The following is a 57,671-nucleotide window of genomic DNA, read 5'->3' on the forward strand; positions in this document are numbered from 1 at the left end:
GTAAGCGCGGCCTGCAGGCCGCCTTGCGGCATCGTTGATAGCCGGGATGCTTGCCGCCTTTAACGAGGGCGGTGGTGGTGCAGGGAGTTTCGGGTTCTACGAGCAGTCCTACGAGCAGTCGTATGACTGGTCGCATGGAGGTCGTCGGCCGTGTGTCGGGCCGGCGGCGATGGTCGGATGCGGAGAAGCTGGAGATCCTGGCCGAGGCGTTCCAGCCTGGCGTGCGGGTCTGCGATGTGATCGCCCGGCGCGAGGTTTCGAGCAGCCTGATCTATACGTGGCGCAAGCAGTTGCGGGCCGGCAAGCTGGCCGGGGCGGCAGCGTCGCTGCCGGTGTTTGCCGAGGTTCGGCTCGCCCGGCCGGTGGTGCCCGCGTCGCCGCCGGTGCCGTGTTCGTCGGGCCGCATCGACATCGCGCTGCCCAGCGGCGTGCGGATCAGTGTCGACGGCGGGGTGGATGCGGAGGCGCTGGCACGGGTGCTGTCGGTGCTGCGGTGAGCCCGGCGCCGTTGCCGACGCGGGTATATCTGGCGTGCGGCGTGACCGACATGCGCAAGGGCTTCGACGGGCTGGCGGTGCTGGTGCAGCAGGTGCTGGCGAAAAACCCGCATTCGGGCGCGCTGTTCGCGTTCCGGGGCAAGCGCGGGCATCTGGTCAAGCTGCTGTGGTTCGACGGGCAAGGCCTGTGCCTGTTTTCGAAGCGGCTCGATCGGGGCCGTTTCGTCTGGCCAGTGACGACAAGCGGCACGGTGGTGCTGACGCCGGCGCAATTGTCGATGCTGCTGGAGGGCATCGACTGGCGCCGCCCTGAGCGGACGTACACGCCGACGCTGGCGGGCTGAAACCGGCGGTTTTGCGTTGCTTTTGCTCGCCTGTGGTGCTGCGATCTGCTAGGAAATCCGGGTGTCGGAAGCGCCCGTTTCCCCTGCTGATGCCACCGCGCGGATCGCCGCGCTGGAGGCGTTGCTGGCCCGGGCCAATGCCGCGCTTGCTGCCCGCGATCTGCTCATCGACAGATTGCGCGGGCAGATCGCCCGGCTGCGGCGGATGCAGTTCGGCGCCTCGTCCGAGAAGCTGGGCCGCGAGATCGAGCAGCTCGAACTGGCGCTGGAAGAGCTGGAAGCCGAGCGCGACGCGGCGCCGGTAGGGGAGCGCCTGTCCGAGACGGCGTCGCGGCCGGCACCGGTCCGCAGCCTGCCGACGCACCTGCCACGCGAGGAGGTCTTCCACGAACCGGCCTCGGGCGCCTGCACCTGCCCCGATTGCGGCGGCGCGTTGCGCCGGCTGGGCATGGATGCGCATGAGATGCTTGACGTGGTGCCGGTGCACTGGCGGGTCATGCGCAACATCCGCCCCAAATATAGCTGCCGGGTCTGCGAGAAGATTGTCCAGGCGCCTGCGCCGGCCAGCGCCGTCGCGCGCGGCAAGGCCAGCTTCGCCACGCTGGCGCATGTCGTGGTCTCGAAGTTCGAGCACCATCTGCCGCTGTACCGTCAGGCGGAGATGATGGCGGCGCAGGGGCTCGATATCGACCGCTCGACGCTGGCCGGCTGGGCCGGACAGGCCACTGCGTTGCTCGATCCGGTCGTCGCCCGTATCCGCGACGCAGTCCTCAAGGCCGACAAGATCCATGCCGACGACACCCCGGTGCCGGTGCTCGACCCCGGCCGCGGCAGGACCGCGACGGGACGGCTATGGGTGTACGCGGCCGACGACCAGGCCTCGGGCAGCACGGCGCCGCGTGCGACTTGGTATCGCTTCACGCCGGACCGCACCGCCGCCCACCCGCTGGCACATCTCGCCGGCTTTCGCGGGTTCCTCCAGGCCGATGCTTATGCTGGCTATGACGGGCTGTATCGGGGCGGCGTGACTGAGGTTGCCTGTTGGGCGCATTTCCGGCGCAAGATCTTCGACCTGCACGAACGTACGCCCACGCCGCTGACCACCGACATCCTCGAGCGGATCGGCGCGTTCTACGCCGTCGAGGCCGAGGTGCGCGGCCAGCCGCCGGATATTCGGCACCGGGCACGGCAGGAACGCAGCAAACTGCTGGTCGAGGCGCTGCGCGCGGTGCTCGATGCCGCGTTGCGTCGCCTGTCGCCCAAGTCCGACATGGCCAAGGCGATCGCCTATGGCACCAAGCGCTGGCCGGCGCTGTCGCGCTTCCTGGACGATGGCCGGCTGGAGATCGACAACAACATCGCGGAACGCGCGCTACGCGGCGTCGCCATCGGCCGCCGCAACTGGCTGTTCGCCGGTTCGCGCGTGGGCGGTGAACGCGCCGCCGCCATCTACACCGTCATCCAGACCTGCAAGGCCAACGGCGTCGACCCACAGGCCTATATCGCCGATGTAATCGCCAAAATCGCCAGCGACTGGCCGGCCAGTCGCTGGGATGAACTCCTGCCGTGGAACTGGGTAGGCGAACCTGCCAAAATGGCGGCATGAGCGCCGAAACCATCGCCCGCCTCCATATTGTCCTGAACGACATCGAACCCGCCATCTGGCGCCGGGTCGACGTGCCGGTCACTGCCAGCCTGAAGATGCTCCATGACATCATCCAGGCCGCCATGGGCTGGGGGCATTACCACCTGTGGCATTTCGAAGCCGGAGACCGGCGCTACGGTGTGCCCGACCCGGCATGGCCGGACCACGGCATGGCTGCGGCGCGGAACGTCAAGCTCGCGGTGCTCCTCGACCGCGGCGTACGGGAACTCCTCTATACCTACGACATGGGTGATGACTGGCGGCACACCATCACCGTCGAAAGCATCGGCTCCGGTGAGCCGGACCAACAATATCCGCGCTTTGTCGATGGCGCGCGACGTTGTCCGCCCGAGGATGTCGGGGGGCTACCCGGCTTCGAGATGTTCCTCGATGCCATGGCCGACCCGACCCACGAGGAGCACCATCGTCTACGTGAATGGTACGGCGGCCCTTACAATCCCGACGATATCGACGAACGCCTCACCCGACGCGCCGTCGCCGCCATCGCGGGCCGCCGCCATGCCGGGAAGATCGCCTACCTGAAAAGCCGAGCACAATAGCAAGGCGGCCTACCGGCCACGCTTACGCCGCGCCGTTGCGTGCAGAACCAGGGAACTCGCGGGCAGGGCCGGTGCCTGCCGGGCCGCACGTTCTGTTATTTCCGGTTCGGAACGGGTTTCGAACATGTTGGCGACTGTAGTGCCGCTCAGGCCGGCAACGATCCCCGTGGGGTAAGCCGCATCACCCTCTTTTGAGTAAGTTGCGTGCTACAGTTCGATCAGCCCGCGCTTTGCCGCCAGCGTCACAGCGTGCGTGCGATCGGCTGCACCCAGCTTTGCGAACATGGTTTTCAAATGCCCTTTAACGGTATCCTCCGAGATACTGAGCTGAAACGCTATTTGCTTGTTTCGATTACCTTTTGCAGCAAGCGACAGCACGGCGATTTCGCGCTCGGTCAAGGTTTCCGACGCGATGTACATCGCAATGTTGGTCGCGACCTGTGCGTCGATGTGCTTGCCCCCGGCATGAACCGAGCGGACCGCCTGCAGCAGTTCCTTGCGAAGGCTGCTCTTGAGTAGATAGCCTGATGCCCCGGCGCGCAGTGCGCGAACGGCGTGCGCATCGCCTTCATATGTGGTCAGGACGATGACACGGGCTCTGGGCGATCGAGCCCGAATCTCAGTGATTGCCTCATCTCCGTTGAGCCCCGGCATCTGAAGGTCCATCAGGACAATGTCCGGGAGCAGCGCGGCGTGCTGCTGAACGCCGGCCTCGCCCGTACCGGCTTCACCGACCACGACCATATCTTCCTGAGTCTCAATGACCCTGCGCACACCTTCGCGCAGGAAGGGGTGATCGTCGACGATGAGAATGCGTATCGCTGCGAGTGCTGACAAGGCAAGACCTTCAACGGGGCAATGAAGTAGCACCTATGGCGCTCCTCAATGCGTTTGCAAGCTTGGGAGTGGCCAGTTCAGCGAGCAGCGTATTTGACAAAGGTGCGGCTCAACGCAGCGTGCGTTGCGGTCAGGTGCGCTGAGTCAGCACAGAATAACCAAAGCGTCGCCTCCGCCTTTGGCTGCACGGTGGCGCATTGAAACAGGCCCTCGAGCATCTGTTCAGCGACCATGTCGGGGTCGTTGACCTCAATGCCGCTATCAAGCAGGCTCGGCGCGAAACTTGCGGAACTTGCGCCACGTCGACGCACATCCCTCGCCGCGGACTGCAGTGCGATCCCGAGGATGGCGGGTGTCCAGTGTACGGGATCACCAAGACCGACGAGGAGAATTGTTGACGCCTTGATAGGCGGAGCAATCGGTGAAAGAGCCAGTAATTCGCCTGGGGCGGCGCGAAAAATACCATCTCGGCGCAGGCGGGTCGTTGCGTTTCCCATCGTACGATCCAAGTGTAGGAGCCCGCCGATTGGCCCCTCAGCCAATTCACGGGTGAACATTCCCACCACGGCAACTTCGACATCGGCAGTAACCGAGTCTCGCGGTCCAACGGCAATTTGCAGATCGCGGTACGCCCCGACCAACAAGGCATCGTTGGTCGCCAGCAAAATCGCTGTCATCTGTCCGCTCTCCCAGCCATTCGCCCGGCTCCCGAGACGGAACGAACCTCCGCATCTCGGCGCCAATCGCGGTTTTCTGGCTGCGTAGCGACCTGTCCACGGCAATTTCTTGTAAGAACCCGAGGCGTTTTGGCTGGTTGGCGCGAGATTGATCTTTGTCGCCCAGCAATCATTCCTCCCAACCCCTTGTCAAATTCCCCCGGTTTTGAACCTGGATGAACCGCTCCCGCCCACACCGGCCCACAAGAGCGCCGAGAGTGCGGCGGGCACGAACCACGCGCCACGATCCAGCCACGCCGCGGCGCCAGCGCCCGCCACGCAACCCACGACGAAGCCCAACAGAATGGGCGACGCCTGACGCCATTGTTTTTGCGCGGCATCCCTCAAGGCGCCTTTCGCCAGTAGAAGGGCGACCATGGCCAGCGTCGCGGATACGATATTGCCGGTCATAACAGCTGTTGTCGGCACTGGAGTCACGCTGAGGTGGAGCAGCGCGTTCTGCGTTGCCATTGCGGCGATGGCCAGTACCGCTACCCAAATGTCGCCGGAAGACCCCGCGATCGACACAAACGCAGCGCATGCCGCCAGCAATACGAACTGTCCCGCAAGCAGTAGCTGTACCTTGCATTGTCCCGGCGGCTGCAGGATCTGAACCGCTGCACCGATGGTGGCCGTGATAGCGATGAACAACGGCACGGCGATCGCTGCGGCCAGATGCATCTCGCGCCCGGCCACGCCGTCGGCCGCCATCACGACGAGATTGCCGGTAACGTGCGCGGTAAACAGGCCCGACAGGGTGATCCAGCTGATTACGTCCACCGTTCCCGCGATGCAGCTGAGGGTGCCGGCCAGCCAGGCGGAGTTTGGCTCAACCGAGTTGTCACTCGTAGGTGCGGGGACAGCGCTCATGCCGATATCCCCCGATCGCGAGCCAAGGCGTCATAGAAAAGTTTGGGAATGACGATGCCGAGCGTCAGCGCGGCGATGATGAGCGCTGCGGTCAGCCCGTCCAGCGCGACTGCCTCAATCAGGGCGGGTACGGATGTCGTAGGCGCACTCGACAGAGCGACGATCCCTGCTGCCATCCGGAAGACGAAAACGCCCGGCATCAGCGATACGATCGCGGCGAAGCCAATCCCGGCGAACGGGACATGCCATCGCCGTGAAACGGGGACCAACAACAGGCCCGCGATCAGTCCAGCGACGCCGGCACCACCCGCAGGGCTGAGATGCAGGATCGTCATCGCCGCCCATCGTGCGGCATCGGCCAGCATCGCGGCGAAGACCGGCCAGCCAAGCAGATGTCGAGGCAGCGAAAAAAAGGTGGAATAGCACGCTGCCGCGACCCCGCCTGCGATTACTACGATCGCGAGTGGGACGTCGCGACCCGGAGGGGCAGGGGGGAGCGTGACGTTCAGCGCCAGCAGCCCGCACAGCAGGCCCGTAGCAATTGCAGACAGGGTAAGCGTTGCGAACAACAGGCGCGAGGCGCCGAGCGGAAGCCGGTTATCGAGAAGGTCGAGGGCACCGTTCAGCAGATGTGGTCCGGGCACCATAACCATGCAGGGGCACACCGCCATCAGCCGGAGATCGGAGCTCACGCCCAGTCGGACGCAGATCGCGCCGATTATCCCGGCGAGCAGGGCCGCCAGGAAGACCTGCAGGAGGGCTGACCCCCCCGCGCGACCGATCCGGCGGCGCAAAACCCCACCGCAGCCGGCGCTTAGGCTGACGACAAGCAAGGTGAGCCAATGAACCGCTCCGAAACTGAGCGCCAGGGCGGCGGCTCCGAGCGCGCTTGCCAGCGCGAACGCCGTATCGGACGCAAGCGGCAAGTTCCGGGCCGACTGAAGCTCGATTACCATCTGCGTTGGGTTCAGTTGTCCGACGCGCGCGGCCTCCGCAATTCTGCCCGCAGCTGCTACCCGGTTCATGGCGACGCTGTCGGGCACTGCCGCGAGCATCGTCACAGTACCCGTGGTCAGCGACGAGGCCGTGATCGCACTGCTCTGCCAGCCGGGCAGCAGGACCGAAGGTTCACCCCACGTCCGTGTGAGCCGGTGCAGGATCCTTTCGGTTTCCGCGGTCTGTTGGCCATTTGCATGCAGTACTGCGACCAGTTCACCGCTCGCATCCTTCTGATCCTGAAGCATACCGCACCCTCCTTGCTGAAGAAGCATACATGCACAGGACGTTCGCGAAGCTGGTTCGCCAAATTCAGCATCAAGAATATACAAATCGCCGCGCTCAGCATGCTGCGGCGCAAAATCCGACAATCTATGAACCTGTTGACCTGCTGAAAACGCGTCGAATCGTTCGACAACAGGAGTGCAACATGACCAACCTCGACCATGCCAGCGCAGATCCTGCCGCCGCGCCTACCCTTCACGACATCCCCATCGGGATAAACGCGACCGGCGACCGGCAAGAGTTCGATTCGATGGGGACCGTGGATGTCCCAGCGGATCGATATTGGGGCGCACAGACCCAGCGCTCGCTGCAGCATTTCTCGATCGGCAACGACAAAATGCCGAAGGAAGTCTACCACGCCTATGGTTATGTGAAGAAAGCGGCGGCGCTGGTGAACGCGAAGGCCGGGCGGTTGGAGCAATGGCGCGCCGATGCGATCATCCGCGCTGCGGAGGAGGCCATTGCCGGCAAGCTGGACGAGCATTTCCCTCTTTACGTGTGGCAGACCGGTTCGGGCACCCAGTCCAATATGAACGTCAACGAGGTGCTCTCGAACCGCGCGATCCAGTTGCTCGGCGGGAAACTCGGCACCCAAGCCCCGGTACACCCGAACGATCATGTGAATATGGGCCAGTCGTCAAACGACACCTTCCCGACCGCGATGCACATCGCCGTCATATTCGAGCTCGACGACGTGCTTCTGCCCCAAGCCGAACAGTTCGCCACCGCGATCGAAGCAAAGGCCGACGAGTGGATGCACGTGGTGAAGACAGGGCGCACGCATCTTCAGGATGCGGTGCCGCTCACCGTGGGCCAGGAATGGTCGGGCTATGCTGCGCAGGTGCGCGATGCAATTGCGGTTGTGCGGAGTTCGATGGCAAGCATCTACCGGCTCGCAGCCGGCGGCACCGCCGTTGGCACCGGCCTCAACGCGCCGAAGGACTTTTCGATCGATATCGCCCAATCGATCGCAACGTTGACCCACAAGCCATTCGTCACGGCGCCGAACAAGTTCGCTGCTCAGGGATCGCTCGACGGAATGGTGGCCGTTTCCGCGGCATTGCGTGGACTTGCCGTTGCGCTGATGAAGATAGCGAATGACATGCGCTGGCTTGCCTCCGGCCCTCGTTGCGGCCTTGGCGAACTGCTTTTGCCCCAGAACGAGCCGGGCTCCTCGATTATGCCGGGCAAGGTTAATCCTACCCAGTGCGAGGCGATGGTGATGGTCTGCATCCAGGTGATCGGCGAGGACTGCAGCGTGGCTTTTGCCGGCAGCCAAGGCAATTTCGAGTTGAATGCGATGCGGCCGATCATCATCAACAATGTGCTGCATTGCGCCCGTATCCTCGGCGACATGTGCGAGAAGATGCGAATCTTCTCGATCGAGGGTACCGAACTCAACCGCCAGCGGATCGACGAGAGCGTAAACCAATCCTTGATGCTGGTGACCGCGCTGTCGCCGGTGATCGGCTATGACAATGCCGCCCACATCGCCGAGGCCGCCAATGCCGACGGCTCAACGCTGCGCGATGCTGCGCTCAAGTCTGGCAGGGTCGATGCGGCCACCTTCGACCGCGTGGTCAACCCGCAGGCGTTGGTCGGCAGCGGCGTCGCAGGCGCCTGAGATCGGCGCACGGCAAATGGTATCCGCCGCGGCGCCGGTCAATCGGCGCTGCGGATCCCCAACAAGGAGGGCGTCCGATGATTAGATGCGTGCGAATGTGGACGGGTAGCGATGGCAATTCGCTGTTTGAAGAAGGGATGATCGACCTGTCGCCCGGCACGCGGGGAGACAGTGTGGGCCAATCGATTGACGTTTCGGCACTGTCATTTCAGGAAACGGAAGCTGGCGGAACCTTCGCCTGGCACCAGGATCCCGTGCCTCGGTTCGTGCTGATGCTGTCTGGCACCATCGAATTCGAGACTGTCTCGGGTGCGACCTTCACGCTGAACCCGGGTGAAGTCCTGCTTGCCCAAGACAATAGTGGCACCGGTCACCGCTGGCGCCTGATCGGCGATGCGCCGTGGCGGCGTGCCTATGTGGTCTACCAGGAGGGCGCCGACCTGCAATTCGTCAAGAAGGATAGCGATCGATGAGCACGCAGAACAACCGTCCGGACATCGTGCTGATCGGCGCCGGGATCATGAGCGCGACGCTCGGCACTGTCCTCAAAGAACTTGATCCGACCTTGTCGATCACGATCTTCGAAACCTTGGACGATTGCGGTCAGGAAAGCTCGCAAGCATGGAATAACGCCGGCACCGGTCACGCGGCCAATTGCGAGCTCAACTATACGCCGCAGCGCGCAGATGGCAGCATCGACATCTCGGAGGCGCTTAAGGTCAATACCGAGTTTGATCTGTCACGGCAGCTTTGGACCTATCTAGTCCGCAAGGGGGCTATCCCCGATCCGCGCGCGTTCCTACATCCTTGCCCGCACATGAGCTTCGTCTGGGGCGAGGACAACGTCGCCTTCCTCAGGGCGCGCTTTGAAGCGATGTCGGCACACCATTGCTATCATGGCATGGAATATAGCGAGGACAGTAAGCAGATAGCTGAATGGGCACCGCTCATCATGGAAGGCCGTGCTGAAGGTCAACCGATCGCGGCGACCCGGATGATCACCGGGACAGACGTCGACTATGGCGCGCTGACGCATCTGCTCGTTGGGCATCTTCAGGTGCAGCCAAGTGTCGCGATCCACTATAACCGCAAGGTGGTTGACCTGTCGCGTGAAGCTGACGGGCGCTGGCGGGTGGAGATCGAGGACACTTTCGACGGCACGCGGCAATCGGTCTCGGCGGGCTTCGTCTTCATCGGCGCCGGCGGCGCTTCGATCGAACTCCTCCAGAAATCGCGTATTCCGGAGGGCGAAGGTTATGGCGGCTTCCCGGTTAGCGGCATATGGCTGCGCTGCGAGGTCGACGCCGTAACGTCACGTCATCACGCAAAGGTCTATGGCAAGGCATCGACGGGATCGCCGCCGATGTCGGTCCCGCATCTCGACACCCGCGTGGTGGAGGGCAAGACGTCGCTGCTGTTTGGTCCCTATGCCGGCTTTTCGAGCAAGTTCCTCAAACACGGCTCGCTAACAGATCTGTTCCGATCGGTGACGCCCCACAACATCGTGCCGCTGCTCGAAGTCGCAAAGGACAATGCCAAGCTGACAGAGTATCTTGTCGGCCAGGTACTTCAGACGGGCGCACACCAGTTCGAGATGCTGAAACAGTTCTTTCCCAATGCCAAGCGGCTCGAGTGGAAGGAAGCAGTAGCAGGCCAACGCGTGCAGGTGATCAAGCCCGACGCCAATAGGGGCGGCGTGCTGGAGTTCGGGACCGAGTTGGTGGCCGCAGGCGACCGATCGCTCGTGGCACTCCTTGGGGCGTCACCAGGCGCATCGACGGCTGCGTTCGTCGCCCTTGAGGTGCTGCAGAAATGCTTTCCTGAGAAACTGACCGACGACGCGTGGCTGCCGGCGCTTAAGGCAATCATTCCCACGTACGGAATCGACCTTACCCTGGATGCCGAAGCATGCCGCGCTACCCGTGCGGCGACTGCGCCGATACTTAAGATAGAGAACATAGCGTGAGGCAGGCCATGGCTTCCTCACCTAAGTCTACGCCGGCGAATACAACCGCGAGGAGCAAGGCCTTTCGCGGCGTGTTCCTCAGCGTCGCCCCGGCGATGTTCCTCGGCACCCTGGACGAGACGATCATATCGACTGCATTGCCGGCGATCGCCGCGGCCTTGCACGATTTCACGAGCGTCTCCTGGATCGTCACATCCTATCTGCTCGCCGCTACCGTGGCGGCGCCGATCTATGGCCGCATCGGTGACGCAGTGGGGCGTAAAACGGCGCTTCTTGGCGCGCTGGCGATGTTCATCGTCGGATCGCTGGGTTGTGGCGTCGCACCCGACCTCACGACGCTCGTCGTCGCGCGTGCCGCGCAAGGTCTTGGCGGCGGCGGCTTGATGACGCTGTCGCAGTCTCTGATCGGTGAGGCTGTCGCGCCAAAGGACCGCGGGCGTTTCCAAGGTTGGTTTGGAGCCTTGTTCGCGCTCGCGAGCACGATCGGTCCGCTCCTCGGCGGTGTGCTTTCCGAACATGCCGGCTGGCGCTGGATCTTCTGGATCAACGTGCCGCTAGGGCTTGGCGCGACGGCTGCCGCCTGGGCGATGTCTGCCGAGAAGGGCGCGGGGAAGTTCATCTTCGATATTGTTGGCACCCTGACATTTGCCGTCGGGACGATCTGCTTCCTGCTCGGCTTGACGCTCGGACATCAACTGGGCTGGACGTCCGCCGAAGTGTTGGCGCTAGGCGCGATCGGCGTGGTCGCCTTCGCCGCGCTGCTGCCTATAGAGCGGCGGGTCTCCGCACCCTTGATTTCGCCAGGTCTGCTCCAGCAACCCATCGTCTGGCGCCTGACGCTCGTGACTGGTCTGTTCGCGGCAACGCTCTTTGCCGCGGTCGTGCAGGTTCCGCTTTTCCTTCAGCTGGCGTTGGGAATGAGTCCAAGTCTGGCCGGGCTGCTGCTCATTCCGTTCACGCTCGCGCAGGTCATTGTTTCCACCTGGACGGGGTTGCGGATCTCGGTAACGGGGCTGCCCAGAGGGCCGCTTGTGTGGGGGCTGGCATTGGCAGCGCTTGGTTTCGCGGTCCTGGCCGCGACCGTGGAGCATGGCGGTTGGGCGATCGGTTGCGCCTCGATCCTGTTCGGCCTGGGGCTCGGGACGACGATGCCCGCGGCACAGACAATGGTGCAGTGGTCCGGTGGCAAGGCGCGCCTCGGCGTCGCGACGGCGACCCTGTCCTTCGCGCGGTCGATCGGCGGCGTTTTTGGTACGGCGATCACCTCGGCCGTCCTTATCGGGGTGCTGGAATACCGTGTACCCGGCGCCATCCTCTTGATCGAAGCCAAGTTCAGCGGCGTGGGAAGCGCGGGTCTTGGTTCGGCAGCTTTGCCCGCTTCCGACGTGCTCGCCGCCTTTCGTTGGGTCTTCGTTCTGCTTGCGCTTATCGCGGGGGTAGGGGCTGCGATCGCGGCAAGCGTGCCGGCGGTCGATTTGGACGATCCGGAGCCAGACGCCCCTCTCTGATATGTTCGCCACCATTCTCTGGCGGGGGTTACGGGGTGCTTAGCCGATCAGGCGCAACCACCGTGATGGCGCCCGGAAGGCAGTGCGTGCGGGAATCTCCAGGCGAACGATCGTTCCAGTTCCCGGGGTTCCTTGAATGACGAGCCGGGCGTGCATCTTCTCGGCGCGCTCACGCATGCCGCACAATCCGAAATGTCCTTCGCGCCCGTCCGTCGCTGTCGCGGTGTCAATTCCCACACCATTGTCTCGCACCACGACCGTCAATCCGCGTCTGCGGCACGTGATGCTCACGTCTATGCCGGTGGCGGCCGCATGACGTCTCGCGTTCAGGAGTGCCTCGCGGACGATTGCCGCGGTCTGCTCCACGATGGGCGCGCAGACGAGGCGTTGACGGCCAACCGTATGCAGGGTCTCGCGACTCTCGAGCAGGGGGAGCAGGCGCGCTTCGAGGTCTGCCACTGCGCCGATGTTGCGCAAATTCAGGACTTGCTTTCGTCCCTCAACGAGGATTTCGTCACTACGATCGAGCGCCTCCTCTATTTGGAGGCGGCCTCTGGACCCGGAGGGGATGCCTTCCGCGATGGCTTGGAACCGCAAGATCAAGCCCTGGACGCTTTGCAGGTAGGTATCGTGAAGTTCCCGCGCGATCCGCTCCCGCTCTTCGACCTGACCCTCAATCCTTTGTCTCAACCGTTCCCCCACCACCGCGAGCCGAAGGCGGTACAGCAGCCAGAGCGCGACACAGGCTAGGCCCGCGATCAGCACAATGAACCATATGGTTTGATGGAACGCCGGCTTGATGGCGAAGGAGAGAGTGGCGTCGGTCGGGCTCCATATGCCAGCGCTATTGGCCGCCTTCACCCGAAACACATATCGGCCCGGACCAAGATTCGTGAAGAAGGCTTCGCGACGGTTACCAGCGTCGGTCCATGCTTGGTCCCGTCCGTCGAGCCTATAACGGAAGCGATTGGAACCGGCATCGGTGAGGCCCAGCGCCGTGAAGTCGAACCGCAAGTCCGTGGTGCCGACTGGTAGCGCGATGACCGCGCTGCTGCCCGGATAGTGTCTGCCCGCCGCGTCGAGACTTTGGATCACGACGTTCGGACCCACCTTCGCCCCGAGTTGGGCCGTCGGATCGATCCAGGCCAGTCCCTGATTTGTGTTGAACCAGATGTTGCCGTCAGCATCTTGCATGACGTCGTTCGCTTCGTCGCTGGACAGCCGAGACTGCAGACCCTGCTCGTGACCAAAACGCGAGACCTGGATCGGTGCGCCCGAATGTTTGAAGGCGCTGCGAAGATCGCTCGTCGCCAAAGAGAAGATGCCCTCGCGCCCGATGAGCCACGTCCGCCCATCCTGTGTAGTCGTCAGACCGGTCACTGCTCCAAGGAACGGGTAGCGTCGCGCATCCAGGACGGAAAAGCCTGTGCTGTCGTGGTAGGCAAGTCCGTATTCGCCCGCCGCGATAAAGCCGGTATCGAACGGGACAATCGCTTGGACGGTACCGATGACGATGTCTTTGCCACTCCAGAGCTGGGTGGTGCGACCGTCCTGCATTGTAACGATGTAGGGGCGGGGACTGTAGTTGATCAGCGCTGCGTCGAGCGTCCGCAGCACGCGTCCTCGCTGCTGCGGACCCAGCGAGTCTGGCGCCGTCACAAAGCGATCCTCTTGGACCAAGAAAAGCCCGTGCTTCTGGACCCAAAACCGGCCCTGCCGATCAACTGCGCACGATTGCGGCGTGAACTCGTTGTTCTGGCGGATCAGCCGGGGAGGGGCTTTTGGTGAAATAAGGTAGGTGTGGTCGACGTCTGCGACGAGCAACCGGCCATCTTCAGCCCCGCAGAGCATGTAGATCTGCCTGCCTGCCAGGAGAATGCGTGAGGGGGCAGCGCCGAGCCGGTTTAGGCGATAGAGGCCATCTCGAGCTCCGACGTAGATGTCACCCGCTCGTCCGGCCCTGACAAAGCCGGTCGTCAAATCGAGATCCGGTGACAGGATTGCAGGCCCCCCACGTGTCAACCGCTCCAGGCCGGTAACCCGGCCGGTCCAGATGTTGCCTTCACGGTCCTGGAATATCGACAGCGTTCGCGCCCGTCCCGAACCAGACGGGGCGGGGAGCGACTGGGTTGGCATGGGAGCCAGCGGCGACGTGATGGCGTCCGGATTGTAACGTAGTGCTGGGCCGTTATCGGCACCGATCCATACTTCGCCAGATTGCAGCACGGTTGATGGCCGGGGCTGGTTGTCGAAGCGAAACGGAGGCAGTTTGGTGCCGGTGCTTGGCGTGAGGACGCTCCGGATCGAAGTTTCATCAACGATCCAGACCCGGCCGGCGGCATCCTCCAGAAGATTTGCGCCAAGGCCAACCCTGGTCGGGAGCACTTCAAACCGAACCCCGCCGCGACGGAGGCGGAGGATCGAGGGATACATGGCGAGATAGGTGTCACCGTTGCGCACGGGCAAAACCGACTGGCCGGGTTGACTTGGTAGCGTTGTGCCCGAGTGGAACCAGCGCCATCGCCGCTGGCGGAGCTGGCCCAACCACGCCATGTCCGGGCCTTGGAGCAGAGCCCAGACGCTCCCATCGGGGCTTGTCGTCAATTGAGCGGCATATCCCACGACCTGAGCCGGCAATCGCAAATCAACGAGCCGCCCCCCGCGATAGACGTCTATCCCCCCCTTCTGGTAGCCGACCAGAAGCTGTCCATCCGGGGTTGCGAGCAGTGCGTTGACTTGCCTGGACCTACTGGGCCGTCGGTCGTCAGTTTCTATTCGCTCGAACGTAACGCCATCGAAGCGGTAAAGGCCGTTCGACGTGCCCAGCCACAGGAAGCCATCAAGGGTCTGGGCAATGGCGCGAATGCCGGCTGGCGCGCCGTCGGCAAACGACCATCGCGTAAGTCGGTAGGCAGGCGCAGGAGCAGTGCCAGTCGGTTTAGCGCCTGCGCTGAAAATCGTTATACTAGCGAAGAGAGCCACCGCGGCAAGGATGCGGCGAGCAACTGCCCGACCAGACCGGTACGCCAATATCACTTACCCCTTACGTCGGCATCCCAGCGTTGGGGCCATGATCAAAACTGCCTCTGATCCCGTCCCATAGCAGGGACTGCCGCGATCATACCCTAGCAGTGCGATGCGATCGATGCCGAGCCGAGCGCGTCGAGCAGTTCGGCGAGGTCGCGCGCCATGGTACGCTTGTCATGGCCGCCGGCGTGCTTGTCGGTCTCGCCATAGCCGCGCAGGTCCGGCGCGGTGATGCGATAGAACTCGCCGAGCACCGGATCTGGTGGCGCCAAGCGAAATTGGCCTCGGGAAAGCCGTCGAGTAGCACCACCGGCGCGCCTGCTCCGGCATCGATATAGTTCTGACGGATGCCGTTGGCACGGAGGATATGGCCGGCGGAGGTGATCATCGAGCGAAATCCTTGGGAACGCGGCGCCGCACCATGGCGGCGTCGCGGCCAGCCGGATTGGCGCTGCGTCCGATCTTTTGTCGGTTTCGGACATCTGGCGGCGGAGGTTCCGCCGCGCTTCGCCCGCGGCAAACACCGCCAAAAAGGCAGCGGAATCGACAAGCGCTCGGAGCGTCACCCGGGCTAGCTGGGCCTGCTTTGCCAATGGAGATCGCGCCGATGACCGCTGCCAGCCTCATTACTCCGCAGGATTGTGCGGTCCTGATCGTCGACGCACAGGCAGGCCTTGCCTTCGCCACGGGGTCGGGGGACCGCCAGAGCGTTCGCAGCAACCTCGTCGCGCTCGCTAAGACCGCCAAGGTGTTCGACGTCCCAGTGATCGTCAGCACCTCCGCCTCAAAGGTTTATAGCGGGCCGCTGATGCCGCCGCTCCGCGCCGTGCTGCCCGAGGTCGCCCCGATCGAGCGGCGCAACATGAATCTGTGGGAGGACGAAGCGGCCAAAGCCGCCGTGATCGCGACCGGGCGCCGTACGCTGGTCGTGGCCGGGCTGCTCACCGAGGCCTGTGTCAGTTTTCCCGTCCTCTCGGCGCTTGCCGAAGGCTATGCGGTGCGCGTCGTGGCCGATGCGTGTGGCGGCCTCACGCCTGCCAGCCATGAGGCGGCATTGCAGCGCCTGGCGCAGGCCGGCGCGGTGCCGACCTCTTGGCTCCAGTTCCTGCTCGAACTGCAACGCGACTGGACCCGGCACGACACCTATGAGGGAGCGCGCGGCATCGTCGTCGACCATGGTGGCGGCTATGGCATCGGGCTCGATTATGCCCGTGACATGATCCACCCATGACGCAGCGCCAGCTTGTTGGAACACTGCACGGCGTCGCCATCGAAGTCGCTGCGTGGGATGGCAGCGCGGCGCAAGTCGACCTGTCCTGCGCCTGTATGTTCGAGGCCGAACTCGGCGGTGGCCCGCCGACCGGGGGGCTCGCCCATCTGGATCATGCCCTTGGCGGGACGCTGCTGCGGCTGCGGCTGCGGGGCGAGGGCATCTTTCGCGCCAATGTCGGTGAAACGCTCTATATCGACCAGCCGCCCGCAACGGTAGCCGCACGCGCGCTGCTGATCTTAGGCATGGGCTCGCCGATCGGCTGGTCCGCGTCGGCGCTATCATCTGCCGTGCGGCTGGCGGTCTCGACTGCCCTGGCGCTGGGCGCCGGCTCGGGCGCGCTGGCACCGAGCATGCTGGATAGCGGCCTGGAGCCCGACCATACGAGCGGCGCGCCAAAGGCCATGGTGGCGGGATTGGCGGCGACCCTCGATGCGCAAGCGCGGCTGCAGGCAATCGGGCTCGTCCAGCGCACTTCGCTCTCTAGCTGGTCCTTCGACGTGGGGGCGCCGCGCTTCTCCCACGCCGTTGCCGCATTCAGCGCGGCTGTTGCCGATCATTGATGTTCAGGAGCACTGTATGCAACACACTCCACCGCCGCCTATTGTCACTTCCGAGGTCCGCATTGTCGATGCAGCTGGCGCGCCTCGCATCCTGATGTCTGCGGCAAAGGGGACGCCGTCGATCGTGCTGACCGGCCGCGATGCCAAGCCGGCTGTGACGGTGCAGCTCGACGAGCAGGGTCGTCCTTCCGTTAAACTTGCCAACCCCGTGGCGGGCGGACCGACTGCCGCGATCGAAATTGACGACAAGGGCGCGCATGTGAAGTTCGATCGGGAGGGCGGCGCCTCGTCCTATCTGTTCCTCAACAATGCCGGCGTCTCAGGCATGGTGCTGATCGACAGCCAAGGCGTGCGGCGCGTGAGCGTGCTTGTCGCCGCTGACGGCAAGGTGACGATTGATGGTCTGAACGGGAAAGCTACCACCGCGCCCTGATCTTCCTGCTTCGGTCAGACAGCACTGAAGAGCGGGCAGCCGCTATTCTCGCTGATCTTGCTTAAAGTAAATTGTAGTGCCGGCTAAAGTCGAATCAGTCGGGACCAGGCTATAGTTGATAGGGCGTCAGCTCGGAACGCTGCTGATCGCATCTAGTGCGATGAATCCCTTGATCTTGTAGAATCAAAAGCGGCTTTTCCGGAAGAACCGACAGCATGATGTCAGCGGAGGTAGGCTGACGGCAAAGATGTGTTCGCATCGAGGATCTTTTTAATGGGCTAAGTGTGTCTGTGCGCCCTAGATGTCTGACGAGCGGGATTCGCTATGTTCGTCGCAAAGCTAGTCATGATCATGTCGGCGGGTTGCAACACTCTTCCATTGTTGCAAGGATGCTTTCCGGGACGCCAGCTGCGTGCTGAACCAGCCCTCGCTCCCTGGGCGGTAGGCTGTGTTGATCAGTTGGATCCGTAACGGCCTGCCGATTGGCTCACGGGGGCGTCCGTGCGACACTGAAGCGTCTGCTTTGCCCGAAAGCCGTCCTTCAAGTGGAGATCCGTGAACGACGGCTCTGTCCCAAACCTCGTCAAAATGACGTTCAAAGTCGAAGATGAACGAACGACCGCTTTCAGGTGCTCCGATCACGACGCTGAACGACCGACATTGGGGCGGGAGCAGACCGGCTGCTTTTTCGGCCAGAGCTGCCGTCGCTGCCTGGCGCCGCTACGTTGCCGCTTTGACGATTGGCTCCCCGGCTTCAGCCCGCCGGACACGCTTCAGTTTAGGGGTACAGAGCGTTCGTCGGTCGACCTTTGCTTCCTTCGGAGGGTTAGGGGCAAAAATGCCAACCGAGCGGGAGTCGCGCGCCGGCGCGTTGTTGTTCCTCTGCCGATGATGGGGCGTCACGGCTTGGATTGCCGCAGCCATAGCCAAGGCAGCGCCTAGCCGCTTGTTCTCGACGATCTCGGCTTGGTTGACCCGCTGCATCTTGTCGTAGACGCGGTAGGGCAGGGCCACTTCGCCGTGCCGCACCTCGATGCGGCCATCGGGATACTCGCAGACATGAACGCGCTTTCGGGCCAGCGTCCGCGCCAGCGGCGTCGGCTCCAGGATGAACATCACCTTGTTGTAGTGGAGCGCCAGAGCGGCGGTGACAGAGCGCTCGACGCGCCAGACCATCTCGGCTTCCACATTCTCGTGCGGGGCGAGCGGCCGATGCGCGTCCCGAGGATCCGCAGGCGGGCAGGCGAACTGAGCATTGTGGCGCAAGAGGTAAGAGGGGAGAAAGGTGTTGGCCTCTTCGATGGAGGAGATGCCTTCAAGCCGCATCGCCTTGACGAGGCGGTTCTGGAGCGTGCTGTTCGCCCGCTCGACCCGCCCCTTGGCCTGCGGCGAGTTGGCGCAGATGATCTCGACGCCGAGCTTGTCGAGCGCACGGACCAAGTGCGACATGCCGTCGCTGTCGGCAGTCGCGCGGTTGTTCCGAAAGGCGCTGTGCTTGTCCGAATAGAAGGCGATCGGCTTGCCGTGGCGCTCGAGATAGGTCCGGGTCGCCTGCAGGTAGGAGAGGGCGCTCTCGCTTTCCGCCATCTCGAGGTGCATCAGCTCGCTCGTGGCATCGTCGATATAGACCAGCAGGCTGCAGCGTGGCCCGCGACCCTCGAACCAGTCATGATCCGAACCATCGACCTGGATGAGCTCGCCCCGGCGCTCGCGCCGGTTGCGGGTTTGGTGGAGCCTGGCGCGCTTGGTGGCCTTGGCTTTCCACAGGCCCGCGCCGATCATCAGCTGCCGCAGCGTCTCGTGCGACAGCGTGATGCCGTGCCGCTCGGCCAAATACTCGGCCGCCAGCGTCGGGCCAAAATCGGCGTAGCGCTCGCGAACGATGGCAACGACATCCTCGCGGAAGGCATCGCTGAATCGCCGATTGCTGGGGCGGCCTCGCTTCCGTGATACCAGGCCAGCAGCGCCGTCAGTGCGTAGCCGGCGGAGCAGCCGATATAGCTGACTGCGCTCCAGTCCGAGCAGCTGCATAGCCCGGGCTGGCCGAAGCTCGCCGCGCTCGAGCCGCATCAAGGTGTCGAACCGGTAGATCTCGGTATCGCTCATCGCCAGTACCGCCATCGCTGCACACCCTCGTTGTCGAGGGCGCCAATGGACACGATCGCCTCAGCGAAGGCACGGTTGTGCCATTTCTAATTTGCTGAGCTGTGCCATTTGTACGTTGCGCTTACATTTGAAAAAATTTTTGTTGCCGCCAGTTAGAAAAGGCACATTCCGCAGCAAAATAGAAATGGCACAACGCCGCCGGCAGCGGGGGCTGCGTGGAGCCCTCCTCATAGCGCAGCGCTGCCCCCGCTGATGCCCCGCACCCCCGGCTCCCGTCCCCGGGCCCGCTGCGCACGCAGCGGGCCCGGTCACATCGCCTCAACCGCCGGTGCTCGTGCTATCGGGTAGGGCGTCGACAGCAGCTTCGGCAGAGAAAGCGGACCGGCAGCTCGCGACCAACTCAAGACGTTCGGCCGGGCCCGCTTAAACGGCGGGTTTCGACAGGCGCAGGCATTCAACGCTCACGGCTTTGCCGGACGGGAGCCGACCACCCCGGGTGTTTGGGATGGGAGTGAGATCGCCGCCCTTTGCCCTTGCGCAAGACCTCATTATCGGCGGTCGCGCTCAGGCAGCGCGCGAAGGTGATCGCGCGTCGCTGCCACGACTGCCGCCAGCACGTCGGAGGGCAATTTCCTTGTGATTCAAGTCGCGCATTTGAAGCCCTGATCAGCATATTACTTGGATCATATTGATATGTGCATCGTGGGCGGCAACGCTGCAGCTACCTTATCTCGACGGCTTTGCGGCCTATTTCCCGATTTTTTGCACTCACCATCACGCTTGTCATCACGGCGAGTTCCTCAATGCGGAGGCCATTACGCAATGAAGATGACCGGCGGACACGGCGCACGCTTAGCGGCTTGGTACAACCGGCGTGTCGTTCAGGCTCTCGGCACCAGAAAACAGACCTTCCAGCCGGTGGCTGAGGTGGTCGCGAAATGCCGGGTCATGCCTGCGGGACGGAGCAGCGCCCTCGATCAACTCCTTGAACATCGCGTCGCGAATACGGTCGATGGCTTCAGCATTCAGGGTGCCCGCAGTCTTCAACTCTCTGCATAACTGCAGGAGCCCAGCCGCCGTAGCCAAGGCTCGAAATCCAGCGAGGTTAAGCGAGTGATGAAGTTCAGAATCACGGTCGTTTATCATAGCGGGCTCCCTTCAAAGTCAGGCATTTATCCGCACTCTCTACCTCCGCTCTGTTCGGAGCTGCCTCACGGCTCGAACAACTCCGCGATCGCGCGGCGCTGTGCGCGACCGAGCAATTCGTGAAATAGCTTGTGGAGGTCATCCCTGCTGATATCGAGAGCCTCACCATAGTCCGTGAGCGCATCCTCGATGTCTTCGCTCGTCAGCCGAAGGCGGCTGATTGGAGGATGAGGATGAATGGGCGCGTGTGGGCGGTGAGGATAGGAGCGCTTGGTCAAGTTGTTGAAGGCCAGCGCTGCGACCACGAGTACCGCGGAATTCACAAGAACCGGGAGGAGGACGAAGCTATAGCCGGCGGCCGTCACATGCGACCCTCCCAGGACAGCAGTTAGCGCCACCGCGCCGCTGGGCGGGTGAATGCAGCGGAGCAGTGACATAACCGCGAACGCTCCTGCAACCGCTACCGCGGCGGCCGCGAGCGGCGATCCAATTTCTCTCGCAGCGGCGACACCGACGAGCGCGGCAACGAGGTTGCCGCCTAAGATCGACCATGGTTGGGCAAGGGGGCTCGCTGGCACACCGAACAGCAGCACCGCGGATGCGCCCATGGGCGCGATCAGCAACGGGGCCGCGGTAGAGTGGCCGTACCAAGCGGTGGAGAGGATGCCGGTCACAGCGATCCCAAGGAACGCTCCAACGCTCGCCCGCAGCCGTTCTGCGTAGGTGGTGGGCACCTGCTCCGGGAGAAAGCTACGGAGCCAGTTCATACGCTTGCGTCCACTCGCCGGGTCCGCTGCACGAAGCGAGCTCGTTCATGCTCGTCGCGCCGCTGTTCGGCCCGCACCTGAAGCAGATCCCGACGTGCGACAATGCCGACCAACCGACCACTCTGCCGGTCCACTACCGGCACGCGACCGGTATCCTCTGCTACCATCAGCTCGGCCACTGTCGAGCATGGCGTCTCGGGGTAAGCCAATGGGAGCGATCGGTCCGACAAGAGCTCACCCAAGGTAGACCTACCGTCAGGCTCGGTCAGCTGCCACCGCAAAGCATCGGAGCGAGAGACCATGCCGACAGCCTGAGCATTGTTGTCGATTACGGGGTAGCTCCGGTGACGGGCGTCACTCGCGAAGAATTCCGAAACCGCGCTCGCCAGCATCTCCGCGGGCAGTGTCTCCGGGTCCTGGGTCATGATCTGCCCCACCTGGGTGATGGCTAGCGGGTCTACGGCATACTCCTGGAGGATGTGGCGACCCCGCCGCGAGATCTTCTCGGTGAGAATGGAGCGACGGAGAACTAACACCGCAACCGCGTAGCTCGCCGCTGCGGCGGCTACGGTGCCGGGGAGGGCGTCGAGCCGCCCCGTTAGCTCTATGGCAAATACAGCTCCCGTCAGTGGTGCACGCATGGCTGCGCTCATTACCGCTGCCATCCCGAGTAGCGCCCAATAGCCCGTGTCGCCTGGGAGCAAAGTTCCAACCAGCGCCCCTAGAGCTCCACCGAGGATCAGCAGTGGCGCCAGCACACCCCCTGAGGTGCCCGATCCAAGTGCGACCAGCCACACACAGGCCTTGGCTACCAACAGCAGGACGAGGGCCTGCCCAACCGTAGGGCCGTTCAGCAAATCCTGAATGTTGTTGTAGCCAGCACCGAGAACCCTTGGGTCGGCCAGGCCACCGAACCCGACGACAACGGCTCCGATGGCTGGCCACCACATCCAGTGGATCGGCAGGCGATGGAACAGGTCTTCAATCCGATACAGCGTGCTAGACAGCACCGCAGCTAACATCCCGCCGGTGACGCCAAGACCAGCCGCAGCGACGAGCGGCAAAGCGCCGGTCGCGACGTGGCCGGTAAACGGGAACAGCGGGCCGACCCCGATCAGCAGGGGCCGCCAGCCTAATGCGGTAAGCGCAGCCGCAATGACGGGGACCAAGCTGCGAGGCTTCCACTCGAATAGCAGCACCTCGACTGCCAGCAAGATCGCTGCGAGGGGGGTTCCGAAAATTGCCGTCATCCCCGATGCAGCGCCGGCAACCAGGAGCGTCTTGCGTTCCGCAGCGCTCAAATGAAAGCACTGCGCGAACAAGGACCCGATAGCGCCGCCGGTCATGATGATGGGACCCTCAGCGCCAAAGGGGCCTCCGCTGCCGATGGATATCGCAGAGGATAAGGGCTTGAGCACCGCAACTTTGGCGGAAAGCCGGCTTTGACCGAATAGGATCGCTTCAATCGCTTCGGGGATGCCGTGGCCTCTGATTTTTTCTGACCCGAACCGCGCCATCAGTCCGATCACGATGCTTCCAATGACCGGAATGATGATAACCATGGGACTGGATGCAGCGTCGGCGATATTTGCAGCGGAAGTCGAGACGCGCCCGAACCAAGCAAGGTTGGCGACCAGCGCGATCAGCTTGAGCAGCAACCATGCCGCCGCGGCCCCGCCGCTGCCGACAACGACGGCCATAGCGGCAAGGAGGAGCATGCGCTGATCGGCGCTATGGTCGGCAAGGCGCGGGCCTGGAGCTACATGAGACGGAAGGGGAGATGACAAGGGAGGTTCCTGCTGGCGTAGAAGCGACTGACAGGTATATCGCACTGCGATACATTTCAACAAGCTGATGGAGCGCATGTGAAAACCGAGGAACTTAGTGACACAGACTTCCAGACGTTGGCCGGTTTCCGCCGTGCCTTGCGCGAGTTCACGCACTTCAGTGAGCAAGCAGCCGAGGCAGCTGGACTCACCCCCCAGCAACATCAGGCACTCCTTGCGATCCGCGCTGAGCGCGGTATGACGGTTGGAGAACTCGCAGAGAGACTCCTCCTTCGCCCCCATAGCGTGAGCGGGTTGGCAGACAGGCTGGAACGATTGGAGCTGATTCAGCGCCGTCCTTCGGCGAAGGATCGCCGCCGAACCGAGCTCGACCTGACCGAGGTGGGGAAGGCCAAGCTGCAGTCGCTTTCCGAAGAGCACCGTGCGGAGCTTCGGCGGCTGCGACCCACTCTTTCGGGGCTGCTGGCTGAGCTTTGACGGTGGCCGCCATTGCGGATCGTCTCCGCTTTGGCAGGGGGCTTTGAGGCGCACTCGGAGGCTCAATTCTCCTGCACATGCGTTTACCCTCATTGCCCATGCTCTTGAGATCGGCGGCTTTCGCGCCATTCAACCCGAAAGCTGCTTCGCCGCTTTCCAGCCGTTCCGTGCCGGCTTCGCGGCTCGCCGTCCGGACGACGCCGTCTGCTCCTGGCAATAACAGTCGTTCACCGAGCTGCTAGGGGATGGCAGCAAAGTCCCAGGCCTCGCCATTCCAAGCTTCGTCGCCGGAGATGAACAAACGGCAGGTTTCGGTTTCCACAAATGCGACGCTGAACGACGTGGATTGGGCGGAAACCGACGCTCAATTTTTTGACCGACGGCCGCCACCGGGCGCTTACCGTTAGCGCAGAGGCAAATCTCTGGGCCTCAACGCAAGTGATCGACGAAGCCCGCAATCAGCGTCGCGAGAGCCGCGGGTGCTTCCAGCGGGGACAGATGCCCCGCATTCGGCAAGATATGAAGCGTCGCATGTGGGATGCGCGGCAGCAATTCGGCCTCCAGCGTCGCGGGTGTGTCGATGCGATCAAGCGCACCGCTGATAACTAGGGTCGGCACGTCGATCCGGTGTACCAACGCCGTGATGTCTTCCAGGCTCGTCGCGCCAGGCCAAGCCTTCTTCGCCTGCGGCGCACCGCGCAGGCTGTCGGCAATCACCTGGGCGCGATCTACCGGAGAAAGCGGGCTTCCGGCGAGGACCTGATCGATCGTTGCCTCCACGCTGCTGCGGGAATCATAGGCGCTCGCCATCATCTCTCGGGCGAGATCGGGCAAGACGATCGGCGTCGGCGGCGCGGGTGCGACGAGGACGAGGCCGATCAGCGCGTCCGGGCGCTGCGCCGCGATCCACTGGGCCACCTTGCCGCCCATCGAGTGTCCGATGAGGACATAGCGCTTGAGGCCAAGGGCGTCGATCACGCCCAGCGCGTCCGCGGCGAGATCTGCCAGCGCATATCGGCTTTGCGGTGCATCGGAGTCTCCCCATCCGCGATGGTCTGTCGCCACGATGCGGTAGGCGGGGGCGAGCTTTGCCGCGACGTGGCGCCACGTCCGAGCCGAGCCGCCCCAATAATGAAGAAAGACCAGCGCCGGCTCGCCGTCGCCCTGAACCTCGACGTTGATGTGGATGCCGTTGGATGCGACCTTCATGGATGTGCCTTCATCTTGTTGCTGCGGCGCCTTGCCGCCCTCAGCGATGTATGGCCTATCTGAATCTTCTATAATCCATCAATTTCTATCATCAGCTAATAACAATTGGATAGGATCGTTGCCTGATGGATCGGCTTGCCAGCATGGGCGTATTCGTCGCCGCTGCGGAGGAGGGCAGCCTGATCGCTGCAGCGCGGCGCCTTGGACTGTCCGCCTCGATGGCAGGCAAGCACATTGCGGCCCTCGAGGCCGACCTTGGCGTGCGCCTCCTGCAGCGAACCACCCGAAGCTTGGCGCTGACCGAGGCCGGGCGCGCCTATTACGATCGGAGCAAGCGGATACTGGAAGCGTACGAAGATGCGCGACGCGAAGCCTCGGACGCGAGGGAGACGGTCCGCGGCGTGCTCCGTGTCGCTGCGCCGGTCACCTTCGGCGAGATGCACCTGAGCGGGGCCGTCGGACGCTATATGGCCCTGCACCCCGAGCTGTCGATCGAGGTGATGCTAGACGATCGGTATGCCGATCTGCTGGCGGAAGGCATCGATGTCGCGATCCGGATCGGTCAGCTCCGCGACTCCGATCTGGTCGCGCGTCGTCTCGCACCGTGTAAGATGGTCTTCTGCGCGTCACCAGACTGTATCGAGCGGCACGCGCTTCTACCAACCATCGAGGCGGTGCGGCGTGCGCCCCGGCTGGTGTTCAGCGACGCGGTGTCCCGGGACGACTGGACCATCGCTTCCTCCGATGGGGGGCGACACCGGATCGACGGACCCGTTCGAATGCGGGCGAACAACATGAAGATGCTGCTCGCCGCCGCACGCGCCGGCCTCGGCATCACCTACGGGCCTAGCTTCGTCTTCGACGAAGATCTCGCCTTCGGCAGGTTGGTATCGCTACTGCCGGGCAGCGAGACCGCAGATCTGGCGATCCATGCCGTCTACCCCACCAGTCGATATGTCACGCTGAAGGTCAGGAGCTTCGTTGATCATCTGGCAGAGGAATTCCGCGACGGGTTTCGGGTGTGAGAACAAGGCTGCCCGCCAGAGATCGTCGTTTAGCAAGCCGTTTCGGGACGACCACTTCGTCTTATGCATCGTCATTCCAGGTTTCGCCGTCGAAGGTGAACAAACGGCAGGTGTCGAGTTCAGCAAATGCGACGCTGAACGAATTGGATTGGGCGGAAGCGGACCGGCAGTTTTTCCATCATCAGCGGACAGTCTGCTTTTCCCCGGCGGCGGTGTCCAGCTGACGCTTAACGCGGGGGAGGGGCGGTCTTCCCCGTCGCTTTGGGGGCTCGTTCCCCAATCGACCGTCATCCAGAGCCACGCGCGGCGTAGCGAAAACGCCCACCGACTGTGAGCTGCGAGCTGGCGCATTGTTGTTCCGCTGCCGGTGGTGCGGGTTGGCGCTCTGCAAGGCCTGCGCCATGGCAAGGGCCGCGCCAAGCCGCTTATTCTCGACGATCTCGGCCTGGTTGACCCGCTGCATCTTGTCGTAGACCCGGTAGGGCAGGACGACCTCGCCGTGCCGCACCTCGATGCGCCCATCGGGAAATTCGCAAACGTGGACGCGCTTGCGGGCGAGCGTCCGCGTCAGCGGCGTCGGCTCCAGGATGAACATCGCCTTGTTGTAGTGGAGCGCCAGAGCGCCGGTGACGGAGCGCTCAACGCGCCAGACCATCTCGGCCCCCACATTCTCGTGCGGGGCAAGCGGCCGATGGGCGTCACGAGGATCCGCAGGTGGGCAGGCGAACTGAGCATTGTGGCGCAAGAGGTAAGAGGGGAGGAAGGTGTTGGCCTCTTCGATGGAGGAGACGCCTTCGAGCCGCATCGCTTTGACGAGGCGGTTCTGGAGAGTGCTGTTGGCCCGCTCGACTCGCCCCTTGGCTTGGGGCGAGTTGGCGCAGATGATCTCGACGCCGAGCCTGTCGAGCGCGCGGCCAAGGTGCGACATGCCGTCGCCGTCGGCGGTCGCGCGATTGTTCCGAAAGGCGCTGTGCTTGTCCGAATAGAAAGCGATCGGCTTGCCGTGCCGCTCGAGGTAGGTGCGTGTCGCCTGCAGGTAGGAGAGGGCACTCTCGCTCTCCGCCATCTCGAGGTGCATCAGTTCGCTGGTGGCATCGTCGATATAGACCAGGAGGCTGCAGCGTGGCCCGCGACCCTCGAACCAGTCATGGTCCGAGCCGTCGACCTGGATGAGTTCGCCGCGGCGCTCGCGACGGTTGCGGGTCTGGTGGAGCCTGGCGCGCTTGGCAGCCTTGGCTTTCCAGAGGCCGGCGCCGATCATCAGCTGGCGCAGCGTCTCGTGCGACAGCGTGATGCCGTGGCGCTCGGCGAGATACTCGGCCGCGAGCGTCGGGCCGAAATCGGCATATCGCTCGCGAACGATGGCAACGACATCCTCGCGGAAGGCATCGCTGAACCGCCGATTGCTGGGGCGGCCTCGCTTCCGCGATACCAGGCCAGCAGCGCCGTCCGCGCGTAGCCGGCGGAGCAGCCGATATAGTTGACTGCGCTCCAGTCCAAGCAGCTCCATAGCCCGTGCCGGCCGAAGCTCGCCGCGCTCGAGCCGCATCAAGGTGTCGAACCGGTGGATCTCGGTATCGCTCATCGCCAGCACCGCCATCGCTGCACACCCTCATTGTCGAGGGCGCCCATGGACACGATCGCCTCAGCGAAGGCACGATTGTGCCATTTCTAATTTGCTGAGCTGTGCCATTTGTACGTTGCGCTTACATTTGAAAAAATTTTTGTTGCCGCCAGTTAGAAAAGGCACATTCCGCAGCAAAATAGAAATGGCACAACGCCGCCGGCAGCGGGGGCTGCGTGGAGCCCTCCTCATAGCGCAGCGCTGCCCCCGCTGATGCCCCACACTCCCGGCTCCTGTCCCCGGACCCGCTGCGCACGCAGTGGGCCCGGTCACACCGCCTCAACGATGCAGGTCGTGCTATCGCGTAGGGCGTCGACGGCAGCTTCGGCGGAGAAAGCGGACAGGCAGCTCGCGCCCAGTTGCGGACGTTGGATCGGAGTGCGATGATCGGTCCATGAAACCGCTCTACGGCATTTGTTTTCTCAGTTTCTACTGCGCTCTAATGCCCAGCCCGGCGTCCGCGATGGAGTGGCCGACGAAATTGATTTGCACTGATGCCATTTATCAGGGCTGCGCGGATGATGGTCTATGTCGCCCTCCGGAAAAGGAAGTGGGGGCGAAGGCGCGCTGGACCTTCGACTTCAAAGAAAATTCTTTTGACATGTCGGGGATTTACGAGGGGAAGATCGTTCCGAACGTCTCCGGAAAAATAGTCTACCAGCACAAGAGAACGGTGAATCCGGATTACGAGTTACTCACTATACTACTCGATACCGATCAGATGGTGACATTCTCACCCAAACAGCCAGCAGACCGCTGGACTGGTAAGGCGGCATTCTGGGGCGTGATGCAGTTCGCAGGGCCCGGCGGAAGCACGACATTTTGGGTGAGTTGCGGGACCAACGGGAACGGCAGCTAACCACCCAATTTCAGCCGCTCAGCGCCCCGCAGGCGCCAGGAGCTGCCGGTCCGCTTCGGAGGAAAAAGCAGCCGGTCTGCTCCCGCCCACTTGCGGACATGTGCGGATTGCAGCTAAATTGCCGCCACCCCGACAACGCGCTGCGGGCGGCGGTGCCGAAAAGTTAAACCTCCGGGGTTGAAATGGCGACTGGCGGGGTTTTCGCACGCGCACTTGCGATCGGAGAAAGTAGCGCCTCGGAGGACCGCTCAACGTCCGCTTTCCACCCATTTTCAGCCGCTCAGCGCCGCGCCTGACCCAGGAGCTGCCGTTCCGTTTCGGATGGAAAAGCAGTCGGTCTGCTCCCGCCCAATAGCGGACGTGCTGCATTTCTCGTGGGCTGCACGGGAAAGCCGGAGTCAGTTGGCATTCGAACAGTCGATTTCGTGAGAGGTCCTTCCTAAATCCTCGCCGCCGCGGCATGTCGCACACCGTGATGGAGAAACGGATGAAAGTCTCATTCTTAGCGATGGCGCTAATCTGCATAGCCCCAGTCTCGGCCAAAGGTGCCGCACAGAACTCCGATCGAATCACAAACGCGGAAATGACCGCTATCTTCAAAGCGGACCAAGCTGCCCGCGACAACCCTGCCAACATTGACTGGGAGGCCTTGGATCGCGCGGACAAGGAAAGAAAAGCGCGCACCCAGATACTGCTCGATCGGGGAGCATTGAACAGCGGTGATGACTTTTATCACGCTGCCTACGTCTTCCAGCACGGCGAGGACTCCACCGATTTTCTTAAAGCCCATGCACTAGCAGTCGTCGCGGTTGCTCGTGGTAAGGGGGAGGCGACTTGGATCGCTGCGGCGACGCTCGACCGCTATTTGCAAAACATTGGGCAGCCGCAAATCTACGGCACCCAGTTCAGGCATCCGCCCAAACAAAAATGGACGCAGGAGCCCTACCGAAGGGATCTGCTTCCGGACGCTGTCCGCAGAGCGAGCGGCGTTCCTCCGCTCGAAGAGCAGGATAAACAGCGTGAGGACTGGGAGCGCAAGTTGCCATAGGCGGTCAGCGGAAATGTTCTTTCGGATGTCGGCTTTCCACCCAATCTCGGCCGTCGCCGGGAGGGTTCGAGCTGAAAGCGGACGTTTCCCTAGGGTGAGCAGCGAATGGCGTCTTTTGACACGACCGCTCGCCTGAACGGCCGAGATTGGGTGGTTAGCGGACAGGCCTCAATTGGCGTGTTCGCCCCCCAGCCACCAGCCATTGGTGCCGGGATTGTCATCGCATAGCCGCCGGAACTCTGCCCCATCGACAAACATGTCGAAATCATCGTCGATTAGAAGGTTGGGAATTGTAGCCACGCGATACAGGACCTCACGCAATGCCTGCGCTTGCACGAAGTGAACCGCATAAACCTCTGCCGCATCGCCCAGTGCGCTGATCATCTCGAGATGCTGGGGCTCGTCCGCCCAGTCTGACAGGTCTCGACCCATATGTTCGATGCGAACGTTTAAAGATGGGTGGATCCGGACGAACACGAAGTTGTCTGGATCAGAGTCAGTCAGTTGGACCAGCATATCCGGTGCGCTTCTTACCAAATCCGGAAAGGTTAGCTTCCGCGAGGCGATCATCAGGACGTATTGCATCCCGTGGAAATAGCCTGTTATCCCGGCTTCCGCTATTGGGGCGGGAGCGGACCGGCAGCTTTTCCATCATCAGCAAACAGTTTGCTTTTCCCCGGCGGCGGTGTCCAGCTGACGCTTGACGCGTGGGAGGGGCGGTCTTCCCCGCCGCTTTGGGGCCTCGTTCCCCACACGACCATCATCCAGACCCACCCGCGGCGTAGCGAAAACTCCCACCGACTGTGAGCTGCGAGCTGGCGCATTGTTGTTTCGCTGCCGGTGGTGCGGGTTGGCGCTTTGCAAGGCCTGCGCCATGGCCAGGGCAGCTCCAAGCCGCTTGTTCTCGACGATCTCGGCCTGGTTGACCCGCTGCATCTTGTCGTAGACGCGGTAGGGGAGGACCGCTTCGCCGTGCCGCACCTCAATGCGACCGTCGGGAAATTCGCATACGTGAACGCGCTTCCGGGCCAGCGTCCGCGCCAGCGGAGTCGGCTCCAGGATGAACATCGCCTTGTTGTAGTGGAGCGCCAGAGCGCCGGTGACGGAGCGCTCGACGCGCCAGACCATCTCGGCTTCCACATTCTCGTGCGGGGCAAGCGGCCGATGGGCGTCCCGAGGATCCGCAGGTGGGCAGGCGAAATGAGCATTGTGGCGCAAGAGGTAAGAGGGGAGGAAGGAGTTGGCTTCCTCGATGGAGGAGATGCCTTCGAGCCGCATCGCTTTGACGAGGCGGTTCTGGAGCGTGCTGTTGGCCCGCTCGACCCGCCCCTTGGCCTGGGGGGAGTTGGCACAGATGATCTCGACGCCCAGCTTGTCGAGCGCACGGCCCAGGTGCGACATGCCGTCGCCGTCGGCCGTCGCGCGGTTGTTCCGAAAGGCGCTGTGCTTATCCGAATAGAAGGCGATCGGCTTGCCGTGCCGCTCGAGATAGGTGCGTGTCGCCTGCAGGTAGGAGAGGGCGCTCTCGCTTTCCGCCATCTCGAGGTGCATCAGCTCGCTGGTGGCATCGTCGATATAGACCAGCAGGCTGCAGCGTGGGCCGCGACCCTCGAACCAGTCATGGTCCGAGCCGTCGACCTGGATGAGCTCGCCGCGGCGCTCGCGCCGGTTGCGGGTTTGGTGGAGCCTGGCGCGCTTGGTGGCCTTGGCTTTCCACAGGCCGGCGCCGATCATCAGCTGCCGCAGCGTCTCATGCGAAATCGTGATGCCGTGGCGCTCCGCGAGATACTCGGCCGCCAGAGTCGGGCCGAAATCAGCGTAGCGCTCGCGGACGATGCCGAGGATCTGCTCGCGGTAGGCATCGCTGAAACGTCGGTTGCTCGGCTGCCCGCGCTTGCGGGACACGAGACCGGGGGCGCCTTCGTCCCGCAAGCGCTCCAGCAGCCGGTACACCTGGCTACGCTGCAGCCCGAGCTGCGCGACCGCATCGACCACCCGAAGCTCGCCGCGCTGAACGCGCATCAGCGTTTCAAACCGTGAGATTTCCGCAGCGCTCATCGCGATTACCGTCATCGTGCGCACATCCTCGTTGCCGAGGACTGCATGGCATCGAGCCGCCGCGAAACGGAGGGTGTCCCGTTTCTATTTAGCGGAGATGTCCCATTTCCACGTTGCGCTTACATTTGAAAAAATTTTGGTGAACGAAAGACTTAGTTATGTTTACCTGTGGCAGCTCGTCGCGCGTCGCGGGCGCTACATCGAATTCACGAAAACTTGGGGTATCATCAGGGGTACAATAACTTTTGGGATGAAAAATGCCTCTATAAGTCAAGTGGTTATAAGGTGTGCGATCTCCTAGATGGTCCTGCCCCCGCAACCACCGCTGTAGAACGCCACACGCCGCCCTCACGGGCGGCGTTGTCGTTTGTGGCATACGCCACCAGATCCTCCATCTTCGCGACCACTTCCGCCTGCGGGCCACTCCGGCTCGTCGGGGTAGATCGTCACGCTCTCGATGAGCCGGGACAAAATCTCCGCAGCTTCCGGTCGCGTGGCATCGTCATCGAGCGACGCTCGCAGCTCCGCCACCTTAGCGCGGAACTGTTTCCGCAGCTCGCCGTTCGGCGGCAGAACAGCTGGAGCCGTATTCCCTTTAGGCGCAGATCCGCCGGAGCTGCTTTCCAGCCGCGATTTCTCCGCCTCTCTATCCGCGATCATCGAACGCAGTGCCGGGCTCGCCAGGCCCGCGAGCAGGTTCTGGTAGAGATTGGCGAGTTCGGTCTTGAGCTGCTTCAATCGCACCTCGGCAGCGTCCTGGTGGCTGCCCTCCCGCTGCCCCAGTCGACGCGCTTCACGTTCGAACTCTTCCGCGAACAGCCGCGCATGGTCTTTGGTCAGCAGATGTTCCTGGAGAATGGCCAGCGTTGCCGTCTCGAGTGGGCCTTTGCGCACCGAGATTTCGTTCCCGTAGGTGCCGCGCTCCTTCTGCCCCGCACAGCGATAATAGTCCTTTCCGCTGATCGTGTAGTTGGACCCGCAACGGCTGCATCGGATGAGACCCGAAAGCAGGTGCTTCGCGCGGTTCCGTCCGGCAGGGGAGGCTGCCGATGACGCCCTTTTGCGTTTTCTGATCTCCGCCTGAGCGGCCTCGAATAGTGCATCATCGACGATGCGGAGATCGGGAACCGCAATCTCGACCCACTCGGGCTGGTCCCGCAAGCGATAGCGGCGTTCCCGCTTTTCGCTGTCAGGGGGGCGCCGCCAGTGACGCCGTCCCCAGACCAAGCGGCCGACATAGAGCGGGTTGTTGAGGATGCCGACTAGCTTCGCCGGGTCGCCCCGGATGGTAGACGCATTCCATTGGCCGCCGCGCGGACCAGGCACGCCTTTCTCGTTCAGCCGCTTGGCAATCTGGATCGAAGAGAGCCCGGAGGCGAACCACTGAAAAATCTGCCGCACGACAGATGCCTGTCCTTCGTCGATCTCGATGAGTCCGCGAATGCGCTCGCCGTCTGCGCCAAGCCGGACTACCCGCTTGTAGCCATAAACGCGGCCGCCTGCCGTTCTGCCCGCAAGGATAGCCGCTTGCATTCCGCGCAAGGTCTTGTCGACCAAGTGCTTGAGAAAGATCGCGCCGAGAAGGCCGGCAACAGCGAATTTGATCTCGTCGACATGGCCTTCGCTGATGGTGTGGAGCTGTACCATATGGAACGACAGCTTCTTCCCCAACCACGCGACATCTTCCGCGTCGCGTGCGAGCCGGTCGAGTGACTCGCAGACGATGGTGTCGATCTCACCCGCTTGCACCGCCGCGAGCAGGCTCTTCAGGCCCGCGCGGTCGCGGCGATACCCCGACACCTCGGGGTCGAGCCAGGTCCCTACCACGGTGCCGCCGAGATAGGCGACGAGGCTCGCGCACGATGCGACCTGATCCGCGCCAGAGGTTGCGGTCTGCAGGGTCGTAGAGTGACGGCCTTAAAGAGCGATGCGGCGAGGCGCGTTTGTCAGCATGGCTTATTGTTTCACACTTTCGAGCGTGCGGGATACCGCGTCTTTCGTCCTGGCGTCGCGATGCCTCTCGATTGAGCAGCCGAACGAGCTCCGCCAGTGCTTGCTGCGTCTCCTCGTCTTCCACCCATCTGATACGCACAACCGCCATGCAGCCGTTTTGGGATAACGCTTTTGAACCGTGCACCAACGTCACGATTTGTTAGATCGTCCGAATGAGACAACATCGGCCGCCCTGCCGAATGCGACTGCCAAAAAGGTTTCCGCTGCCTTCGCGATGATCTCTGCGCGATTATCCGAGCCTAACCGGCGCGGGGAGCGGGGCACAGGAGATTCCCCCTAAAATCTTTGCCAACGATATCGGGATCAGCAGGGGCGCGTTATCAAGGATGGAGAATGGACGGCCGTGGCCGGGCCCGGAGACGGTATACCGTAGCATGAGTGCATTCGAGATAGATTGGACTGAGGTCGGAGCACGAGGGCCAAATCCCGGCGTGAGTTCGAGAACGCCCAATACCTGGCAGGAGAACCAGAGGGCGAACTTGTGCGATCCTCTGCGCCAAGGGCGCCGGGAGCTTCGTTGGACCCTAGCCGAACTTGCCCGGCGCAGTGGCTTGTCGGCGTCCCAGTTGTCGCGCATCGAGCGGGGCCAGATTGCCCGCTCCGCCGTGTTCGCTTTGCACCCGGAGGATCTTCATCTCGTCCGAACGGATCGCCGCATTACATTCGCTCATGCACTATTGGCCAGCGTAGCTGATGGTATTGCAGTTTCGAATCTAATCCCGCCGGGCGGGCGACCGAGCGTGAGTGGGCACAGCATGCATTCAATGGGCGACGGCACCTTGCCCGGCGATCATCGATGCCCCATCCTGAGCGCGCTAGGCGGCGAACACATCTTCGGCCGCCTGGCGAGGCGGGTTAAGCTACAAAACTATTCTAATTCGGCCTTTCAGCCGGACAGCAGTGATCTGTGATGGCGATTACCGGTACCTCATAGAGAAAGCCGTCGCTTTGGCTGTGGCTGGGAAATGACCACGTAGTTCGCTCTGTTGGTGGCAGCTCCCGACCAACCACAGCCATTCGCCGGAGGCGCGTGGGGCGGCAGCTTTCGATCGAACCTGCCGCCTGTGTGATGGACGGCGTGTGGCAGCGACACGCCCCCAGTTTCGACCGTTCAAAGTGACGGGCGTCCGCTCCGAGCGCCACCGATGGTTAGCGGCGCCCGATCCCCGTATCAACCGTTCCGCAACGGCAGGTTCAACACCGGTGCTGAAGGCGCTGGTACCGATGCCGCGAATGTTAATGCTATTGCTGGCGGGGCTGTTGCTCTGGGTGATGGTAAGGCTGGGAACGGCGTTGGCGACTGCGGCCACGTCGTTGATGCCGCGGCTCTGCAGAGCCTCCGAGGTCAGTGCGGTCACCGCGACCGGCACGTCCTGCAATCGCTGCTCGCGCTTCTGGGCGGTGACGATGATTTCTTCGAGGCCGCCATGATCCTGGGCTGCGGACGAGGGTGTCTGGGAGCCCATTGCCGGGGCAGAATCCTGAGCCCAAGCCGTTGCTCCATAACCCAACATGCTGGCGCCCGCCAGCAACGCGATCGCGCGCATCAACCTCTCCTGTATTGTTATTGGCCTTACCAATCACAACCTGTGGCCTGACTGGCAACGGCAAAAAGATTGATGAAAATGCATAAATGCAGCTTATGGAGATGGGCGGGACTGCATCATCACTGCTCATCGTTTAGTGCGCGAGGGGCGAGCGCGCGGGCGACGGCGTCGCCGGAGAAGGCGGTCAAGCTGTCCGGCTAGAGCAGCATTGGCTGGTTGTCGCCGAACTGCTGCTTGTAGGCGAGGGCGGGCGAAAGACTCGAAGCCGTACGATCAGTCTGCCGATGATGATCTTTAGCAGCACGGCCACCGCTTGCGCACCTGACCCGGTCACCTATCTCCATGGGAGGCGGGTCTGAGCAGCATCGACGGACGCACGACCGAGAAAGGGAATCCCTTCCTCGCTAAACGCGACCAAGTCCTTCTGGAAGGCCGGGGCAACGAGTTCGGCCGGCCTTCGCTCGGCAGCCCTGAGATAAACGCTATTCGCGCTGGGAACGCGCAGCCCGCCGTACAGACGGCGGCAGCCGCACGCTGACGTGCGGCGCTGGTCGCTGCGGGGGTCGATCTCGCCGGCTATACTTCCGCCGAGGTCGCAGACGACATTGATGATCTGCGTCGGTCGCTGGGCATCCGGCAGTGGAATCTGATCGGGTTGCATACTCACGCCCAGGCTGGATGAGAAACCGGGGGACCTTCAGAAAACCGGGGGGCTTTCGACGACCGCGGGACCAATGGGGGCAAGTCAGCCGTCTTCCTGCTCGCGCACAATTCCGATGCTCTGCTCTCGTCCGGCGTTCTGCTCGGGACCGACGCTTCCCCTCAGGCGGGAAGAGCTTTGACATATGCAGCGCGGTGCACATCGCATATTGGCAGGCAGGCTTCAGCTGGAGCCGCTTTGCCGAACTGTCAGTTTCCTGGAGCCGGCTGCCGGAGCGCCTTGCCCTTGCTTTTGCCGAGAAGCCTGCGCGACAGGATCACGATCAGCACCGAAATACGACAGGCTGCTCGACGGAACTGCGGTGCTGCTGCATCTAAGGGGGTGAGGGAAGCCTGTGAGTTCAGATCAGCTAGTCGTATGGGTCGGTCGCCACATCCTGCCGCACGAGCGGCAGTTGCGGGTCTGGCTGCGTGCGGCGTTTCCGTCCGTGGATGTGGATGACGTGGTACAGGAAACCTATTGCCGGATCAGCGGGCTCGAACAGTTCGAGCATATCGACGACCCGCGCAGCTATTTCTTTCGCGCCGCGCGCAATGTCGTGCTGGAGCAGATCCGGCGCGAGCGTGTGGTCAGCATCGGCGCCGCCAGCGGCTTGGCGGAACTGGACAACGCGCCCGATCCCGCCCAGTCGCCCGAAGAGATCGTCGCGGGTCGGCACATGATCGCCCGGATCGAGCGTTTGATCGATGCGCTGCCCGATCGCGCGCGACAGGTATTCCGGCTCCGCAAGATCGACGGCATGGCACAACGCGACATCGCCTTGCGGCTGCGCATCCCGGAAACCGCTGTGGAGAATGACGTCGCGCGTGGACTGCTCCGTATCCTTGACCAACTGAGCGAGGAGGAGAAGGCGGAGCTGCCGATCCGCCGTCGCGCCGCGCGGGCGGCCGGGCACGGCAAGCGGCGCGAAACCGGAGGGCGGCGATGATCGATGAGATCGCCTGCCGCTGGGCCGCCGCGATCGATCGCGGGCTGAGCGACGCGGAAGAGGCCGAGCTCGCGGCCTGGTTGGCGGAGGATCGGCGGCATCGCGGCGCGCTGCTGCGGACCAAGGCAGCGATGAGCCTGCTCGATCAGCGACATCTGCTGCCCGACTGGGAAGAACCATTGCCGGTTCAGCCCCGCCGCCGGCGCTGGTGGACGGTGAGCGCCGGTGCGGTTGCGGCGGTGTTTGTCGCTGCCTGGGGCGTCGGCTTGTGGGTCAATCGCGGGGAGTTGATCGACACGCGGGTGGGGGAGATCCGCAGCATGCAATTGGCCGACGGATCGGTTGCTGTCGTCAATAGCCGGACTAGGCTTCGCGTGTCGTTCACGCGGGCCGAGCGTCATGTCGAGATGACCAAGGGCGAAGCGTGGTTCGAGGTCGCGCACAACAAGGCACGGCCGTTCATTGTCGCCAGCGGCCCCTATCGTGTACAGGCCGTCGGTACCGCCTTCGATGTTCGACGGGAGGGCGAAGCCGCGCGGGTCGTCGTGACGACCGGCGTGGTGAAGATATGGTCGGTCGACAGCGACGAACCGGCGCGGCGCGTTGCTGCGGGCGAATGGGCGGTGCTGCAGCCCGGCAAGGCAATTGCGACGAGGGCGATGCGCCTTCAGGCATCCGATCAGCAACTGGCCTGGCGCGAGCGAAGGATCGTGCTCGACAACATGACGCTGGGCGAGGCGGCGGCTGAGTTTAACCGCTATAACGTTACCCGGCTGGAGGTTGCGCCGCAGCTCGTCGGCAGGCGCGTGGTCGGCTGGTTCCGGATCGACGATGTGGATGGTTTCGCCGCCTCCACTGCCGCGATGGTCGGCGGGCGCGTCGAACGGGCCGAGCGACCGGGGGAAGGGGAGGTCACCCGGATACTGCCCTAAAAATTTTCGTCTCGCCGACGGAAGTGGCAGGGCCGCGCATCCTTGGATCAGCGCCATACGAAGCGCGTTCGACATTCCAGGGAGAGGTACCTTGCGCCACAGCCAGATTTGCAGCGTTTCGTTGGTGGCGATCGCCGCCGTGCTCGCCACGCCTGCCGTAGCCGCCCAGACCGTCCGCGACTTCAACGTGCCGCACCAGCCCGCCGCCGCCGGGCTGGTGCGGTTCGCGCAGCAGGCGAACATTCAGATCATCGCGCCCGGCGAGGCGACGAGCGGTCAGACCATTTCGGAGGTGAAGGGCCAGTTCAGCATCGAGGAAGGTCTGCGCAGGCTGATCGCGCGCAGCCACTTGCGGCTGGTCTCGTTCGATGGCCGCACCGCGGTGATTGCGGCGGTGGGCCCAGTTGCCGCGCGCACTGCCGGCTATAGCGCGCCGCGGGACACCGGCGCACAGACAAGCGCTGCCGCGACCGAGAAGGCGCAGGCCGAGGACAGCCCAGAGAACGAAATCATCGTTACCGGCAATACCTCCGACAAGCGCACGCTGTTCAACTCCTCGTCCAACGTCACGTTGGCCAGTGCCGCCGACCTGCAGCGGAAAGCGCCGCGCTCCACGGCGGATACGCTGGAACTGGTTCCCGGGGTGTTCGTGGAGGGTACGGCCGGGCCTATCTCCAACAATTATTCGGTGCGCGGCCTGCGTGGCGGCGGTCAGACCTTCATCACGCTGGAGGAAGACGGCATGCCGATCCTCTATGGCGGCGGCGGTGCGGACTTCTACTTTCAGAACGACATCACCATCAATCGCCTCGAAGCGGTCGAAGGCGGCACCTCGGGCGTACTCGCTCCCAATGGCGCCGGGGCAACGATCAACTTCATCTCGATGAAGCCTAATCACGACCAGGCGACCGCAATGGTGCGCTTCACCGGTGCGACCTATGGCGATCTGCGTGCCGACGGCTATTTCTCGGCACCGATCGCTGATGGCTGGGCGTTCAATGTCGGCGGCTATGTCACCTCGCAAAAGGGAGTGCGGCGCACGCCCTTCACCTTCAACGCCTATGACGTGAAGGCGATGCTGGAGAAGAAATTCTCCAATGGCGGCTTGCTCCGCTTCACCATCAAGAATGGCGACAAGCATTTCCCCTATTATGCAGACATGCCGTTCCGCGTCGCCCCCAATGGCACGATCAGCAGCGTGCCCGGGCTCGATCTGAAGCGTGACGATGTCGGGGGGCGAGGCTTCACCGAGTTTCTGGTCCCCGACGCACCTGCAACCGGCACCAGCCTGCGCCGATTCAGCTCCGCAGACGGCGTCCACGTCAAGTCGACCACCTACCGCGTCGACCTGGAAATGCCGGTCAGCCCCAGCGTGCGCCTGTTTGCCCGGGCGCGCTATCTGGACGGCTCCTATGACTTCAACGGCATCTTTCCCGGCAGCGGATCGGGCACCGCGGGGCTGACCCCCGCGCTCAACTATCTGACGCCCGCCCTCTCGCCGCTCGCCGGGCTGACGCCGCTCCAGGGATCGTCGCAGACCTACTTCCAGGTCGCGGCGCAGCGCTTCCCGGGTGTTGCCCAATATGGGCTGCGCAACATCCGCACGGGCCAGGTGATCGCGGCCTCCAACACTGCGGCGCTGAACGGCCTGAACGGCAACGGCCTGCTCCAGCAGACCGTCCTTAACCACCAGACGCTCGCGACCAAGGATTTCGGCAGCGACTTCGGGGTGAAATGGGACGCGAGCGGCAGCAACCTCGACAATTCGCTTACCGTGGGCGGCATGGTCTACGATGTTCGCCGGCGGAACGATCAGTCGGCGGTGGCGACCGTCCTCAACGACGTGCGCAACGATTCCAACGTGTACGACATGGTTGCGCTGAATGCGGCAGGAGGCGTGCTGGGATCGCTGACCAACAACGGCATGGTCAATTACGGCAATTGGGGGCAGGGCCTGTTCAACGACGAGGTCACCTCGCTCTCCGCCTATTTCAACGACGAGCTGACCATCGGCGAGCGGCTGCACGTCGATTTCGGCGCGCGCTACGAGCACCAGCATGTGCGGGTCAACATCGGCAATACCGCGACTGTCAACGCGCCGGTGCCGGCGGGCACGGTCGGTCTGTATGACAATGTCGGCAGCACGTTCAACGGCACCTATACGCCCCAGAGTGCCAATTATTCGGATTGGGCCTTTACCGGGGGCCTCAACTACGAACTCACCGACCATGTCGCGCTTTATGTTCGGGGTGCGCGCGGGTTCCAGACCAACGGCGGGGACACCGGCGGGACCCACAAGCCGACCGAACTGACGCTGTATGAAGGCGGCGTGCGGTTCAAGGCGGCCGCCTTCAACGCCTCGATCATCGGCTTCCGCACCGAATTCCGCGACCAGTCCTACCAGTTCGTCAACCCGGCCAACCCGGCGCAGGCGAGCAACGCGCTGGCAGACAACACCACCAATGGCGTGCAACTCGATGCCACGCTGCGGCCGGTGCAGTTCTTCAGCCTGAACGTGCAAGGCGTGTACCAGGAGCCCAAGCTCGGCAATCTGCGCTTCGACGGCGTCGCGCAACCGCAATATGACGGCAACACGCCCGAGCGCACGCCCAAGAAGCTGCTGACCGTCACGCCGTCTTTCATACTGCCGGGCGGCTTGGGCGAGATCTATGGCCGCTACAAATATGTCGGCAAGATCTTCGCTGATAGCGGCAATGGCATCGCGCTACCCGATTATGGCGTGTTCTCAATCGGGGCGAGCCTGGACGTCACGCCGCGCCTGAACCTGTCGGTTAGCGTCGACAACCTGACGAACGTGAAGGGCTTTACCGAGGGCAACCCACGCCAGGGCCAAACTCAGTCGATCGTCGACGGCTATTTTTACGGCCGCGCGATCGTCGGGCGCAACGCGCTGATCAGCGCGACGCTCAAGCTGTGAAGCTGAAGGCGGGACTGCGACCGTCGCTGGGGCTGGTGGCGGCGTTGCTGCTGACCGGTGCCGCCTTCGGCGCCACGCAGGTCGAGCAATATGCGATGCGCGAGGGGCTGAATCTCAACAGCTTCACGCGTGCCGGCCCGGTCGCGGCACATGTCGTGCTGCGGTCGGGGCGGCAGCCCCGACTGCTCGTCGCTTTTCCGGCTGGCAACAGCGGCACGGCGCTGTGGTTCGAGCCGCTCGCGAAAGATGCCGAATGGCGTATCGAGGGCTCCCCCCGCCCGATCACGCTGCGCGACGCCAAGGGTCGGCCGCTTCACGGCGTCCGCTTCGTCGCGACGATCGACGCCGAACGCCTGGTCCCGCACCAGGCGGTGCTGTCGAGTATCCGCGTCATCCGCGATTACCAGGCGCTGGGCAAGGCGCCCGCCGCGGTGCTGACCGCACCTCGGACGACAGGTGATGGCATCCGGTGGTCACGCGATCGGCTCGATGGCGCGGCCGGCTATGATCTTGCGATGAACGTCATCGGCGGCCGCATTGCCGGCGGCACCATTCTCGCCGGTCAGGACGGGAAGATACGCCTCGCGGTGACGGCGGTGACGGGCGAGACGCCGCTCTCGCCGCGCGGCGGTAGCGACCTCCTCAACGCCAAGGCGCAAGTCGATTCGGGTGCGCGCAATGCGCTCACCTTCCTCAGCTACGCCGAGAAGTATCTGGCAGGATCCTGGCGGTTCGACACCTATTTCGGGCGCGACACCCTGATGTCTGTCCGGCTGCTGATGCCTGCGCTCCAGCCCGCGGCGGTGGAGACGGGGTTGGCATCGGTGTTGGCGCGCCTATCGCCACGCGGGGAGGTGGCGCATGAGGAGGATATCGGCGAGTTCGCCATCCTTGATCATCAACGCACCGACGGCACCCTGTCCGACGAGCCGGTCTACAACTACAACATGGTCGACAGCGACTATATGCTGGCACCGGTCACGCAGGCGTGGCTGCTGGACGATCCGCGCGGCCGTGCGCGGGCGCAGGCCTTTCTGGCGCAGCGCATCGACAGCGAGACCATGGGCGCGCGGATTGTCCGCAACCTGCGTTTCGTGCTGCAACAGGCGGCGCCCTTTGCGCGCGATCCCATTGCTGCGCATCTGGTCGCGCTCAAGCCCGGTATGGATGCAGGTGAGTGGCGCGACAGCAATGACGGCTTGGCGGGCGGGCGTCTGCCCTACGACGTGAACGCCGTGCTCGTCCCCGCCGCGCTTGAGGCTGCAGCGGCGTTGGAGGCGAGCGGGCTGCTTCGCCCCTATCTTGCCGCGGATGACACGGCGGTCTTCGCGCAAGCCCGTGCAATCGCCGATACCTGGCGTGCCAAGGCGCCCCCCTTGTTCGACGTGACCGTACAGGCCGCATCCGCACGGCGCGCCATCAGCGACTATGCGCGCACGCTGGGCGTGCCGGACGCACCTGCGCTGGCCTCTATCGGTGCCCAGCCGGTCCGCTTCCCTGCCATCGCGCTGGATGCGCAGGGGCGGCCTATTCCCGTGCAGAACAGCGATCCCGGCTTCGCGCTGTTGTTCGAAAAGCCTTCCGCAGCGGCGCTGGGGGTCATGACGACCAGCCTCATCGATGCGTTCCCGGCAGGACTGCGCACGGACGCAGGCATGCTGGTGGCCAATCCGGCTTTTGCCGACGCGGGCATACAACGGAAATTCTCGCCCAATGCCTATCACGGCACGGTGATCTGGAGCTGGCAGCAGGCACTCGTCGCCGCCGGGCTGGCGCGGCAGCTCGAACGCAAGGATTTGCCCGCCGACGTCCGCCACCAGGTCGCCCGGGCGCAGTCCTGCCTGTGGGACGGGATCGAGAAGACGCGCAGCGTGCAGAGTTCCGAACTCTGGTCCTGGCGGTACGCCGATGATGGGTATCAGGTCGTGCCCTTCGGCGCGGCGGGAGCGGATGTCGACGAATCCAATGCGGCACAGCTCTGGAGCACCGTCTACCTCGCGCTTCACCGACCTGCGGGCCCGACGATAGCCTGTACTGGCCGTTGATGTTCCCGAGCGGCTAAACGGAGGCCATGATGGACAAACGCATTCGCCGGATCGTGATTCTGGGCGGGGGAACGGCGGGTTGGATGAGCGCCGCCGCCTTGTCACGCGCACTGGCCGGGCAAGACGTCGCCATCACCTTGGTCGAGTCCGACGCGATCGGCACGATCGGCGTGGGGGAGGCTACCATCCCAACCATTCACTGGTTCAACCAGATCATCGGGCTGGACGAGCGCCAGTTCCTGGCCGAAACCAAGGCGACGGTGAAGCTCGGCATCGAATTCGTCGGCTGGAACGGCGAGGGGAGCCGATACTTCCACCCCTTCGGCACGTTCGGGCCGCCCGGCGACGGCACGATGTTCCTCCACCGCCTGATCCGAGGACGTGCCGCGGGCGATACCGCGCCCACCGAGGCCTATTCGCTCACCGCGCAGGCGGCGTGGTTGGGCCGGTTTGCGCGGCCGGTGCCCGATCGCCGGTCGCTCTTGTCGACCTTGGGCTACGCTTATCATTTCGACGCGGGCCTCTACGCGCGCTACCTGCGCGGGCTGGCCGAGCGGGCAGGCGTGACCCGGATCGAGGGGGTGGTCGGCTCGGTCCAGCAGCACGGAGAAAGCGGCTTTGTCCGGTCGCTGATGCTGGACGACGGCCGCGTCATCGAAGGCGATCTCTTCGTTGACTGTTCGGGGCTGCGCGGCTTGCTGATCGGGCAGGCGCTCGGCGTCGGCTATGACGACTGGTCGCACTGGCTGCCCTGCGACTGCGCCTGGGCGGCGCCGAGCGCAGCGGAGAAGCCCCTTACCCCGTTCACCCGCGCGACGGCGGCCGAGGCGGGGTGGCGCTGGCGCATCCCGCTCCAGCACCGGGTCGGCAATGGCTATGTCTTCGCCAGCGGCTTTCAGGACGAGGCGGCGGCGCGCGCCTCGCTGCTGGCCGCGATGGAGGGACCGCCGCTTGCCGATCCGCGCCTGATCCGTTTCACGCCAGGGATGCGGCGTGAGTCATGGCGTGCCAATGTGGTGGCGATCGGCCTGTCGAGTGGGTTCCTCGAGCCGCTCGAATCAACCAGCATCCATCTGATCCAGAGCGGCATCGCCAAGCTGTTGTCGCTCTTTCCGGCGGCTGACTGTTCGCCGCTGCTGGCGCGGCAATTCAACCGGATTTTCGGGCAGGAGATGCTCGACATCCGCGATTTCCTGATCTTCCATTATCATGCCACGGCGGGGCGGGAGGAACCGATGTGGCGCGAGCGGCAGGCGATGGCGATCCCCGAGACGCTCACCGAACGTCTCGCCCACTTCCGACACTCGGGCCGCATCGTCTTGTCTAGCGACGAGCTGTTCCGCGACGCGAGCTGGTTCGCCGTGCTCGATGGCCAAGGTGAGCGCCCCGGCGATCACAATCCCTTGATCGAAGGGGTCGAGGTTCAAGAGAACCTACGCCAATTGACGGCATTGCGGTCGAACATTGCGCGAGCGGCAGAAGCTTTGCCGGCCCTATCGCGGCCCTGAAGGCGCGGATACTCGCCCGAATGCCGCCGGGCCGCTCTCGACCAGCATGCGACGTTTGGATCCCTCGCGGGAGCGACGGCTTACCTCGCTAACTGCCTTTCACGACGTGCCAGGCAAGCGTTTAGTCCGGGTCATAGCGGGCTATGATTTGACGACGAGCACCATTTGTCGAACCAATATACGGAACAGTCTGACCTATGCGGCGAGCGCGACCGACGCCCGCTATTGCCTGGGCATGCTCACCGCCCGCGCCGATGCGGACCTGATGGATGCGACCAGCCGGTCGAAATCGTCGGTACCGGTGTTCCACACCCGGGCCGCGCACAAGATCTTCCGGCCGGGGCACAACAGCTTCACCGCCGACGAGCGCGGCCGCGACGTGCTGGTCTACCATGCGCGGGACTATGCCGAGATCCAGGGCGATCCGCTGTTCGACCCAACCGGCACACCCGCACGCAGTCTTTCGGCTACTGCGCTGACGGCGCGCCCGATTGCGGCGCGCCGGTCGCCAACGGCCCGCTGTCTCGGCTTGAAGCGTTCGGCTTCGCTCGCGCTGGCGCTGCTCGCAGCCGGGTGGAGCCGCAGCCAGCGGACCGCGGCCTGCGGCGCTGGAGGTGGAGGGCGCGGTCGCCGGGGTGCATGAGCCCGCGCGATGCTCCCTCGGCAACGGACAAGAGACCCGCTTCGTCGGGCGCGGTAGCGCCTCGATCCTGCAGCGCCGCGACGGCGATTTCATCGTCTACCACGCCTATGATACGCAGCGCGGCGGCACGCCCACGCTGCGGATCCAGCGGCTGGACTTTACGCGGGACGGATGGCCGGTCGCCCGCTGACGACCGGCCCCGGCGGGCATCGCTCAGCGGGCAGCCGGCACCACGCCCTTGGGCGCGGCGGACAGGCGCTGGATCAGGTCGACCTCGGCCTGGCGATAGGGCTTGCCGTCGCCGTGGAAGACCTCGTGGAACCAGATGGTCGGCTCCTCATAGGTATAGGGCTTCTTCCAGCTGTCCCAGGGCAGCCGGGTCTGCGACTTGCCGTCGACAAAGCCCCAGTTGAACATGGCGATGTTGAGGCGCTTGCCGATCGGCAGCGTGCCGTCGAAGGTCGATCCGTTGCCGCGCGCCATATATTCGGTGCACAGCACCGGGCGGCCATAGCCGAGCATCTGGTTGGCGCGGCGCTCGAACGTCTCGGGCCAGCTATAATCGTGGAAGCTCAGCACGTCGGACTGGGCGATCTGGATCTTCTCGACCGCGTCCAACTTGCTCTGGTCGTCCCAATGGTCGCCGATCCACACGCCCGAGGTGAGCGGCTGGATCGGATCGGCCGACCGCGCCGCGGCGAACATGCGCGGCAGCAGCAGGGCCACATATTTGTTCTTGTCCGGCGTCGGCGCATAATTGCCGCCGCCGCCATTGTTGGGCTCGTTCCACACGTCCCAGCCGAGCACGCGCTCGTCCTTGGCGAAGGTGGTGACGATGTCCTTCACATAGGCTTCGAGCTTGACGTATTGCGCCGCATCCTTGAGCCGCGCGGCGCCGGGGGACTGGGCCGAGCCGGAATTGTGGACGCCCGGGATCGGCGGGTGCTGCGGGCCGGCATGGGGATCGGGATCCCAGCAGCTGTCGAAGAAGATCCACAGCGTCTTGATGTGGTGCTTCGCCGCGATCGTCATGAACGCGTCCATGCGGCGCTTGAGGCCCGGCGCGTCGGTTTCCCAGAGCAAATGGTGCAGGTTCACCCGCATCACGTTCATGCCGATCTTCTCGGCCCAGCCGAGTTCGAGGTCGATGCGCTTGGGATCCCAGGTCTCGGCCTGGAACATCTCGAGCTGGTTGATCGCGGTCGCGGGCGTGAAGTTCGCGCCTACCATCCAGGGCTGCTGGGCATACCAGCCATTGGCCTGCGCCTTGGTCCATTGGTCGCGTGCCTCGGCCGCCGGAATGGTGGCGGCGATCGCCAGCGCGGCGCCGGCGAGAAGAAAGCTTCGGCGGATCATCATATGGTCTGCTCCCCTAGTTTGTTCAGCGCTTCTTCGGCGCCGCGGCCTGGCCGGTGGTCAGGCGATAGGTCATCACGTTGCGATAGGTCTGGCCGGGATCGAGCCGCGCGTTGGGAAAGCCCTTCTGGTTGGGCGCGTCCGGGAAGATCTGCGGCTCCATCACGATCGCATCGCCCTCACGGTAGATCCGCTGGGACTTGCCGTGGGTGGTGCCGTCGAGGAAATTACCCGAATAGAATTGCAGCCCCGGCTGGTTCGACCAGAGCTCGAAGCCGCGGCCCGAGGCCGGGTCGTACACCTTCGCCATCAGATGCTGGTCGCGCGTCACCTCGCGGCCGATCACCCAGTTGTGATCATAGCCCCGGCCGAAGATGATCTGCTGGTCGCGCGCATCGCGGACCCGGTCGCCCACCGCCTGCGGGGTGCGGAAGTCGAACACCGTGCCGGCGACGTTCTTGAACGCGCCCGTGGGGATCGCGCCCGCATCGGTGGGCAGATAGGTCTGCGCCGGGATGGTGACGCGGTGCCCCATCGCGCCGCCCGTCGCGCCCTCGCCGGAGAGATTCCAGTAGCTGTGGTTGGTGATGTTGGCGATCGTCGGCGCGTCGGTGGTCGCGGTGTAGGTGATCGTCAGGTTGTTCTGCTCGTCCAGCGCGTAGGTCGCGTCGACGGTCATCGTGCCCGGATAGCCCTGGTCGCCGTCGCGGCTGACCGCGCGCAGCGTCACAGAGGCGGTGGGGCCGTCCTTCACCGACACCACCTCCCACAGCAGCTTGTCGAAGCCGACCGTGCCGCCGTGCAGCGCGTTCTTGCCGTCGTTGACCGGCGCCTGGAAGCTGCGGCCGTCGATCCGGAAGCGCCCCTCGGCCAGCCGATTGGCGAAGCGGCCAACGGTGGCGCCGAAATACTGCCCCTTGGCGAGATAGTCGGCCATGTTGTCATAGCCGAGGATCACGTCTGCCTTCCGGCCAGCGCGATCGGGCATCACCAGCGACTGGAGCATGGCGCCGTACGCGACGACGGTAGCCGAGACTCCGCGACCGTTGGTGAGCGTGACCGAGGCGACGGCGCGCCCGTCCGCCATCTTGCCGAAGCTACCCCGTCTGGCTGTCGCGGCATCGGCATGGCTCGAAAGTGCGACCAGCGCGGCAAGGCCGCAGATCGCCGTTGCACCCTTCATCATCCTTCTCCTCCCAAGCAATGTTTTCTTGCGATTCGTGCTGCGCGCAGGGCGCTTCGTTAAAAATATGATAAATATGTTGCTTGCGATGTCAGGCTTATATAATCTCCGCATCACGAACAAGCCCGCCATTCGAGCGGAGTGAAAACGGGGAGGAATATCATGAAGATGAAGCCGTTCTTGTGCGCGTCCGCCTCGGCCGTGGTCGGCATGGCGCTGGTACCCGCGGCACTCGCCCAAACCGCGTTGGAGTCGCCCAAGCCGCAGACGTCCAGCACCGACAGCATCAACCCGGCATCGCCAGCCTCCGCCGTTCAGGAGACGGGTGCGAGTGCCGAGGACGCGATCGTCGTCACCGGGCTGCGCCGCAGCCTCCAGTCCGCCCAGTCGATCAAGCGCAATTCGGACGGCATCGTCGATGCGATCGTCGCCGAGGATATCGGCAAGCTGCCGGATACCTTCGCCTCCTCGGCGCTGCAGCGCGTCGCCGGCGTCAACGTCACCCGTGGCGGCGGCGAATCCGCCGGCGTCACCGTGCGCGGCCTGCCCGATCTCACCACCACCTATAACGGCCGGCAGATCTTCACGGCCGAGGGCCGCTATGTCCAGATCCAGGATTTTCCTGCGGGGACCGTCGCTGCGCTGGAGGTCTACAAGTCTGGCCTTGCTGACCAGATCGAGGGGGGGATCGCCGGCGAGATCAACGTGCGCGGGCGTATGCCGTTCGATTTCAAAGGATTCGAACTCTCGGGTTCGCTGAACGGCGTGCTCTCGCAGCAGTCGGAAAAGATCGTGCCGAACGGCAACCTGCTCATCAGCGATCGCTGGAATACCGGCATCGGCGAAATGGGGCTGCTGCTGAACGCGTCTTATGTCGGCATCAATTTCATGGACTCCTCCCGCGAGCAGTCGGTGGTGATCGCCACGACGACCGCAGCCAACGCCCCAGCGGGGCAGGCGGGGCTGCGCTATCCCGACGCGCAAGGCAATTTCCTGGGCTATGGTGCGCGCTATCGCCCGTCCGCCAATGCGGCATTCCAGTGGAAGCCCAGCCCCGAGCTCGAAATCTACGCCGATGGGCTGTACCAGGGCTTCCGCTCGAAAGACTATAACCGCTGGATGTTCATCCCCAATTTCGGGGACATCACCCTGTCCAACATCACAACGATCCCCGGCACGAACCGGATTGCGAGCGCGACCATCAGCGGCGCGGTGCGCCCCGATGGCTATACAGGTTCGTTCAACGGCAAGACCGATACCTACCAGGGTGGCACCGGCATAAAGTGGAAGAAAGACCGCCTGCAAGTATCGGCCGATGTGGCATACACCGACAGCACCTACACCGCCGACCTGGTCAACGTCGACTACGCCACGCGCGGCGTTCCGTCGCACTTCTCGAACTTCAACGTGTCGGAGGACCAGGACGGCGGACCATCGCAGACTTTCCTCAACTATTCGATCGCCGATCCCGCCAATTTTCTCGCGCGCGGTCTGTATCAGGAGCGCACCGTCGTCAGCGGGAAGGACTGGCAGGCGCGCGCAGACGTCGCCTACGATCTGGACTTGGGCTTCCTCAAGCGGTTGCAGGTCGGCGTGCGCTACGACGATCGCGACGCGGCACGCGATTTCGGCAACGTCTACAACAATGTAGCCGTGCCCGGCACCAACGGCGCTCCCGATATCACGTATGAGGCGCAGGGCATTCCGTTGGCGTCGCTGCCGGGTGCGGACGTGCGCTACACCTTGCCTGGGTTCACGTTCAACAACGCGCAGCCCAATGTCGCCTATGCCGCGATGACCCGCGACAGCATCCGTGACAACCTGCCGGCCCTGCGCGCTTTCTTCAGGGAGCCCGCCGGCACCGTCGCGTTCGATCCGCTGCAGCGCTTCCTGGCGAACGAGAAGTCCTATGCAGGCTACGCGCAGCTGAAATACGGCTTCGATCTGGGCGGCATCACGATTGACGGGCTTGCGGGCCTACGCGTGGTCAAAACCAAAACCCGGATCAATGTCACGACGAACATCGATGGCGTCGTGGCGCCGAACACGGCTGAGAACGAATATACCGACTATCTGCCGAACGGCAGCGCGCGGATCAGGTTCAGCGACAAGCTGCAGCTCCGCCTAGCCTATACCAAGACCCGCACCCGTCCGAATTTCATCGACTTGCGGCCGAACCTGTCGCTCGGAACGCCGCCGACCTTCCCGGCAGGCAGCCCGTGCCTGGACCCCACGAGCAGCACCTATAACAGTCGAAATTGCGCGCGCGGTGGCTCGCAAGGCAATCCCGACCTGACCCCGTTGACGTCGAACAACTATGACGCGAGCCTCGAATATTATTTCTCGCCCACCGGGTCGCTGACTGCCGGGATCTTCCGCCACGACGTGAAGGGCTTCCTTTCTACAGTCAACAACGTGTACCGCGACACCACCTATGGACTGGTGTCGATTGATCAGCCCGTCAATCTCGGCAGCACCCGGCTCCAGGGTGCCGAAGTGCAGTTCACCAGCTTCCTGGATATTGCCGGACTGCCGGAGTGGACGAGAGGCTTCGGCATCCAGGCGAACGGCACCTACATCGACGCGAAGGGCGATCTGCAGCCCAATTTCGCGGCGACCTATGGCAACCAGCGCCAGCGCTTCCCCGGCGTGTCAAAATGGTCCTACAATCTCGTCGCGCTGTACGAGCGGCCGCAATTCTCGGCTCGCGTAGCGTACAACTACCGTTCCGACTTCGTGTCCTATTACACGCTGGAGACCTTTGATCCTATCGCGCACCCCACGATCGAGAAAGGTCGCGGACAGCTCGACTTTTCCACCACGGTGACGCCGCTACCCAACGTCACGCTGGCCTTCGACATCGTGAACGTGCTGGGCAATCCCGTGCAGCGCGATCGCGCCTTTGACACGGGCGAAAGCTATCGACGCCAAGTATTTTATATCGAGCGTTCCTATTCGCTGGGCGTCCGCTTCCGGTTCTGACCAGGCGCGCGGAAGTTCGCAGGGCGCGGCCAGGAGGCCGCGCCCTGCTTCGTAACATTCGTAACAGGCGAGGACAGGGCATGCGACGCTTCATCCTGGGCTGCGGCCTGGCCGCGGTCCTTGCGGGCACGGCGCTCGCCGACAATCCGCAATTCACCGGCGCCGACCCGCATGCCGTGTTCATCGGCAACGAGCTGTGGATCTTCCCCACCGGCGGGCCCGGCGGCAGCTGGGCGCCAGATCGCTTCGGCGCCTTCTCGTCCCGCGACCTGCGGCACTGGCGGGTGCGGGGCGAGCTGATCCGCCGCGACCAGATCGCTTGGATCCAGGACGACGGCGCCCCCGTCCATTTCCTGTGGGCGCCGGCGATCGCGCACCGCGGCGGCCGCTACTACCTCTATTTCTCGGTGGGGCCGCAGAACCCGACGCCGAGCCGCATCGGCGTCGCGGTCGCCGATCGGCCCGAGGGTCCGTATCGCGATATCGGCCATCCGCTGATCGCCGATGGCGGCCACGGCTTCGAGGCCATCGACCCGATGGTCTTCGTTGATCCAAGGTCGGGCAAGGCCTTTCTCTATGCCGGCGGCAGCGCCGGTGCGAAGTTGCGCGTGTGGGAACTGGGCGCGGACATGACCAGCATCGCGCGCGAGATCCCCGTCGCCACCCCGCCGAACTTCACCGAAGGCGCGTTCGTCCATGTGCGGAACGGCATCTATTATCTCTCCTACAGCCATGGCCGCTGGAACGGTCCGGACTATTCGGTCCATTATGCCACCGCGAAGTCCCCGATGGGGCCCTGGACCTACCGCGGCGCGATCCTCACCGCCGATGCGCGGCATCAGGGGCCCGGGCATCACAGCTTCGTCCGCACGTCGCGCGGACAATGGCTGATCGTCTATCATCGCTGGGAACGGCGGCCTGGTCCCGGTCCTTACCGTGGCGAGCGCGATATCGCCATTGATCGGATTCGCTACGGGCGGGATGGCAGTCTTCTTGCGATCGTGATGACGGACGGTGCAGCATCACCGACGCTTCCAAGCCGTTAGGCCGAAGCCGGCTTTGCAGCGCCCTCCGAGCGATCATCTGGCGCAAGCCCGTGGTATCTGGAGCAGGAAAACGGCTGGCACTGTCCTGCCGGCGAAGATCTGGTCTATCGTTGCACCGCGGTCGAGGGCCGCATGACGCTCCATAGCTGCCGAGCTCGAACTGCCAGACATGCGTCCTTCATGACCAAGGCACGAGGGCCGAGGAACGCCGGGTCAAAAGATAGGAACATGAGGCGGTCGTCGACGCGGCGCCCTGAAGATCAGTCCGGCAGCATCCGGAATGCGCGGCGGTCGGCGACTGCCACCGCTGCATGCCCGCGCATCAGCTGTTCCGCCTTGCCGGCGTCACCCGCGCGGATCGCGTCGAACACCGCGCGGTGCTCGCGATGCGCGCGGAGCAAATGGTGATATTCGCCGTCCAGGTCGTTCCAGTCGAGCGCCAGCGCGGCCGCCGAGGCGAAGGGCAGGTGGTTGTTGCGGCCCAGCGCCAGCGCGATCGAGGGGTTGCCGCTGGCGGTGATCAGTTTGTCGTGAAAGGCAAGATTGTACCGGTAGAAGCCGTCCAGATCGCCATCGGCCAGATGACCCTTGGCGAACAGCGCGTCGCCATCGTCCAGGATCGCTTCGATTTGGGCCTGCTCCCCCGCCGTCAGGCCGCGCTCGGTCACCCGGCGGGCGGCGAGGCCTTCCAGCACGCCGCGCACTTCGATCGCGCCGGTGATCGCGGCCGCGTCTACCGCACGCGGGGTGTAGCCGCGCGCGCCGAGCTTCTCCACCAGCCCTTCATGTTCCAGTGCCCGCAGCGCCGTGCGCACCGGCATGCGCGAGACGCCCAGCGCCTCCGCGGTGGGGATCTCGGCGATGCGGTCCCCGGGCTTGATCGTGCCGTCGGCAATCATGCGGCGGAGCGCGACCAGCACCTGCTGGCCCGGCTTGGCAGGCTTTTCCATCGCATCGGCTTAAAGCATTGCCGGCGCGGCGGGCCAAGGGGCTGATTTCAGGCGGCTTCCACCGCCGGGGCACGTTCCGCAGCGATCGCCCGGTCGATCATCAGCCGCGAACGCACGCCGCCGGCGTCGATGTTGAGCTTCATCAGCCGGCGCTCGGGATAGCGCAGCAGATTGGCCTGCTGCCGCTCCAGCATCTCCAGATCCTCGCCGAAGATCTTGCCCTGGCCGGCGCGGATGGTGTCGGTGAGGCCCGTGTCCGCCACGGCGAAGCGCCGCGCCATGCCCCAGAAATAATGGTGCGACGTCTCGGTTTCGGGGGTGATGAAGTCGACGACGATGCTGGCGGCTTTCCACCGATCCTCGGCATGATAGCCGCCCTTGCCGGCAAGGGCCACGCCCACCTCGATCAGCACATGGCTGGGCAGGGAGAAGCGGCAGATCTGCCAGCGATCGACGGGCTGGTCGTCCGGAAGCCCGGCGCCGCGCAGCGCCATCTTCCAGAAGGGCGGCGCTTCGATCCCGTCCATGAAGCGGCGGGTGACGGCTTGCTCGCCTTCGATCAGCGTTTCGACCGGCGCCTCGTCGATCTCCTTCTGGCCGATGCTGGTGCTGTGGACATAGGTCTCGTGCGTGAGGTCCATCAGATTGTCGACCATCAGCCGATAATCGCAGGCGATATGGTAATAGCCGCCGCCATAGGCCCATTCCGGACTCTCGGCCCATTCGAGATGGTGGAGCTTCGCCGGATCGGCGGTTTCAGCGTCGCCGGGCCAGACCCAAAGGAATCCGTAGCGCTCGATCACTGCGAAACGGCGGATGCCGGCGAACTTCTCCACCCGCTGGCCGGGCATCGAGGTGGCTCGTCCGGCGCAACCCATGGTCAGGCCGTGATAGCCGCAGACCAGCTCGCCCTCCCGAACGAAGCCGAGCGACAGCGGGGCGCCGCGATGCGGGCAGAAGTCCTCAAGGGCCGAGACCTCGCCGGCGGCATTGCGGAAGAAAACCATGGGCTGTCCGCAGATCGTTCGGCCGAGCGGACGATCGGTGAGTTCATCGCTGGACGCGGCGACATACCAGGCCTGGGTGGGCCAGGGCTGCACGGTGGCAGGCGGGGTAGCGTTTTGCCCGATCATGATCGGTCCTCTCCAGTTATTGGATCCAATAGAGAGTCAAACGCACGCGGAGTCAAGCGTCCTATCCTTCGACTCCGAGGGCCAGCATCGCCTTTGCCGCGTCGGCGAAAGCGATGCAGTCGCGCTGCGCCGAGGGCAGCGCTTGCCGGAAGTTGACGAAGCCGTGGATCATGCCGGCGGCTTCCAGGCGCTCCACCGGAACGCCGGCTGCCACGACGCGGTCGGCATAGGCCCGCGCCGCGTCGCGCAGCGGATCGAGGCCGGCGGTGTGGACCAGCAGCGGCACCGGCGGCACCGGCCCGTCCAGGCAGTCATGACGCGGATCGCCGGGGATGGCGGCATATTGGCGATCGAACCAGGCCATGTCGTCCGCCTGGAGGAAGAATCCTTCTCCATAGGCGCGGTGCGAGGCCCAGTCCGTGCCGCCGCCGACATAGGGGTAGAGCGCCCAGCAGGCCAGAACCGGCAGGGATGCGGGGCGCAGCGCCAGCTGCTGAGTCGTCACGATCGCCAGATTGCCCCCGGCGCTGTCGCCGCAGGGGATCAGGCCGGTCACCTGGAAGCCGAACACATCCGCTGCGGTGCAGACCCAGCGCGCTGCGACTTCGGCATCGTCCACGGCAGCAGGAAAAGGGTGTTCGGGGGCGAGGCGATAGTCGATCGCCAGCACCGGCAGGTCCAGCGTGTCGGCAAGCCAGGTGCAGAAGCTGTGATGGGTGCCGAGATCGCCGATCACGAAGCCGCCGCCATGGAAGAACAGCACCAGCGGCCCGGACATGCGATCGAGCCGGCGATCATAGAGGCGCGCGGCGAGCGGACCGGCGGGGCCGGGCACCGTCCAGTCCTGCACGCGGGCGATCGGCACCGGCGGCAGATCGGCCACCGCGCCGTTCGCGCGCATCATCAGCCGCGCCGCTTCCACCGGCAGCGCCGAAAGCGGGGGTGCCGCATTTTCCGAGAGATAGGTGAGGAAGGCGGCAACGTCGGGGCGCGGCGCGGTGTCTGTCATGCATTCGGCTCCATCAGCAGGACCGGCTTGATGACCGCCCCGGTTTCGGAATCATGCACCGCCTGATCGATGGCGGTGAACGGGTAGGTGCGTACCAGCTTCTCCATCGGTAGCCAGCCGGCACGGTAATGCTCGATCAGTTCGGGCACGAAGCGCTGCGGATCGATGCCGCCCTCCACCACGCCGACGATACGGCGACCGAGGCTCATGATCGCGGAAGCGTCGATGGAAAGCTTGGGGTCGGAAGGGTAGGCGCCGACCAGCGCCAGCGTGCCGCGCGGGGCGAGCAGGCCGATCGCCTGCCCCAGCAACGCCGGCACGCCGGTGGTATCGACGATATGGTCGAAGGGGCCCGACAGCGCATCAAGGCTGGTGGCGGTGTCGGTCGCCCCCAGTTCGCGGCCGAGATCGAGCCGGTGCACATGGCGATCCAGCAACGCGATCCGATCGGCACCGGCGATCGCGGCGGCCATCACCGCGGCCAACCCTACCGCGCCGGCGCCGAAGACGGCAATGGACTGGCCGGCATCGACCTTCAGCGTTTCCAGCACCGTGCCCGCACCGGTCTGGATGCCGCAGCCGAGCGGGGCGAGCAGGTGGAGCGGCAGGTCCGCATCCACCTTCACCACGTTGCGCGGATGGGCGAGCGCATGGGTGGCGAAGGCGGACTGGCCGAAGATGTTGCTGCCGATCCTGTCCTCGCCGCGCCAGAGTCCGCCCTGATCCGGCCCGAGCGTGCCGAGGAAGTTGCGCGGGAAGAATTCGGGGCAATAGCCGGGCTGGTGATCGTGGCAGGCGGGGCAGGCGCCGCAGCTGTCGAAGCTGAGCAGCACATGGTCGCCGGGGGCGAGGCCGGCCACCCCCGGTCCCACCGCCTCGACCACGCCCGCGCCCTCATGCCCGAACACGGCGGGGAACGGCACCGGCAGCGCGCCGTCGCGCATCACCATGTCCGTGTGGCAGACCCCGCAGGCGACGATCCGCACCAGCACCTGGCTGGGCCCGGGCGCATCGATCCGCAGCGTCTCGATGCGGAAGGTGCCGCCCGGCGCCTCGGTAACGGCTGCCTGTATGTCCATGAGTGCGCTCCCGTTAGAACTTGAAGCCGAAGCGCGCATACCATTCGCGCGGGCGGTTATAGGTGCCGAAGAAGGTGCCGTCGGCGATGTTTGAGCCGCCCGAGCTGAGGTAGCGATTGTCGGTCAGGTTGGTGCCGCCCAGGGTGAGCGTCCAGTGATCGTGCGGTTCCTGATAGGCGATGCTGGCGTTGACCTGGTCGATCGCGCCCCGGCGCAGGATGTAGGTACGCTGGGTATCGTTCCACACGCTGCTCGCATGGGTCCAGTCGGCGAGGAAGATCAGCGACGCGCCGTTGCCGATCCGGGTTTCGTAGCGCGGCGCGATGTTGGTCTTCCAGTTGGGCGTCTTGGGCAAGGCCGCGCCGACCACGGTGCCGGCCTGGAACTGGTTGGGGCCGCCCACCGCCGCGGCGGCAGGCGAGACGCTGGTGTAATAGGCGTCGATATAACCAACCGACGCGTTGACGGTGAGGCCGCGCACCGGCGCCGCGATCGCCTCCAGCTCGAAGCCGCGGATCCGGGCATTGCCGGCATTGGCGATGGTCGGCGAGGTGCCGATCTGGATGTTGAGCTGGATGCCCTTGTATTCGGTGTTGAAGGCGGCGGCGTTGAGCTGGAGCTTGCGATCGAGCAGCGTCGACTTCACGCCGATCTCGGTCGTGGTTGCGGTCTCCTCGTTGAAGTCAGGTGCGACATTGCCCTGCGGGTTGGTGAGGCGCGTGGTCCAGCCGCCGGTCTTGTAGCCGCGCGACCAGCTGCCATAGACCATGACATTGTCGTTCGGGTGCAGCTGCAGGCCGAACTTGGGTGAGAAGTCGCTGAACTTCTTGCGGTTCACCCCAGGCACATAGACCCGCACCGGATTGCTGGGATCGGGATAGCCGAGCCCGGTCTGGCAGGTCACCGGCGCGAGCGGGAAGGGCCCGTTCGGGGTGATGTTGCCGTTCGCATCCGAACAGCCGAACAGCTTGTAGCTAAAGCCGTTCAGGTCCTGCTGGCCGCCTTCGAACCGCTTCTTCTCGTTGGTGTAGCGGCCGCCGAGGGTGAGGCCGAGCCACGCGGTGGGGCGATAGTCGATCTGGCCGAAGGCGGCATAGTTGGCGGTTTCCAGCCGGTTGGGTCCGTCCACCTGCACCTGGCCCTCGGCGAAGGTCACGTAATCGTGGAGGTTGCCGGCTTCCTTGAAGTAATAGCCGCCGAGGACATAGTTCAGCTTGTTGTCGAGCGCCTTGCCGAGCAGCTGCACTTCCTGGCTGAACTGCCACTGGTGCATGGTGAAGCTGAGCTGGAGGAAGTTGAGCGGCGAGCCATCGGCATCGAGCCCGGCGGCCCAGTCGAGTTGGCGATAGGCGGTGATCGACTTGAGCGCGATCGTGTCGCTCAGGTCATAGTCGATGACGCCCGAGAAGCCCCAGTTCTTGAGGTCGGAAAAGCTGTTGCCGGTAGCATAGCTCTTGTCCGGATCGGCGAGGACATAGCGGCTGTCCCAGGGCAGACGGTTGTTCGACGGGTTATCGTCGACATTCACGCCGGCATAGCTCGGCACCTGGAAGCGCGGGTTGAACTGGGTGCCGGAGGTGCCGCACAGTGCCTGGGCATTGCGAGCGGCGATCTGCGCCGACGTCGCGCTGATACAGAAATTATAGAGCCCCGCGAAGTTGAAGCCGGTGGTGCCGGTTGGGTCGAAGGCGGTGCCGGGCAGGTTGCTGGTGCCGGCGAAATTGCCGGGGACATTCTCGGCGGTGCCGAGCAGCTTGTTGGCGCTGGTGCCCTTGTCGCGGCTATAGTCGCCCGAGAGGGTGAGGGTGAGCGGCCCGCCGTTCGACCACTTCGCCTTGCCGCGCAGGTTCCAGTTGTCGTTGCCGCCCTCGCGGGGGGAATTGCCGTATCCGGCGGCGGAGAAGGCGGTGTAGGAGGGCGTGTTGTTGGCGCGCTGGTCCGGATAGGGGATGCGCGTCAGGAAGCCATCGCGCGACTGTACGCCGAAGCTGAGGATCGTGCCGAGCTCGTCGGTGATCGGGATGTCGACCGATCCGCGCGCGCCCAGTCGCTTGTAGCTGCCGGTGGTCACGTCGCCCTGGACGCGGAATTCCTTGCCGGGATCGCGGGTAACGATCGAGATCGCGCCGCCGATCGTGTTGCGGCCGAACAGCGTCCCCTGTGGCCCCTTCAGCACCTCGACGCGGGCGACGTCCATCAGGTCCTGGTTCGCCCCCACCGTGCGGGCGAGGTAGACACCGTCAAGATAGAGGCCGACGCCGGGATCGATGTTGAAGGCGAAGTCGTCCGAGCCGATGCCGCGGATATAGGCGGAGAGCACCGCGGGCGAGCCCGAGAACGGCGTGCCCGCATCCAGATTGACGTTGGGGGCGATGGCGGAAAGCTGGGCGACGCTGCCGACCGCGCGCTCC

48 protein-coding genes and 1 pseudogene (1 of these 49 running past the window's edge) are annotated in these 57,671 nt (G+C 64.1%); 25 read left to right on the top strand and 24 right to left on the bottom strand.

Annotated elements, in window-relative coordinates; translation table 11 throughout:
• Window positions 1–122: 122 nt before the first annotated feature.
• Genes tnpA through ACTJKY_RS16035 form a run of 4 tightly spaced genes read left to right on the top strand, consistent with a single transcriptional unit; the run spans window position 123 to window position 3,046 of the window.
• Window positions 123–497, top strand: a complete 375-nt coding sequence (gene tnpA / locus ACTJKY_RS16020; RefSeq protein WP_440847116.1) for an IS66-like element accessory protein TnpA — start codon at window positions 123–125, stop codon at window positions 495–497.
• A complete protein-coding gene (gene tnpB / locus ACTJKY_RS16025; protein ID WP_440847117.1) occupies window positions 494–841 on the top strand; it encodes an IS66 family insertion sequence element accessory protein TnpB in 348 nt (115 codons plus the stop codon). Before tnpA ends, tnpB begins: the two co-directional genes overlap by 4 nt.
• 55 nt (window positions 842–896) lie before the next feature.
• Window positions 897–2,447, top strand: coding sequence for an IS66 family transposase (gene tnpC, locus ACTJKY_RS16030; RefSeq protein WP_440847296.1), 1,551 nt, complete (start codon window positions 897–899; stop codon window positions 2,445–2,447).
• Window positions 2,444–3,046 carry a plasmid pRiA4b ORF-3 family protein gene (locus ACTJKY_RS16035; RefSeq protein ID WP_440847118.1) on the top strand — a complete coding sequence of 201 codons (603 nt, stop codon included), beginning with the start codon at window positions 2,444–2,446 and terminating at the stop codon, window positions 3,044–3,046. Before tnpC ends, ACTJKY_RS16035 begins: the two co-directional genes overlap by 4 nt.
• 207 nt (window positions 3,047–3,253) lie before the next feature.
• Here the strand turns inward: ACTJKY_RS16035 and ACTJKY_RS16040 are convergent, their stop codons facing one another.
• The 4 genes from ACTJKY_RS16040 to ACTJKY_RS16055 form a co-directional block, all read right to left on the bottom strand.
• Window positions 3,254–3,883: a response regulator transcription factor gene (locus ACTJKY_RS16040; protein WP_440847119.1), complete on the bottom strand. Its 630-nt coding sequence runs from the start codon at window positions 3,881–3,883 to the stop codon at window positions 3,254–3,256.
• Window positions 3,884–3,960: 77 nt separating this feature from the next.
• Window positions 3,961–4,560 (bottom strand): M17 family peptidase N-terminal domain-containing protein, encoded by a 600-nt coding sequence (locus ACTJKY_RS16045; protein WP_440847120.1) that lies wholly within the window; start codon window positions 4,558–4,560, stop codon window positions 3,961–3,963.
• 189 nt (window positions 4,561–4,749) lie between these two features.
• Entirely contained in the window at window positions 4,750–5,469 is a 720-nt protein-coding gene (locus ACTJKY_RS16050) for a YoaK family protein (protein ID WP_440847121.1), read from the bottom strand.
• Entirely contained in the window at window positions 5,466–6,713 is a 1,248-nt protein-coding gene (locus tag ACTJKY_RS16055) for a threonine/serine exporter family protein (RefSeq protein ID WP_440847122.1), read from the bottom strand. The genes ACTJKY_RS16050 and ACTJKY_RS16055 overlap by 4 nt, the downstream gene beginning before the upstream one ends.
• A 182-nt stretch (window positions 6,714–6,895) precedes the next feature.
• On the opposite strand from ACTJKY_RS16055, the gene fumC reads away from it, so the two are divergent.
• The 4 genes from fumC to ACTJKY_RS16075 all read left to right on the top strand — a co-directional run bounded on the left by fumC (window position 6,896) and on the right by ACTJKY_RS16075 (window position 11,848).
• Window positions 6,896–8,374 (top strand): class II fumarate hydratase, encoded by a 1,479-nt coding sequence (gene fumC / locus ACTJKY_RS16060; RefSeq protein WP_440847123.1) that lies wholly within the window; start codon window positions 6,896–6,898, stop codon window positions 8,372–8,374.
• A 137-nt stretch (window positions 8,375–8,511) separates the two neighbouring features.
• Window positions 8,512–8,847 (top strand): cupin domain-containing protein, encoded by a 336-nt coding sequence (locus tag ACTJKY_RS16065; protein WP_440847124.1) that lies wholly within the window; start codon window positions 8,512–8,514, stop codon window positions 8,845–8,847.
• A complete protein-coding gene (gene mqo, locus ACTJKY_RS16070; protein ID WP_440847125.1) occupies window positions 8,844–10,340 on the top strand; it encodes a malate dehydrogenase (quinone) in 1,497 nt (498 codons plus the stop codon). Before ACTJKY_RS16065 ends, mqo begins: the two co-directional genes overlap by 4 nt.
• A gap of 71 nt (window positions 10,341–10,411) precedes the next feature.
• On the top strand, window positions 10,412–11,848 hold the full coding sequence (locus tag ACTJKY_RS16075; RefSeq protein ID WP_440847126.1) for an MFS transporter: 1,437 nt from the start codon (window positions 10,412–10,414) through the stop codon (window positions 11,846–11,848).
• A 39-nt stretch (window positions 11,849–11,887) separates the two neighbouring features.
• Here the strand turns inward: ACTJKY_RS16075 and ACTJKY_RS16080 are convergent, their stop codons facing one another.
• Window positions 11,888–14,830, bottom strand: a complete 2,943-nt coding sequence (locus tag ACTJKY_RS16080; protein WP_440847127.1) for a triple tyrosine motif-containing protein — start codon at window positions 14,828–14,830, stop codon at window positions 11,888–11,890.
• A gap of 143 nt (window positions 14,831–14,973) precedes the next feature.
• Window positions 14,974–15,147 (bottom strand): alpha/beta fold hydrolase, encoded by a 174-nt coding sequence (locus tag ACTJKY_RS16085; protein WP_440847128.1) that lies wholly within the window; start codon window positions 15,145–15,147, stop codon window positions 14,974–14,976.
• A 335-nt stretch (window positions 15,148–15,482) separates the two neighbouring features.
• On the opposite strand from ACTJKY_RS16085, the gene ACTJKY_RS16090 reads away from it, so the two are divergent.
• The 3 genes from ACTJKY_RS16090 to ACTJKY_RS16100 all read left to right on the top strand — a co-directional run bounded on the left by ACTJKY_RS16090 (window position 15,483) and on the right by ACTJKY_RS16100 (window position 17,141).
• Window positions 15,483–16,106 (top strand): hydrolase, encoded by a 624-nt coding sequence (locus tag ACTJKY_RS16090; protein WP_440847129.1) that lies wholly within the window; start codon window positions 15,483–15,485, stop codon window positions 16,104–16,106.
• Window positions 16,103–16,708, top strand: coding sequence for a hypothetical protein (locus ACTJKY_RS16095; protein ID WP_440847130.1), 606 nt, complete (start codon window positions 16,103–16,105; stop codon window positions 16,706–16,708). The genes ACTJKY_RS16090 and ACTJKY_RS16095 overlap by 4 nt, the downstream gene beginning before the upstream one ends.
• Window positions 16,709–16,802: 94 nt before the next feature.
• Window positions 16,803–17,141, top strand: coding sequence for a hypothetical protein (locus ACTJKY_RS16100; RefSeq protein WP_440847131.1), 339 nt, complete (start codon window positions 16,803–16,805; stop codon window positions 17,139–17,141).
• 720 nt (window positions 17,142–17,861) lie between these two features.
• On the opposite strand, the gene ACTJKY_RS16105 is transcribed toward ACTJKY_RS16100, so the two are convergent.
• The 4 genes from ACTJKY_RS16105 to ACTJKY_RS16120 form a co-directional block, all read right to left on the bottom strand.
• On the bottom strand, window positions 17,862–19,262 hold the full coding sequence (locus ACTJKY_RS16105) for an ISNCY family transposase (RefSeq protein ID WP_440847132.1): 1,401 nt from the start codon (window positions 19,260–19,262) through the stop codon (window positions 17,862–17,864).
• 837 nt (window positions 19,263–20,099) lie between these two features.
• Window positions 20,100–20,294 (bottom strand): hypothetical protein, encoded by a 195-nt coding sequence (locus ACTJKY_RS16110; protein ID WP_440847133.1) that lies wholly within the window; start codon window positions 20,292–20,294, stop codon window positions 20,100–20,102.
• A gap of 164 nt (window positions 20,295–20,458) precedes the next feature.
• Window positions 20,459–21,160, bottom strand: a complete 702-nt coding sequence (locus ACTJKY_RS16115) for an HPP family protein (RefSeq protein ID WP_440847134.1) — start codon at window positions 21,158–21,160, stop codon at window positions 20,459–20,461.
• Window positions 21,157–22,878 (bottom strand): chloride channel protein, encoded by a 1,722-nt coding sequence (locus tag ACTJKY_RS16120; RefSeq protein WP_440847135.1) that lies wholly within the window; start codon window positions 22,876–22,878, stop codon window positions 21,157–21,159. Before ACTJKY_RS16120 ends, ACTJKY_RS16115 begins: the two co-directional genes overlap by 4 nt.
• Before the next feature lie 147 nt (window positions 22,879–23,025).
• On the opposite strand from ACTJKY_RS16120, the gene ACTJKY_RS16125 reads away from it, so the two are divergent.
• Window positions 23,026–23,424, top strand: coding sequence for a MarR family winged helix-turn-helix transcriptional regulator (locus ACTJKY_RS16125; protein ID WP_440847136.1), 399 nt, complete (start codon window positions 23,026–23,028; stop codon window positions 23,422–23,424).
• A gap of 429 nt (window positions 23,425–23,853) precedes the next feature.
• Here the strand turns inward: ACTJKY_RS16125 and ACTJKY_RS16130 are convergent, their stop codons facing one another.
• On the bottom strand, window positions 23,854–24,633 hold the full coding sequence (locus ACTJKY_RS16130; RefSeq protein WP_313534786.1) for an alpha/beta fold hydrolase: 780 nt from the start codon (window positions 24,631–24,633) through the stop codon (window positions 23,854–23,856).
• A 125-nt stretch (window positions 24,634–24,758) separates the two neighbouring features.
• On the opposite strand from ACTJKY_RS16130, the gene ACTJKY_RS16135 reads away from it, so the two are divergent.
• Complete coding sequence (locus ACTJKY_RS16135; protein WP_064311775.1) at window positions 24,759–25,658, top strand: LysR family transcriptional regulator; 900 nt, start codon at window positions 24,759–24,761, stop codon at window positions 25,656–25,658.
• Between the two features lie 181 nt (window positions 25,659–25,839).
• On the opposite strand, the gene ACTJKY_RS16140 is transcribed toward ACTJKY_RS16135, so the two are convergent.
• Window positions 25,840–27,258 (bottom strand): ISNCY family transposase, encoded by a 1,419-nt coding sequence (locus tag ACTJKY_RS16140; RefSeq protein ID WP_440847137.1) that lies wholly within the window; start codon window positions 27,256–27,258, stop codon window positions 25,840–25,842.
• Between the two features lie 418 nt (window positions 27,259–27,676).
• Between ACTJKY_RS16140 and ACTJKY_RS16145 the strand changes: the two genes are divergently transcribed.
• Both ACTJKY_RS16145 and ACTJKY_RS16150 read left to right on the top strand, forming a co-directional pair.
• Window positions 27,677–28,141 carry a hypothetical protein gene (locus tag ACTJKY_RS16145; RefSeq protein WP_440847138.1) on the top strand — a complete coding sequence of 155 codons (465 nt, stop codon included), beginning with the start codon at window positions 27,677–27,679 and terminating at the stop codon, window positions 28,139–28,141.
• Window positions 28,142–28,601: 460 nt separating this feature from the next.
• A complete protein-coding gene (locus ACTJKY_RS16150; protein ID WP_440847139.1) occupies window positions 28,602–29,189 on the top strand; it encodes a hypothetical protein in 588 nt (195 codons plus the stop codon).
• Window positions 29,190–29,357: 168 nt separating this feature from the next.
• Here the strand turns inward: ACTJKY_RS16150 and ACTJKY_RS16155 are convergent, their stop codons facing one another.
• The 4 genes and pseudogenes from ACTJKY_RS16155 to ACTJKY_RS16170 form a co-directional block, all read right to left on the bottom strand.
• Window positions 29,358–29,774, bottom strand: coding sequence for a hypothetical protein (locus ACTJKY_RS16155; protein WP_440847140.1), 417 nt, complete (start codon window positions 29,772–29,774; stop codon window positions 29,358–29,360).
• A gap of 69 nt (window positions 29,775–29,843) precedes the next feature.
• Complete coding sequence (locus ACTJKY_RS16160; RefSeq protein ID WP_440847141.1) at window positions 29,844–31,262, bottom strand: ISNCY family transposase; 1,419 nt, start codon at window positions 31,260–31,262, stop codon at window positions 29,844–29,846.
• 333 nt (window positions 31,263–31,595) lie between these two features.
• Window positions 31,596–32,780, bottom strand: coding sequence for a recombinase family protein (locus ACTJKY_RS16165; protein ID WP_440847297.1), 1,185 nt, complete (start codon window positions 32,778–32,780; stop codon window positions 31,596–31,598).
• Window positions 32,766–33,149 (bottom strand): annotated as a pseudogene (locus ACTJKY_RS16170) (recombinase family protein); the annotation flags it as partial. The gene ACTJKY_RS16165 and the pseudogene ACTJKY_RS16170, both read right to left, overlap by 15 nt.
• A gap of 485 nt (window positions 33,150–33,634) precedes the next feature.
• Here ACTJKY_RS16170 and ACTJKY_RS16175 point away from each other — a divergent pair.
• On the top strand, window positions 33,635–34,171 hold the full coding sequence (locus ACTJKY_RS16175; RefSeq protein WP_440847142.1) for a helix-turn-helix domain-containing protein: 537 nt from the start codon (window positions 33,635–33,637) through the stop codon (window positions 34,169–34,171).
• Between the two features lie 6 nt (window positions 34,172–34,177).
• On the opposite strand, the gene ACTJKY_RS16180 is transcribed toward ACTJKY_RS16175, so the two are convergent.
• Window positions 34,178–34,807 (bottom strand): TonB-dependent receptor plug domain-containing protein, encoded by a 630-nt coding sequence (locus tag ACTJKY_RS16180; protein ID WP_440847143.1) that lies wholly within the window; start codon window positions 34,805–34,807, stop codon window positions 34,178–34,180.
• A 1,115-nt stretch (window positions 34,808–35,922) separates the two neighbouring features.
• Between ACTJKY_RS16180 and ACTJKY_RS16185 the strand changes: the two genes are divergently transcribed.
• The 7 genes from ACTJKY_RS16185 (at window position 35,923) to ACTJKY_RS16215 (ending at window position 44,712) form a co-directional block, all read left to right on the top strand.
• A complete protein-coding gene (locus ACTJKY_RS16185; protein WP_440847144.1) occupies window positions 35,923–36,456 on the top strand; it encodes an RNA polymerase sigma factor in 534 nt (177 codons plus the stop codon).
• Window positions 36,453–37,388 (top strand): FecR family protein, encoded by a 936-nt coding sequence (locus ACTJKY_RS16190; protein ID WP_440847145.1) that lies wholly within the window; start codon window positions 36,453–36,455, stop codon window positions 37,386–37,388. The genes ACTJKY_RS16185 and ACTJKY_RS16190 overlap by 4 nt, the downstream gene beginning before the upstream one ends.
• Window positions 37,389–37,512: 124 nt before the next feature.
• Entirely contained in the window at window positions 37,513–40,326 is a 2,814-nt protein-coding gene (locus tag ACTJKY_RS16195) for a TonB-dependent receptor domain-containing protein (protein WP_440847146.1), read from the top strand.
• Window positions 40,323–42,371 carry a hypothetical protein gene (locus tag ACTJKY_RS16200; RefSeq protein WP_440847147.1) on the top strand — a complete coding sequence of 683 codons (2,049 nt, stop codon included), beginning with the start codon at window positions 40,323–40,325 and terminating at the stop codon, window positions 42,369–42,371. Before ACTJKY_RS16195 ends, ACTJKY_RS16200 begins: the two co-directional genes overlap by 4 nt.
• Before the next feature lie 26 nt (window positions 42,372–42,397).
• Window positions 42,398–43,879, top strand: a complete 1,482-nt coding sequence (locus ACTJKY_RS16205; protein ID WP_440847148.1) for a tryptophan halogenase family protein — start codon at window positions 42,398–42,400, stop codon at window positions 43,877–43,879.
• A 148-nt stretch (window positions 43,880–44,027) separates the two neighbouring features.
• Complete coding sequence (locus ACTJKY_RS16210) at window positions 44,028–44,522, top strand: family 43 glycosylhydrolase (protein WP_440847149.1); 495 nt, start codon at window positions 44,028–44,030, stop codon at window positions 44,520–44,522.
• The gene (locus ACTJKY_RS16215; RefSeq protein WP_440847150.1) at window positions 44,515–44,712 is read left to right on the top strand and encodes a hypothetical protein; all 198 of its coding nucleotides are present in this window, start codon (window positions 44,515–44,517) and stop codon (window positions 44,710–44,712) included. The genes ACTJKY_RS16210 and ACTJKY_RS16215 overlap by 8 nt, the downstream gene beginning before the upstream one ends.
• A gap of 23 nt (window positions 44,713–44,735) precedes the next feature.
• On the opposite strand, the gene ACTJKY_RS16220 is transcribed toward ACTJKY_RS16215, so the two are convergent.
• Entirely contained in the window at window positions 44,736–45,878 is a 1,143-nt protein-coding gene (locus tag ACTJKY_RS16220; RefSeq protein WP_440847298.1) for a cellulase family glycosylhydrolase, read from the bottom strand.
• 25 nt (window positions 45,879–45,903) lie between these two features.
• Window positions 45,904–47,064, bottom strand: coding sequence for an aldose epimerase family protein (locus ACTJKY_RS16225; protein ID WP_440847151.1), 1,161 nt, complete (start codon window positions 47,062–47,064; stop codon window positions 45,904–45,906).
• 159 nt (window positions 47,065–47,223) lie between these two features.
• Here ACTJKY_RS16225 and ACTJKY_RS16230 point away from each other — a divergent pair, with 159 nt between their 5' ends.
• Together ACTJKY_RS16230 and ACTJKY_RS16235 are read left to right on the top strand one after the other, a co-directional pair.
• Window positions 47,224–50,043: a TonB-dependent receptor gene (locus tag ACTJKY_RS16230; protein WP_440847152.1), complete on the top strand. Its 2,820-nt coding sequence runs from the start codon at window positions 47,224–47,226 to the stop codon at window positions 50,041–50,043.
• 80 nt (window positions 50,044–50,123) lie between these two features.
• Window positions 50,124–51,089 carry a family 43 glycosylhydrolase gene (locus ACTJKY_RS16235; RefSeq protein WP_440847153.1) on the top strand — a complete coding sequence of 322 codons (966 nt, stop codon included), beginning with the start codon at window positions 50,124–50,126 and terminating at the stop codon, window positions 51,087–51,089.
• A gap of 260 nt (window positions 51,090–51,349) precedes the next feature.
• On the opposite strand, the gene ACTJKY_RS16240 is transcribed toward ACTJKY_RS16235, so the two are convergent.
• From ACTJKY_RS16240 to ACTJKY_RS16260, 5 genes are all read right to left on the bottom strand, one after another.
• The gene (locus ACTJKY_RS16240) at window positions 51,350–52,039 is read right to left on the bottom strand and encodes a GntR family transcriptional regulator (RefSeq protein ID WP_440847154.1); all 690 of its coding nucleotides are present in this window, start codon (window positions 52,037–52,039) and stop codon (window positions 51,350–51,352) included.
• Window positions 52,040–52,086: 47 nt separating this feature from the next.
• Entirely contained in the window at window positions 52,087–53,172 is a 1,086-nt protein-coding gene (locus tag ACTJKY_RS16245) for a Rieske 2Fe-2S domain-containing protein (protein ID WP_440847155.1), read from the bottom strand.
• 61 nt (window positions 53,173–53,233) lie between these two features.
• Window positions 53,234–54,181 carry an alpha/beta hydrolase gene (locus ACTJKY_RS16250; protein ID WP_440847156.1) on the bottom strand — a complete coding sequence of 316 codons (948 nt, stop codon included), beginning with the start codon at window positions 54,179–54,181 and terminating at the stop codon, window positions 53,234–53,236.
• Window positions 54,178–55,260, bottom strand: a complete 1,083-nt coding sequence (locus ACTJKY_RS16255) for an NAD(P)-dependent alcohol dehydrogenase (RefSeq protein WP_440847157.1) — start codon at window positions 55,258–55,260, stop codon at window positions 54,178–54,180. Before ACTJKY_RS16255 ends, ACTJKY_RS16250 begins: the two co-directional genes overlap by 4 nt.
• 13 nt (window positions 55,261–55,273) lie before the next feature.
• Window positions 55,274–57,671, bottom strand: partial view of a TonB-dependent receptor gene (locus ACTJKY_RS16260; RefSeq protein WP_440847158.1) — the 3' portion only. Its footprint extends 203 nt past the window's final position; only the last 2,398 of its 2,601 coding nucleotides appear in the window; its start codon lies off the right edge, out of view; the stop codon is at window positions 55,274–55,276.

This window comes from Sphingomonas sp. 22176, assembly GCF_052045505.1.
Lineage (GTDB): Bacteria > Pseudomonadota > Alphaproteobacteria > Sphingomonadales > Sphingomonadaceae > Sphingomonas.

Coding starts and splice junctions, on each gene's coding strand:
- ACTJKY_RS16235 (WP_440847153.1), top strand. CDS start 50,124: ATGCGACGCTTCATCCTGGGCTGCGGCCTGGCCGCGGTCCTTGCGGGC.
- ACTJKY_RS16050 (WP_440847121.1), bottom strand. CDS start 5,469: ATGAGCGCTGTCCCCGCACCTACGAGTGACAACTCGGTTGAGCCAAAC.
- ACTJKY_RS16145 (WP_440847138.1), top strand. CDS start 27,677: ATGAAACCGCTCTACGGCATTTGTTTTCTCAGTTTCTACTGCGCTCTA.
- fumC (WP_440847123.1), top strand. CDS start 6,896: ATGACCAACCTCGACCATGCCAGCGCAGATCCTGCCGCCGCGCCTACC.
- ACTJKY_RS16035 (WP_440847118.1), top strand. CDS start 2,444: ATGAGCGCCGAAACCATCGCCCGCCTCCATATTGTCCTGAACGACATC.
- ACTJKY_RS16165 (WP_440847297.1), bottom strand. CDS start 32,780: ATGCAAGCGGCTATCCTTGCGGGCAGAACGGCAGGCGGCCGCGTTTAT.
- ACTJKY_RS16225 (WP_440847151.1), bottom strand. CDS start 47,064: ATGATGAAGGGTGCAACGGCGATCTGCGGCCTTGCCGCGCTGGTCGCA.
- ACTJKY_RS16140 (WP_440847137.1), bottom strand. CDS start 27,258: ATGGCGGTGCTGGCGATGAGCGATACCGAGATCCACCGGTTCGACACC.
- ACTJKY_RS16220 (WP_440847298.1), bottom strand. CDS start 45,878: ATGATCCGCCGAAGCTTTCTTCTCGCCGGCGCCGCGCTGGCGATCGCC.
- ACTJKY_RS16175 (WP_440847142.1), top strand. CDS start 33,635: ATGAGTGCATTCGAGATAGATTGGACTGAGGTCGGAGCACGAGGGCCA.
- ACTJKY_RS16160 (WP_440847141.1), bottom strand. CDS start 31,262: ATGACGGTAATCGCGATGAGCGCTGCGGAAATCTCACGGTTTGAAACG.
- ACTJKY_RS16065 (WP_440847124.1), top strand. CDS start 8,512: ATGATCGACCTGTCGCCCGGCACGCGGGGAGACAGTGTGGGCCAATCG.
- ACTJKY_RS16150 (WP_440847139.1), top strand. CDS start 28,602: ATGTCGCACACCGTGATGGAGAAACGGATGAAAGTCTCATTCTTAGCG.
- ACTJKY_RS16230 (WP_440847152.1), top strand. CDS start 47,224: ATGAAGATGAAGCCGTTCTTGTGCGCGTCCGCCTCGGCCGTGGTCGGC.
- ACTJKY_RS16245 (WP_440847155.1), bottom strand. CDS start 53,172: ATGATCGGGCAAAACGCTACCCCGCCTGCCACCGTGCAGCCCTGGCCC.
- ACTJKY_RS16120 (WP_440847135.1), bottom strand. CDS start 22,878: ATGCTCCTCCTTGCCGCTATGGCCGTCGTTGTCGGCAGCGGCGGGGCC.
- ACTJKY_RS16130 (WP_313534786.1), bottom strand. CDS start 24,633: ATGAAGGTCGCATCCAACGGCATCCACATCAACGTCGAGGTTCAGGGC.
- ACTJKY_RS16100 (WP_440847131.1), top strand. CDS start 16,803: ATGTCTGCGGCAAAGGGGACGCCGTCGATCGTGCTGACCGGCCGCGAT.
- ACTJKY_RS16135 (WP_064311775.1), top strand. CDS start 24,759: ATGGATCGGCTTGCCAGCATGGGCGTATTCGTCGCCGCTGCGGAGGAG.
- ACTJKY_RS16180 (WP_440847143.1), bottom strand. CDS start 34,807: ATGCGCGCGATCGCGTTGCTGGCGGGCGCCAGCATGTTGGGTTATGGA.
- ACTJKY_RS16190 (WP_440847145.1), top strand. CDS start 36,453: ATGATCGATGAGATCGCCTGCCGCTGGGCCGCCGCGATCGATCGCGGG.
- ACTJKY_RS16045 (WP_440847120.1), bottom strand. CDS start 4,560: ATGACAGCGATTTTGCTGGCGACCAACGATGCCTTGTTGGTCGGGGCG.
- ACTJKY_RS16105 (WP_440847132.1), bottom strand. CDS start 19,262: ATGGCGGTACTGGCGATGAGCGATACCGAGATCTACCGGTTCGACACC.
- ACTJKY_RS16095 (WP_440847130.1), top strand. CDS start 16,103: ATGACGCAGCGCCAGCTTGTTGGAACACTGCACGGCGTCGCCATCGAA.
- ACTJKY_RS16155 (WP_440847140.1), bottom strand. CDS start 29,774: ATGCAATACGTCCTGATGATCGCCTCGCGGAAGCTAACCTTTCCGGAT.
- ACTJKY_RS16115 (WP_440847134.1), bottom strand. CDS start 21,160: ATGAACTGGCTCCGTAGCTTTCTCCCGGAGCAGGTGCCCACCACCTAC.
- ACTJKY_RS16090 (WP_440847129.1), top strand. CDS start 15,483: ATGACCGCTGCCAGCCTCATTACTCCGCAGGATTGTGCGGTCCTGATC.
- ACTJKY_RS16055 (WP_440847122.1), bottom strand. CDS start 6,713: ATGCTTCAGGATCAGAAGGATGCGAGCGGTGAACTGGTCGCAGTACTG.
- ACTJKY_RS16240 (WP_440847154.1), bottom strand. CDS start 52,039: ATGGAAAAGCCTGCCAAGCCGGGCCAGCAGGTGCTGGTCGCGCTCCGC.
- mqo (WP_440847125.1), top strand. CDS start 8,844: ATGAGCACGCAGAACAACCGTCCGGACATCGTGCTGATCGGCGCCGGG.
- ACTJKY_RS16250 (WP_440847156.1), bottom strand. CDS start 54,181: ATGACAGACACCGCGCCGCGCCCCGACGTTGCCGCCTTCCTCACCTAT.
- ACTJKY_RS16205 (WP_440847148.1), top strand. CDS start 42,398: ATGATGGACAAACGCATTCGCCGGATCGTGATTCTGGGCGGGGGAACG.
- ACTJKY_RS16255 (WP_440847157.1), bottom strand. CDS start 55,260: ATGGACATACAGGCAGCCGTTACCGAGGCGCCGGGCGGCACCTTCCGC.
- tnpA (WP_440847116.1), top strand. CDS start 123: ATGACTGGTCGCATGGAGGTCGTCGGCCGTGTGTCGGGCCGGCGGCGA.